Raw genomic sequence first — 54685 nt, forward strand, 5'->3', positions numbered from 1 at the left:
GTCGCTGGAAGAGGCGGCGCTGGATCTGGGCTGTTCGCCCGCGCAGGCGTTCCGGCTGGTGACATTGCCGATCATCGCGCCGGCGGTGATCTCGGGCTGGTTGCTGGCCTTTACGTTGTCGCTGGATGATCTGGTGATCGCGTCGTTCACCTCGGGCCCGTCGGCCACGACCCTGCCGATCAAGATTTTCTCTGCCGTGCGTCTGGGTGTCAGCCCCGAGATTAATGCATTGTCGACGATCATGATCGCGGTGGTGACGGTGGGGGTCATCACCGCGTCTCTGGTCACGAAACGCGCGATGGTGCGGCAAAAACAGGATGAAATGGCTGCTGCGCGGGTCGAATGAAACGGGTGTTTCCAGCCTATGCCTATGGGCCCGGTCCGCGCGCGGAATGTTGGTGGGACGAGACGATTGCCAGCCCGGACTGGCCGGTTCTCAGCGGCGACCTCAGCGTTGATGTCGCCATCGTCGGCGGCGGTTTCACCGGTATTTCGGCTGCGTTGCACCTGGCCGATGCCGGGGCCACGGTCGCCGTTTTCGAGGCCGGGACGCCCGGTTGGGGCGCTTCGGGCCGGAATGGCGGGTTTTGCTGTCTGGGCGGCTCCAAACTGAGCCCGACCGCCATGGCCCGGCGGTTCGGGGAAGGTTCCGCGCAAAGTTATGCACAGGCCGAAGCGGATGCCGTTCATCTTATCTCGGAACTTATGGCGGCACACCGGATCGACGCGGATGTGCATTCGAAGGGTGAAACGCAGCTTGCCCACAACCCGCGCACGATGGAGCGCCTGCGCCGTACCGCGGACGCATCAGGGGTGTTGCACGAGGCCGCCGACTTGCCGGGGCTGGGGTTCGGCAGCGCGTTCCACGGCGGCTATTCCGTTCCGGTGGGCTTTGGGCTGAACCCAAGGAAGTACCTGTTCGGTCTCGCCCGGGCTGCCCGATCGCTGGGTGCCGGCGTTTTCAGCCAAAGCGCGGTTCAGAGCATCCGCAGAACACGGCACGGCTTTGACCTTTTGGCGGCGTCACGCCGGGTCACGGCGTCGCAAGTGCTGATCTGCACCAACGGATATTCCAGCGAGGATATCCCGCCCTGGTTGTCTGGCCGCTACATGCCCGCGCAGTCCACGGTATTGGTCACGCGTCCGATGTCGGATGCCGAAGTGCGGGCGCAGGGCTGGACCACTGATCAGATGTGTTACGACACGCGTCATCTGCTGCACTATTTCCGCCTGATGCCGGACCGGCGGTTCCTGTTCGGGATGCGGGGCGGCCTTCGGTCCTCTCCGCGGGCCGAAGCGGCAATCCGTCAAAAAGCCCGGCGCGATTTCAGGCGCATGTTTCCGGAATGGTCCGGTGTTGACGTGACGCATATGTGGTCGGGCCTGGTGTGCCTGTCCCGGGGGCTGGTGCCTTATGCGGGGCCTGTTCCGGATCAGCCGGGGATGTTCGCCGGCTTGGCCTATCACGGCAACGGCGTGGCGATGGGCACTTATTGCGGGCGGGCAATGGCGCGGTTGGCTCTGGGCAAGGACGCCGGATTGCCCGATCCGATGTCGCAACCTCCGGCGCGGTTCCCGTTGGGGCCGTTGCGGCGCATTTTGATGCCGCCTGCATATGCCCTGATGGCGCTTGCCGATCTATGACAAATGCAGCGCGGCGGTTTCCAGTTCAAGACCCGCCGCGTAATCCGGCGCGCCGTTTTCGACGCGCCATAGGCAATAGGTCGCCATCCGCCAGGCGAACCATCGGCGCAGGGTTCTGTACCGGTTCGTCAATTCCGGGTGATCATAGGCGTCCAGAAACTGATCTTCTTCCATTTGGGACAGGGGCGCGCCGCGATACAGGTGCTGCATCGCAGGCGACAGGAACAACGCCAGATCCTCGCACGGATCCCCCTGCGCGGGGCATTGCCAGTCAATCAGGGTCAGGCCGGATGCCGCGACAAGAATGTTTCCCGCAACCGGGTCGCCGTGAATCAGGCATGTGTGCGGTGTCGGTGGCACCGCTTCGCTTGGACACAACCGCTGAAGGTCGTGGCGCGTATCTGACTTGCAGCTTTGCAGAATGCTCTGCCCGTGTCGGGCCAGATCCGCGCTGCCATTGCATCCTTCGGGCGCCTGCACGGCCAAATCCAGGCTGTGAAGGTGGCGAAGCAACCTGGCCACGCGGGCTGGCCCTTCCTTCCAGGGGGACCCGGGTGCGTGATCGTAAAAGACCCAGCGGCTGTTATCATGCTGCCCCGCCGCGCGCAAACGCGGGACGAATCCCGACGAATCAAGCGCCCGAAGGCACTCGGCCTCCAGCTCTGCGTCGTTTCGGAAAAGCGGGTTGCGGAATGCAGTGCGGTAGAGTTTCAGAACCTTGCCGCCATTTTCCCCCAGCACTTTCCAGACCTGATTTGTGCGCCCGCCATACAGCGTTTGGAACTGGGCGTCGGCGTCCAGAAGCCCCCGGCGGCGCAGGTCGTCAACAAGATCCAATGGCGGGAAGGTCGGGTCAGACAGTTGGGTCACCGATGCAGCAAGCGAGTCGAAGGTTGCAAAGGTTACGCCTGTCCGGCCCCGCAGATCAAGATCCGGTTCGGACGGCCGAGACAATCCCGGCCGGAACGACCTGACCACCTTCCAGGGTCAGAAGGACGGTGTCGTCACCCACCTGGGCCTCAATCACCCGGTTGTAGGCGGACACCAGTTTTTCTGAAAGCAACTCTTCCCCGTCATAACTTTCCAGCCTTGCGGTATAGTTTCCGGCGGTAAGCGGAGTGCCTTCGCTGTCGGTTCCGGCCCAGACGAATTCCGTCTCAGATGCGGATACCGGGAACCTGTCGATGACCGTGTCATCCTGATCGCGGATCACGATCTGCGCGCCGTCCGCAGCGGCATCCGCCTGCGCGAAAAGGGTCACGGGTGCGCCATCAAAGTGAAAGGCCCCTGCCGTGCGGACATCCATACCCACCCAACTTGCAAGTTCCTCAAGGTTGACACTGCCCAGCGACAGCGCCAGTTCGGACAGCAAGTCGTTGGTCTGGACCTGCTGTTCAACCATTGAAAACTGCGCCAGTTGCGAGGCGTATTCCGAGGAATCCAGCGGCTCCAGCGGGTCCTGATTCTGGGCCTGCGTCGTCATCATCAACAGGAAGGTTTCGAAATCGGATGTCAGGGCCGAGGTCCTTGACTGTGTCGCCGGCTGGGGCTGCGTGTTGGTCTGGGCCGTGGATTGCGTTGCGGTGATCATCCTCAAATCCTTATGTCGATGCGCCCGTCCGGGCTCATTCCTGAAACAGCCGGGCCAGCCTCGGCGATATGTTCGGCGTGCGATGGCGGCACCTGATTGCCCCCTTCCGGCCCAGGCTCATCCTGCCGGGTGTCAGAGGGCGTTCCCAGATCCAGCGACAGATCGCCAAGCCCCAGATTCCGGAATTCCGCCTCAAGAACAGAGAGATGCCGCCGCATCATGTCCAGCGTTTCGGGCCGTTCCGCCGCGATCGTAAGGTGCAGGCCGTCGTCGCGGCCGTTCAATACTATCGAGACGCGCCCCAGTTCTTCGGGGTTAAGCGCGATTTCTACCGCGCCGGAGTGTGGGCGCGCTTTGATGACCGATGCCATCTGACCCGCGACCGCCCGGGCCGTTTCCGCCCGCGCGCTGGCCGAAACAGAGTGCGCGGCATGCCCGGCGTCACGGGTTGCGGAGAAAACGGAGGTCTCCTTGATCGCGTGAGCCTCCTCGGTATCCCCATCTGGCACTGCCTCGCTGCTGGCGGTGTTCGATTCGGATGCCATCAGCTGCATCTGAACGAATGAGGGCGCGCGATCCGGCAGGGCGGACCTGTTGGGTGCCGGGCCGGGCGTAGCCGGCGCGGGCACCTCGCCGCGTGCGATTTCACCGGACACGGCGTTGCCCGTCTCGTTACGCGCGCGCGGTTCGCCAATCGCTGAACGAGCATTCTTTGGTGTCAGGGCCGCGCCAGTCGCATCGCCGGACGGCTGAGGCCCCTGCGAAATTGGGGCGACAGTCCGGTGAATCACCTGATGATCGTTGCGGTGCGACGGCGTATGCAGGCCGGTCGGTTTCGCGTCGGGCACAGTGGCACTGTCAGTCGCCTCCTTCGGCATGGCAGCCGTGGGCATTTTTGCAGGCGGTTCAGCACGCGTCGCAGCCAGCGCGTCCGGGCGGGTCCCAATCGGGTGTTCATCCAGGTCAGAATGCGGTTTGGCCTCCGCCTCAGACGAGATTTCAACCGGCTCTGCTTCGGTACTGAGTTCTTCCGATTCCGGCGCAACCTCAGGCTCCTGTGCCTGCATGACGGCGATTTCAGGCGCTTCGTCTTGCTGATCCGCCTCCTGATCCATGACCGTCTGAAACGACGCCGCACCGTTCGGCGCGCGTTGCTCTTTTGTGTTCGCGTCGGTCTTCGCGGCGGCAGATGGCGGCGACAGCACTGCTGATAGAGGGTTGGGCATTTTGCTCCGGCTCCGGTTGTGTGACCCGAAACCTGCCGGCAGGAAGTTACGTTTATTTTAACCGCTTTCGCCTTTGATCAAGAAAGTTCGATGCAAATTTCGGAGAAGGCCATGAAAATTTCCGCACCCCCTCCCACAGCGCAGCCGCCAACCGGGACTGAGAAATTAAAGGCGGCCGCGGTTGAGCTGGAGGCTGCATTTCTGACGGAAATGCTGAAATCGGCCGGTCTGGGCGAGGCGCGCCAAACCTTTGGTGGCGGTACGGGAGAAGATCAGTTTTCCTCATTCCTCGTGCAGCAGCAGGCCATGCAGCTAGCACAGTCCGGTGGGGTTGGCCTGTCCGAAATTCTGTTTCAATCCATGATGGAGAAAGCCGATGGCGATCAAAACTGATCCTGAATTGATCAGGTCCCTGGAAGACGTTCTGGATCTGGAGCGCACCGCGCTGGTCGAGGGGGACCTTGACCAGTTGAACACGATGGCCCCGGAAAAGGAAAAACTGATCGGGGCGATCAACGCGCTGGAGGTCTATGACAGTGACGATTTGATCCGTCTTCAGAAGAAGGTCGAAAGAAATCAGGCGCTGCTGAACAGTGCCGCCGAAGGGATTCGCGCCGTCGCCGGCCGGATGGCCGAATTGCGGCGGGTGCGGCAGGAATTCAGCACTTATGGGGCGGACGGACAACGCAGCGGCTTTGCCGTGCGCAGCCATGCCAAGCTGGAAAAACGGGCATAGCAGAGGGTTTGATTCAAATCCGAATTTTCCGGCCAGAGCGCTTTAGCACTCCGTTAGGAGATCGACGGCAAAGGTGATCGGGCACCTGAAACAGCAGGTGGCGCGAACAGCCCGACGGCGGGTCGCACAGATCAGAAAGACGTCAAAGCCCGCATGTGGTGCGGGAAAGCATGGGCGCAAAGGGCCCGAACGGAAAAGGAAGAAAGCTATGTCCAGCATTCTGACCAACAATGGCGCAATGGTTGCGCTGCAGACCCTGAAATCGGTCAACAAGAACCTGGCGCAAACCCAGAACGCGATCTCGACCGGTAAGGACGTCGCAACGGCAAAGGACAATTCGGCCGTCTGGGCGATTTCCAAAGTCATGGAGTCCGACGTCAACGGGTTCAACGCGATCAAGGACAGTCTTGCGCTGGGGGAATCAACGGTGGCGGTCGCGCGTAACGCGGCGGAAACGGTCACCGACCTGCTGACCCAGATGAAAGGCAAGATCGTCGCGGCGCAGGAAGACAATGTCGATCGTGGCAAAATCAACGACGACGTGACCGCGCTGAAGGATCAGATCGCATCGGTCGTCAGCGCTGCACAGTTCAACGGGCTGAACCTGGTGGATGGCTCGTCGGGCTCTGCCTCGATCTTGGCGTCGCTGGATCGCGACAATACCGGGGCTGTGACTGCGTCGTCCATCAACGTCGCCGGGCAGAACCTGTCGACCGGTGGCTACGTCGCGGCCCAGGTGTTTGACGGATCGACCGGCGCGTCGACCGGCAATGATCGCGTCGGTGCGACGATCGACAACGGTGCGACCTCTGCAACCGCGCTGGTGACCGATGAAACCAGCGGGGCATTTGCCGCAGGGGACAAGGTGGTTGTTGCGATTGACGATCAGGTTGTTTCCTACACGGTGTCCGCGGCGGATGCCGCAGCCACCACCACCGGTGACCTAGTTGCCGTGGGTCTGAAGGCGAAAATCGAAGAGCTGGGGATCAACGGCCTAACCGTTGATTACGACTCGGGCACCGCGGGCACCCTGTCCGTGACCAACGGCACTGGCGAGGATATCTCGTTCTCGGCTCAGTTCGTGAACGCGGGCTCCGGCGGGCTTGGCGCGCTTACGGGCATTGACGTCTCGACCGGTGCGGGCGCAACCGCCGCTTTGGCCGCGGTCGAATCGCTGATCGACACCTCGATTGACGCTTCGGCGGCCTTTGGTTCGTCGCAGAGCCGGATCGAAACCCAGAAAGAGTTCATCTCGAACCTGGCGGATTCGTTCAAATCCGGCATCGGGTCGCTGGTCGACGCCGACATGGAAGAAACTTCGGCCCGTCTGCAGGCGCTCCAGGTGCAGCAGCAGCTGGCCACCCAATCGCTGTCAATCGCCAACCAGGCGCCGCAGTCGATCCTGTCGCTGTTCCGGTAAGTTTCGGAACCCGGCCGGGGCGTGGCGACGCGCCCCGGTTCTGATCGCCCCAAGACGGACTACTGGAAGGATCTCAAGTGACACCGCAAACTCTTGCACAGCGAGCCTATGCGCAGACCGCCGCGCCGACACGGACGCCTCGCGACACCGAATACGAGGCGATCTCGAAAATCACGCATCGGCTAAAGGCAGCGGCCGCCCGGCAAAAAGCCGATTTCGGCGGGTTTGTTCAGGCGCTGCACGAAAACCGCCGCCTGTGGACCGTGCTGGCAAGCGGAGTTGCGGATTCGGACAATGCCCTGCCCAATGACCTGCGCGCCCGGATCTTCTATCTGGCCGAGTTCACCGAGCAGCACAGCAGCCAGGTTCTGGGCAACAAGGCATCGGTTGAACCCTTGCTGGAAATCAACATGGCCGTCCTGCGCGGCCTGCGCCAGATGGGGGCCTCCTGATGGGCGGGCTGGTTTTGAAACTGGCACCCAAGGAACGGGTGCTGATCAATGGCGTGGTGCTGGAAAACGGCGATCGCCGCAGCCGGTTCTCGATCATGACGCCACAGGCCAATGTCCTGCGCCTGCGCGACGCCATTCACCCGGAAGAGGTGAACACCCCCGTGCGGCGCGTCTGCTACGCGGCTCAGCTTGTTCTGTCCGGGGATATGGAGCCGGAACAGGCGCGTCAGCAATTGCTGCGGCGCGTCGAGGAGCTGAGCCAGGTCTTTACGGACGCTGACAGCCGTCGCGTCCTGTCCGAAGCGACCGAGGCCTTGCTGGCCGAGCAGTATTACAAATGCCTGAAGGCCCTGCGCGCGCTGTTGCCGCGCGAAGAACGGCTGATGGCCTACCAGCAGTGACTTTTCAGCCGGTCATCCCCTCTGGCGGCCTGGTCGGCTGGCGTTTTCTGCAACGCACCTACGACGCGCAGCTTGACAGCTTTTCAACCTCGGCCGTCAACGAAAGAGAGGCCGCGTATTTTCTGGAAAACATCGGGAATGTGCGATCGGCAGAGGATTTGGTTTCGGACCGGCGCCTGCTGCAGGTCGCGCTGGGTGCCTTCGGGTTAGAGGATGACATCAACAACCGGTACTTCATACAAAAGGTTCTGTCGGATGGAACCAGCGCCGAGGATGCCTTATCGAACCGGCTGTCTGACAAGAGGTACCGCAAGTTTTCCGAAGCTTTCGGGCTGGGTCCGGGAGATATACCCAAGACGGGCCTGATCACAAACATGGAAGAAATCGCACGGGACAATGTTGTGTCCCGGTTCGAGGTCTCGGTTGGTGAAGCCGACGAATCCATGCGCATCTCACTCTATGCCCGGCACGCACTGCCTGATCTGGCCGCCCAGAGCGGAAGTGCAGATACCAAGTGGTTCGAACTGATGAGCCTGCCGCCGCTGCGGAACATGATGGAAACCGCGCTTGGGCTTCCACCGAGCTTTGCGCAACTGGACATCGACCGGCAACTTGACGTTTTCAAAGACCGGTTGACGGGCCTGACGGGGTCTGACGACCTGAGCCAGTTCACCGACCCGGCGGCCGTTGACCAGCTGACCGACCGATACCTTGCCCGCAGTCAAATCGCTCAGCTACAGAACACGGTTTCACCGGCCCAGGCCGCCCTGATCCTTCTTGGCGCGCAATAGGACTTTTCCCGGATGCAACTGGCCGCCCTTTGTTCTGATTGGAGGTCGCAGCACCTCAAACGGGATTTGCGCGGCGCGGTGGGGAACACCACCGCAACCGGGCATCAGGCGTTCAACACCTCATCCGCAGAGGTTCGGAGCGCAAAGGAAGGCACCGGCTGTGAGACATTGTGCAGCTTGATATCCCCCAAAGGCAGCGCATCGGCGCATGCGGGCACGATATCGGCTGACACGACGATCCGGTGATTCACCGTCTTGCCGTATTCACCCAGACGCGCCGCAATATTCGCGGCCTGCCCGATCACGGTGAAATCCAGCCGTTCGCGGGACCCGACATTGCCATAAGTCACGCGCCCATAGGCGACGCCGATAGAACAATCACAATGATCGTCCGTTCCCGACAGGCGCAGCTCGCCGAGTTTTTCAACTATTTCGACGGCCGAGCGCTGGGCGTTCTTGCGCGCCGAGATCGAGTCATCACCGGCGGGGAACACTGCAAGGACAGCGTCCCCGATGAATTTCAGCACTTCACCACCGTTTTCATGCACAATGCCGGACACGGTTTCAAAGAACTCATTCAGCAGGTTGATATAGGCGGTGCGCCCAAGCTTTTCTTCCAGACTGGTCGAATTGCGCAGATCGCAGAACATGATGGCGGCGTCGATCTCGTCGCCGTCACCGCGCCGGATTTCGCCCCCTAGGACGCGCGCGCCCGACCGCTTGCCCACATAGGTTTCCAGCAGGACCTGCGCGTTTTCGCGCTGCATGAACACTTCGTAGTATCTTGCAATCACGGTCGAGCATTCAAAGACCAGACCCAGATTCGCGGTGGTGAAACCGTCCGGGTGGTCGCAGGTCAGGGTCAGCACATTGGTCCGGCCATCGGAAAACGGCAGCGGCATGGCGACATAATCGGTTGCGCCTTTTGCTCTCAGATCCTCCATTATCGGAAAACTGTTCTTGGGGTTTTCATCATTCAGCCGCTGACGCACACCGCCCAGCCCGTTGGACACATGACGCAGGGGGCTGTTGATATAGGCCGGGTGGTCGTGGATTTCATAGGTGGGCACATTGGTCGAGATTTCGGCCTCGCCTTTTTCCCAGATGTAATGTTTGCCGGCGATCAGCGGATGCAGCGACCATGCCAGGATGCTCAGGCGCTGAATGGCAATGCCATGTTCCAGCATCTTCTCGGCCAGCGCCTTGGTAAAGGCTTCGGGCGTGTCATTTTCGGATGCACCGCGCATCAGCCAGTCGATCAGCGGGCCGCTGATATTGCCGTCATCGGGGTCGCGCAGCCTGTTTTCGCCCAGGTCGATCCGGGTATAGGCACCGGGCATGAACCCGATATGGCCCTGAATGGCGACGCTTTCTGGCAGCGCCTCTTCATAGGCCCAGACGGAGTTCGCCAGCCGCTGCCCGTCAAGAACGACATCGTGATAGGTTGCCGTCCCCTTGAAGGGGCAAAAGGTCTGCAACTCGGTTTCTTCGCCAAGATCGACGCTGACATCTTCACGCGGAAAATAGATCGTCGGCGGCAGCCGCGTTTCGTACATGACCTTGGCGTTGGTGCTAGCGGCCAACAGAGTCTCATCCCGGTAAATCGCGATTCGACCGTTCAACCGCTCAACTGAGATCCCATAGCCCTTGATTTTTGGTGTGGCGTGGACGTTCATCATCAACCTCCCTGGCACGGGGTCTATATATGATGGTGCCTTGTCCGAGGTTTTCCAAGGGGTGTAACCGCCATTTTATCACACAAGCCCTGTGCGATGCTGTGGCTTCAGACCATCTGGATCACGTCTTTCTCGATCGACAGCATATAGCCCTTCTTGGCGATATTCTTGACCAGCAATTCGCTGACCATCTGGTTGCCAAGCGCATCCCGCAGCCGTTTGATCCGGGTCGCGCCTGCGGCCTCGTCACAATCTGCCGCATTCTTGCCGGAGATCATCGCCTCGATCTGGGCACCGGACAGAACCTCGTCATCCAGCCGGGATTCCGCCAGCACCGACAGGGTCTCCATCGCGGCTGCGGTCAGTTTGAAGTCCATATTGTTCAGATAGACGGTGTTTTCCTCGCGGCTGATCAGCAGGGATGTCACCTGAATCCCGGTACGTTCGATCTGCGCCATTCGGCGGTTCAGCATCACCAGCATCACCAGAAACACCAGCGCGGTCACCAGCATGGCGCTGGCAAAGACCAGCAGAACAAAGATCACCATGCGGTAGCTGGACAATGTGTCGGCAAAGGCCGTGCCCGACTGGGCCAGAATCTCAAGCAGGCGGATCTCGGTCTGCGAGGTCAGGTCGCTTTCGACGAAAAGCCGTTCGACCCGCGCATTGAAGGCGTTGGCGTCGGGCAGAGTCCAGAACAGGAAAATCGCGGCGGTCACCAGAATCAACACGATCGCCACGATGCCCGCGCCGACCAGTCTGACACCTGATCGCCGGGCCTCAGTAACGGAGATAGAATTTTCCGGCATTGGCCTTCCTTTTATCCAACCCATCCGGTCCGAAAACGGACATCACGTTCAGCAAGGTCCAACCGGACCCTTTCAGACGCTGGGCGACTTCTTTCCGTGCCTGCCCTTTGCCGCAGGCCGAAACCTGCATGACGCCATAATGCAGGCGCAGCGGATTGTCCTGCTTGGCCTTGTAGTCGGCGTAACATTCCGCCGCCGGAGCCGCAGTGCCCAGCGATATCAGGGCCAGGATGGCCAGAGAAGAGAGGATCTGTTTCATAGGCCGCATCCTGCGCATGGGTTGTACGGATATTCAATAACCTAAGGGGTTTCGCGGGGCTGATATCGGATAACAGAGGGGCGTTATTGCTTGTCTGCGCGGGGGGCGGCCAGTGTTGGGCATCGAACACACGGCCTGCAACCGGGCCCTCCTGAGACTTCAGAAGGACAAGCATCATGCATAAGAAATTCATCGCACTGATCGTTGCATCGGCAGTCGCCATCACCGGCGTATCGGCGTCTCAGGCGCGGGCTGCCGATACCGGAGACATCCTTGGCGGCCTGGCGGCCATTGCCCTGCTGGGGGCGGCCGTCAAGCATTTCAGCGACGAAAGCAAAAAGAATTCGGTGACGCACAACTACAACCACGTTTATAAGGCGCCCAAGAAGCACGTGTATGTCACGCCGAAGATTCGGCCGCACTATGTGCGCCCGCTGCCGAGACATGTTGCGCGGTATGACCTGCCGCAGCGGTGCTTGCGCACGTTCAAGGCGTATCCTCACAAGCGCCCGCTGCTGGGGACGCGTTGCCTGAGCAAGCATTACAAATACAGCAATAGCCTGCCGCACCAGTGCAAGGTCGGGTTCTGGAACGGCAGAGAGGTCAAGCGGGCATACGAACCCGCCTGCCTGCGCCAGAAGGGATACCGCGTGAGTTACAAGTAACGGTTTTCGAGCAGGAGCAGCGCCACAGAAGCGCCGCGTGGGAGAGGGTGGTGCAAACTGCTCTCTCCCTTTTTTCTTGCGCAATGGCGCGAAACCCGGTTTTTCGGCGATATGAAGGACCCGGATTACGGATTTGAATCAGCGGCGGCGGCGCAGGGCTATCTGCGGATTGCCGGCGTGGATGAGGTTGGCCGCGGGCCGCTGGCCGGGCCGGTGGTTGCGGCGGCGGTGATTCTGAACCCGGACGATATCCCCAAAGGCCTGAACGATTCCAAAAAGCTGACGGCCAGGCGGCGCGGTGCCCTGGATGCCGTCTTGCGCGAAACGGCTGAATTTGCCGTCGCGAACGCTTCTGTCGCCGAGATTGATGAATACAACATCCTGCGCGCCTCGCATCTGGCGATGGAGCGCGCGGTGGCCGCGCTGGACCCGCCGCCGGATTATCTGCTGATCGACGGCAATATGATTCCACGCAACCTGACGATCCCGGCACAGGCGGTTGTAAAAGGGGACGCGCGCTCGGTGTCGATTGCGGCCGCTTCGATCATTGCAAAAAACTGGCGCGATCAACTGATGGTGGATTTGGCGCAACAGCACCCCGGCTACGGGTGGGAGACAAATGCCGGTTACCCGTCGAAACAACACAAGGATGCGCTGCGAAATCTTGGTGTAACCCCACACCATAGACGTTCGTTCAAACCGGTCCACAATATCTTGTATCAAGAGTAAATCGTAAGTCGCTGATTCAAAAAAGAATTTGACGGCGAATCGTCTTTGACTCATCCTTGTCTCAACCAAATGAGCGCAAAAAGCGCCGTGGACACTTGAGGCAGTGATATGACGACAACCACCAAAAAGGGCGCAAAAGCGCTCCCTTTAAACACGATTCTATCCGGGGACTGCATCGATGTGATGAACAGTCTGCCCGAGGCATCGGTTGACCTGATCTTTGCGGACCCTCCGTATAATCTGCAGTTGAAAGGCCAATTGCACCGCCCGGATAATTCTCAGGTCGACGCGGTCGATGATCACTGGGATCAGTTTTCCAGCTTTGGCGCCTATGACCAGTTCACACGCGACTGGTTGAAGGCGGCGCATCGCTTACTCAAACCCAATGGCGCGATCTGGGTGATCGGGTCGTATCACAACATCTTTCGCGTGGGTTCGGCGCTGCAGGACGCAGGGTACTGGATTCTGAACGATGTCGTGTGGCGCAAGTCGAACCCGATGCCAAATTTCCGCGGCAAGCGGTTTACCAACGCGCATGAGACGATGATCTGGGCCAGCAAGCAGGAGGGTGCCAAATACACCTTCAACTACGAAGCGCTGAAAGCCCTGAACGAAGGCGTGCAGATGCGCAGCGACTGGGTGCTGCCGATCTGCACCGGGCATGAGCGGCTCAAGGATGAAAACGGCGACAAGGCGCATCCGACGCAAAAACCGGAATCGCTGTTGCACCGGGTTCTGATCGGCTCGACCAATCCGGGCGATGTGGTGCTGGACCCGTTCTTCGGCACGGGCACAACCGGGGCGGTCGCCAAGATGCTGGGTCGCGAATTCATCGGGATCGAGCGCGAGGAAAGCTATCGCAAGGTCGCTGAGAAACGCATTTCCAAAGTCCGCAAGTTTGACCGCGAGGCCCTGGAAGTCAGCGCCAGCAAACGCGCCGAGCCGCGCGTGCCCTTTGGTCAGCTGGTCGAGCGCGGCATGCTGCGCCCGGGCGAAGAGTTGTATTCCATGAACCAGCGCCATAAGGCCAAAGTCCGTGCCGATGGCACGCTGGTGGGCGACAATGTCAAAGGCTCGATCCATCAGGTGGGCGCGCATCTGGAAAACGCGCCGTCCTGCAACGGCTGGACCTATTGGTGCTTCAAGCGTGACGGCAAGACGGTGCCGATCGACGTGCTGCGTCAGCAGATCCGGGCCGAACTGCACAACTGATTTACCTATACCGCCGGTGCCTGTGGCCTGACACATGGCACTATGCCTTGCCCCGCCGATTCCGGCGGGGTCTTTTTGTTTTCTTCACTGCCCGCTTCCGATATGAGCCATTGGTACCCTGCTGCGCATCGAAGGAGCCTCAGCAATGTCGGATACAACAGCCAGCCAGTCTCGCTTTGCCCGGTTCTTTGTGACGCGCCCGGATCAGTTCGATCTGGACAACAAATACACCGAAGCCGCGCTGGAACGGCACAAGCGTGAGGGCTTGGAACTTGCGGTCCGCGCCCGCTGGATCGCGATGGCTCTGACAGGTGTGTTGCTGATCTTCCTGAACCCCCAATGGGAGATTCTGTGGTACCACTTCATCCTGCTGCTAATCTGCGCAAATGGCTGGCTGATCCGGCGGGCGGGCCGCGTGGGGCAGTCGCGGACCGAGTTGTTGCTGATCTTTACCGACCTGTTGATCATGACGCTGGGGATGATCGTACCCAATCCGTTCAGTGACGATGTCAGGCCGCTGGCGATGCAGTACCGGTTCGACAATTTCCAGTATTTCTTCATCATTCTGGCCGCGGGCACGCTGGCCTATTCCTGGCGTACGGTTGTCGCCATCGGGTCCTGGACCGCGATGATGTGGACGGTCGGATGGATCGTCGCCTGGTATGTGTCGACGCCGTTTCCGGGTCTCAGCGAACGTGTGGCCGAGGCCTTGGCGGGGTATCCCGATGTGGCCGAACTGCTGGACCCCAACAGTTTCCGGGGCCCGTTGCGCATTCAGCAGGTGATCGTTTTCATGATGGTTGCCGTGACGCTGGGTGTGTCGATGCGGCGGCTCAACCATTTGCTGATGACTAATGCCGGGCTGGAACGCGAGCGGGCCAACCTGTCGCGCTATTTCTCACCGAACGTGGTTGAGGAACTGAGCCAGAATGACGAACCGCTCAAGCAGATCCGGAAAGAGAATATCGCCGTTCTCTTCATTGATATCGTCGGCTTTACCAAATACGCCGCCGGCCGGGACCCGTATGAGGTGATCGAGGTGCTGCGCGGGTTTCACGCCCGGATGGAGACCGAGGTGTTCCGGCACCACGGGACGCTGGATAAATATCTGGGTGACGGGCTGATGGCCACGTTCGGCACACCGGTTACAACGCCGCTGGATGCCAGCAACGCGGTGGCCTGTGCACGGGGTATGATGCAGGTGATCGACCGCTGGAACCTTGAACGCCGCCGGGCCGGAGAACCCGAGATTCGGATCGGGATCGGGGTACACTATGGTTCGGTGGTGCTCGGCGATATCGGGGCCAACCGGCTGGAATTCGCGGTGATCGGCGATGCCGTCAATGTCGCCGCGAAGCTGGAGGCGCTGACGCGTGAGCTGCAGGCAGGCGTGGTTCTGAGCGATGCTGTGCGGGCGCAACTTGAACAGGAAGGTCAGGGCGCGTCCGAGTTGATGGCAGGGTTTGAAAAACACACCAACCGGGCAGTCCGGGGCGTCGAGGCACCGATGGACATCTGGGTGATGTAGGGCCAGCGGGCCGGTCAGCGCGCTGTCACGCGTGGGGCTGCGGGTTTTGCGAGCGGTTATAGGGCGTCCAGTCCGCGACTTCGGGGTAGTATTGCCGCCGCCACGCGCGGACCCGCGGATTCATCACACGACGCCACAGCGGCGGGATCATGGCGGCCACGGTCATCACAGGATAGCCATAGGGCAGTTGTGGTGCCGCGTCTTCGGAATGGTGTTGCAGCAGCGGGAACCGACGGTTGGGCTTGTAATGGTGGTCCGAGTGGCGCTGCAGGTTGATCAGCAGCCAGTTCGACGCCTTTTGCGACGCGTTCCACGAATGGCGCGGTTGCACATGTTCGTACCTGCCGTCGCCAAGATATTTCCGGGTCAGGCCGTAATGTTCGACGTAATTGACCAGCTCAAGCTGCCAGATCGCGACACCGGCCTGCAGAAGAAACAGCGCCAGTCCGGACCAGCCGCCAATGGCAAAGGCCAGCCCCAGCATCCCCGCCTGCAGCGCCCAATAGCGCCAGAATGGGTTGGCGCGGTCCGTCCAGGGGCGGTCTTTGCGCGCAAGCCGGTCGCGCTCGGCCCGGAAGGCCGACAGAAGACATTGTTTCAGAACGCGCGGGTAGAACCGGTGGAACCCTTCATTGTAACGCGCTGTGACCGGATCGCGCGGGGTGCCGACATAGCGGTGATGCACCAACAGATGTTCCGACCGGAAATGCGAATACAGCACCATGGCCAGCAGGATATCACTAAGCCAGCGTTCCATCCGACCTTTCTGGTGCATCAGTTCATGGCTGTAATTGATCCCGATCGTGCCCGAAATCACGCCCATTCCAAAAAACAGTCCGATCTTTGCTGGCAAGGACAAGTGCTCGCTGTGGGTGGCATACCAAATCAGGCCGAAAAGGGTCAGGAACTGAACCGGAACCCAGAATCTGGTCAGCAGGATATACCACCGCAGCCCGGTATCCGGCGTATCCGGGTCGGCGTTGTTCAGCTCCAGCCCGGTCAGCCTATCCAGGACCGCAAAGGCCCACCAGGTGGACAGCGGCACCAGCAAGACCCACCAGCCGCCCGCATTTGCAGTGACCCAGATCAAGGGGATCAGCAGGAAAGAGACCCAGAATGGCAGGGCCGATTGCCAGCGGGACAGGGTATCTGGTGCGATCATTCACAAGCTCCGAACAGATGGGCCGAGACTAGCCATACTATAGGTAGCTGCACAACGCGTTACTGCTCGCGCCACAGGTCATATGCCTTGCGCATCACGGTTGGCAGATCGCCGGGACGAAACGCGTGTTTGGCAACGGTGGTCAGGCCGTTTATGTCCGCATCTGTCGGCAATCCCGCCGTCCAGATGCGCAGGATCAGGTGAAAATGGGTGAAAGTATGCCGCACCTCGCCCGACACCTCTCGCCAATCGGCGGGGAACGGCGGTGCGGGGGCCGGATCCTCGGACCAGTCGGACCCCGGCCAGCCCAGCATACCACCCAGCAACCCCCGGTCCGGCCGGCGTTCCAGCAGCAGCGTGCCGTCGTCGGCCTGCGCGATATAGACATGCCCGTACCGGGTTGGTTTTGGTTTCTTCGGGGATTTGCGAGGCAATTCCGGTTGCGTACCGGCTGCGCGCGCTAGGCACGGGTCGCGCAGCGGGCAAATCCCACAGGCCGGGGATTTCGGCGTGCAGATCGTGGCCCCCAGATCCATCACCGCCTGCGCGTAATCACCGGGGCGCGTCGCGGGCGTCAGCGCGGCAGCTTTGGCCTTCAGCAGCGGTTTTGAACCCGGCAAAGGGTCATGGATGTCGAAAAGGCGGGCCATGACCCGTTCCACATTGCCGTCCAGCACGGTTTCGGGCCGGTCGAAGGCAATAGCCGAAATGGCGGCGGCTGTATAAGGGCCGATGCCGGGCAGTTTCAGCAGGGCATCGTATGAGTCGGGAAACATTCCGTTGTGGTCATCGGTTACCGCTCGGGCGCATTTCAGCAGGTTTCGGGCTCGCGCGTAATAGCCCAGCCCGGCCCATTCACCCATGATCTGATCGTCGGGGGCGGCAGCCAGCGCCCCAACGGTCGGCCAGCGCGACGTGAACCGCAGGAAATAGTCGCGCACCGCGGCAACGGTGGTCTGTTGCAGCATCACCTCGGACAGCCAGATCCGGTAAGGATCGGGAACGATCCCCATGGCACGGTCTGCCGGTCCGACCCGCCACGGCATTTCGCGGGCGTGGCGGTCATACCAATCCAGCAGCGCCGCGCTCACGTCGAATTCAGCAGAGTCACGCAAGTTTTATCTATCTCCCTGTCGGGTTTCGCTGGCGCCCGTTGTCATGCCCTTTACAATAGCGGTGCAGGAGTTGGAAACCAGATGCAGCGCAGACGTTCTTCGACCCGCGGGTTCAAACGCACCGCGACATTGCTGAACGACCAGATACGGCGCGCCGGGGAAAGCCGGGGCTTTGCCATATCACGCCTGCTGACCCATTGGGCCGAGATCGTGGGCCAGGATATGGCGGCCATCGCGCGACCGGTAAATGTGGGTTACGGCAAGGGCGGGATGGGCGCGACGCTGACCGTGCTGACCACCGGCCCGCAGGCCCCGATGCTGGAGATGCAAAAGGAACAGTTGCGCGGCAAGGTGAATGCGGTCTATGGCTATAACGCGATCAGCCGCGTGCGCATCACCCAGACCGCTCCGACCGGATTTGCCGAGGGGCAGGCCAGTTTCGACCACAGGCCGAAACAGGCGAAACCCAAGATCGAACCAGAAATCGCAGCCCAAGCGGACCGGGCCGCGCAGGACGTGCACGACACGGATTTGCGCGCAGCCCTTGAACGTCTGGGCCGTAACGTTTTATCCAAGCAAAAACGCTGAGAAAGGGCTGAGTAATGAGCCGTATTGCAACCGGAATTTGTGCGGCCGTCGCCGTGGCCGCGGGCGGTTATTGGCTGTCGCTGTCGAATTCCTCCCCCGCTTATCCGCTGGTCAGCAGCGCCGAGGCGCAAGAGGCCGATCTGGACACCTCGACTATCGTCGAGATGGTGCAGGGCGCCGAGGATGCGCCGGTCGAGATCATCGAATATGCCTCCTACACCTGTCCGCATTGCGCGAATTTCCACATGGGGCCGTATAAGCAGCTCAAGAAGGATTTCATCGACACGGGCAAGGTGAAATTCATCTATCGCGAAGTGTATTTTGACCGCTACGGCCTGTGGGCTTCGATGGTTGCGCGGTGCGGCGGGCCCGAGAAGTTCTTTGGCATTTCCGACCTGATCTATGACGGCCAGTCCGAATGGACCCGCGCTGGCGGCCCGGCCGAGATCGTGGACGAACTGCGCAAGATCGGCCGCCTGGCGGGTATCGACAATGACCAGCTTGAAGCCTGCTTGCAGGACGGCGCGCGGGCGCAGACGCTGGTGGCCTGGTATCAGGAAAACGCCGAGCGTGACGGCATTCAGGCGACCCCGTCCTTCATCGTGAATGGCAAGAAGGTCGACAACCAGTCTTACGACGAGTTCAAGAAGCTGATCGAAGACGAGTTGGGCAGCTAATTGCGATTGCGACCGGCTCAGCCCGGGCCGGTCGCCTTTCAGGGTGAAGGTGCTGCCTGCAACAGCATGTTCCTGACCCTGTCACCTTCGGTGACATTCAGGCGGACGGGCAAGGTGATGACCTTGTTGCGAAAGGCCGCAGGCAGACGCACGGCATCTTTTTCCGTTGTCACCATCTGCGCGCCCAGTTGCCGGGCTTCATTCTCAAGCCGCGACATCAGCGCCGGGGTCAGCGGCTGGTGATCATCCAGCGCTTCGGCGCGCAGCAGCTTTGCCCCCTGTTGGCGCAAAGTGGCAAAAAACTTGTCCGGGTGGCCGATGCCCGCGAAGGCCAGAACCGGGGTGCCGCTCCAGTCCATTCCGGTCTGCAGCGGTTCGACCGCGCCGGTGGCATGGGGCACGGTCAGGCTGTGGCCCCAGCGATCCGCGAATTGTTGCTGCGCGTCTGCGTCCCCCAGTGACAACACCAGGTCGGCGCGTCGCAATCCGACGTCAACCGGCTCGCGCAGCGGACCGGCGGGCAGGCACAGCCCATTCCCGAACCCCCGCGCCGCATCAACGACGATGACCGAGAAATCCTTGACCACCGAGGGGTTCTGAAACCCGTCATCAAGAACGATCACCGTTGCGCCGGCGGCGGCGGCGGCCTGCGCGCCGGCGGCGCGATCTTTCGCGACCCAGACCTCGGCAAAGGCCGCCAGCAACAACGGCTCGTCCCCGACCTGCGCGGCGGTGTGTTTGCCGGGATCGACGCGCACGGGCCCTTCCAGGGACCCCCCGTGGCCACGGGTCACCACATGGGTCTGGTGCCAGGCGTCGCGCAATCGTTCGATCATCCAGATCACGGTGGGGGTCTTGCCGGTTCCGCCGGCGTTCAGATTGCCGACACAAATGACGGGCACGCCCGGTTTCGTTCCGGCCCCGGACGCGACACGGCGGGCGGTTGCGGCGGCGTAGATGCGACCTAAGGGTGCCAGCATCCGGGCCCGCAGGTCCAGCCGGTCGGGCGCGGTGTTCCAGAAATCAGGTGCCCGCATGGTTTGCGCTCCGCTGGTCCAGATAATCCTGCACCATCTCGATCAGTTTATCCGATTGCGGCGCACCTTCGGACACGATCTGCCACCCGGCCAGCGCCATGTCGGCGGCCCGGTCCGGTGCCAGCAGATCGACCACGGCGTCGCCCAGTTCGGTGGCCGTTCTGACCGTCAGCGCCGCGCCGGCGCGGTTCAGCTGATCGTATAGCTGTTGATGGTGGTGCACAAAAGGTCCGTGGATGAGCGCCGAGCCCAACGCCGTGGCGACAAGGGGGTCGTGACCGCCTGCGCCGCGTTCCAGCGAACTGCCCATGAATGTCACGGCCGAGACGCGGTGCCAGAGGCCCAGGTCCTCGGTAACGGCCGACAGGATGACCTGCGTCGTATCCTCGATCTGTCCGCTGGTGTCCCAGTTCGTGCAACGCAGGTCCATGTTTTCCAGCCGCCGGTGCAAAGGCTCGGCTTCGGCGGTATCCGCGACATGCAAAACCAGCGCCAGCCGGGGCAACATGCGCATCGCCTGGCGGTGGGCGCTGAGCACCGAGATGAATTCCTTGTCCTGCACACATGCCGCCAACCAGACCGGGCGCCCGGACAGGGCGTGGTTGGTCTCGATCAGCTCGTCCTCGGGCCAGGGCCGGGGGTTGGGGCTGACCAGCAGCGGCGGCGATTCGCTGACCTTGCCGGAGGAGATGCCCAATCGGCGGATATTCCGGGCCGCATCCGGAGTCGTCGCAAGGATCATCCTGAAACAATCGAACGTATAGCGGGTGATATCGGGCAGCCATCGACCGCCGCGGGCCACGTCGATGTCGATCTGCGCCTCGACGAGGATCAGGGGGGTGCCGCGTTCCTCGGCCCGGGTGATCACATTCGGCATCAGCCCACCACCGACCCAGATCCCGATATCGGGGCGCCAGTGATCCAGAAATGCCCGCGCTGCGCCGGTCTGTTCCGACGGCAGGTTCACAACCAGGTAGTTGCCGCAGTCCCACCGTGTCAGATCCGTTTCGGGCCGCGCGGTCAGCAGGACCGAGAGATCGGGGCGCGCCTGTTGCAGCCTTCGGCAGAAATCGACGACGGCGCGCTGCCGGTCCGGCGCGCTGATGTGGACCCAGAGCAGATCGCCTTCCGGGCGCGGGAAATAAGGCGTGTCGGCATTGCCGGGCACGCCCCATGACAGAACCCGGTATGCCGCCAGGCTGAGTGAGCGCGGCTTGCTCATGGGTTGATCCCCGGCCCGTCCGGGGCCAGCCGGGCCCTGAGCGTTTCGTAAATTGGCGCACCTGCTGCCAGCACGCCGTTCAGACGGGGATGTTGGTTGTTGAATCGCAGCGGCTGGCCCAGCCGGTTCGAGCATTTGCCGCCGGCCTCGCGGATGATCAGGTCCCCGGCGGCGATGTCCCATTCCCAGCTTGGCCGCAGCGTCAGCATTCCGTCGAACCGCCCCTGCCCGACCAAAGCCATGCGATAGGCCAGCGACGGCCGGTATGTCCGCCGGAAGGCGGGCACCTGACCGGATCGCCAATGGCGTGCATCCAGATTGGGTTTTGCCGCCAGAACCTCGGCCGTTTCAAGGTCAGACGCTTGCGAAACCTTGATCGGTGTGCCGTTCAGGGTCGCCCCCTGACCGCGGGCGGCTGCATAAAGCAGGTCCCGCAGCGGCAGATAGATCACCGCGGCAGTCACTTCGCCTGCCTCAGCGACGGCCAGAGAATGCGCCCAGGTCCGCGACCCTTCGGCAAAGCTGCGGGTGCCGTCAATCGGGTCGATGATGAAGGCGCGGTGTTTTGACAGGCGGTCAGGAGAATCCTCGGTCTCTTCGCTCAGCCAGCCATAGCCGGGCCGGGCGGCCTGCAGCCGTCGCTCCAGCATGGCGTTGACGGCCAGGTCCGCCTCGGTCACCGGACCGGCACCGTCCGGTTTGTCCCAACGCTGCGCCGTGGTGCCCGAATATCGGGTGGCGATTTTCCCGGCCTCCAACGCGGCGTCGATCAGAAGGGGCAGGTCAGGTGCCGGCAAGTGTCATTCCTTCGATCAGCACGGACGGGACCACCCGGGACAGATACGGGCGCGCGTCATTCGCGGGCATGAGATGCTTGAGCATGTCGCGCAGATTGCCTGCGATGGTGCATTCGTTGACCGGGTGGGTGATCTCGCCATTCTCGACCCAGAACCCGGACGCGCCCCGGGAATAGTCGCCGGTATTGGGATTGATCGTCGAGCCGATCATCGACGTGACCAGCAGGCCGGTGCCCATGTCGCGCAGCAGGTCGGCGCGGCTTTGGTCGCCTTGTGTCAGGCTCAGGTTCCAGTTGCTTGGGGATGGCGGTCCGGACACGCCGCGCGTCGCGTTACCGGTCGAGGTCATGTCCAGTTTGCGGGCGCTGGACAGATCCAGCGTCCAGCCGGTCAGAACGCCGTTTTCGACAATGGCCCGGCGCCGGGTTGCCAACCCTTCGGCGTCGAACGGGCGCGAACCCGAAATGCGCGGGCGATGCGGGTCTTCGATCAGCGACAGATGGTCAGGCAATACCTGTTCGCCCAGACAATCCTTCAGCCAGGACGCGCCCCGGGCCACGGCGGCCCCGTTACTGGCCGCCAGCAGATGACCGATCAGAGAGGATGAGATGCGTTCGTCGAACAGAACCGGAAAGGTTCCGGTTGCAGGTTTTCGGGCACCGGTCCGCGCCACGGCACGGTCACCTGCAGTCCGGCCGATCTCATCCGGGCTGCGCAGGTCGCTTTGGAACGTGCGGCTGTCGCCATCATAGTCGCGTTCCATCGCGGTGCCTTCGCCGGATATCGCCACGCATGAGGTCGAACGGCTGCTGCGCGCATAGCCACCGGAAAACCCGTTTGTCGCCGCCAGATGCACGCGATGGGTCCCATAGGCCGCCGCCGCATCGGACACCTGCGAAACGCCCGCTACCGCAAGCGCGGCGGCCTCGGCGGCCAGCGCGTCGCGCAACAGTTCCTCGGCCGCCGGTTCAGGCGCCGGGTCGAACAGTTCCAGCGCGGAAAGGTCCCAGTTATCTGCCAACTGATCCGAAGCCGCCAGACCGGTGAAGGGGTCTTCGGGCGCTTCGCGCGCCATGGCGACGGCGCGCTCGGCCATCGCGCGCAGGGTTTTGGGCCGGCTGTCCGAACTTGACACGATCGCCTGCCGCTGCCCCAGAAACACCCGCAGTCCAAGATCGGTGCCTTCCGACCGTTCCGCGTGTTCCAGCGCGCCGCTGCGCACTTCGACCGATACCGAAGAGCCGTCGATCACGATGGCATCCGCCGCTTCGGCCCCGGCCGTGCGGGCCGCGTCCAGCAGGTTTTGGCTGATTTCTTCGGGTGTAAGGGTCATGCGGCCTCCGGTCTCGATGCATTGGACCTAGCCTTGGACCGCCCGTCCCGCAAGACCTGCGGTTGTAATCGACTGGGTAAATAAAGAGTGAAGGTGGCGGGATTTGATCATCCCGCAGGATGGGGAAGGCAGCGCAGCCGCCTTCCCGCAAAATCGTCACTTGATGCGCTGGCCATTTGCCAGGATCTGACCGTCCTTGGTGAATTCGATCTTGGAATTCAGCGTGTCCGGCTCTTCGCCCGGAACCGCCATCAGGCCCATCATCATCCGGGCACCCATCGCGTCGCTGTCGGAAACCAGACCCATGCCGATCAGCTTGTCGATCAGCGTGTTGGCCCCGACCAGCGTCAGGTTGGCAACCCCGGACGGGGCGGGCAAACCGTCAAACTCCTCGGTGTTCGAGTTGTCGAAGGTAAAATCGCCGTCGCCCGTCAGCTTTGCGCCGACCAGCGACACCAGAAGTTCGTTGATCCGCAGCGAATGCAGCTCACCCGGGGCTTCGTCCGAAAGCTCCAGCGCTTCGGTCGCCACCGGGTCAAACAGGTTCGTCAGGATCTTCGCGGTTCCGGTCGTGTCCAGGGCAATGGTGGCGGGGTCGCGCGGCAGGGCGCCAGCGGGGTCAAAGATGCTCCACAGCACATCCGACATGGTGAAATCCGTCAGGTTAATTGCGAAACCAAAGGGCTGAATTTCTTCGGACTGCTGCACCGGAAACTCGAATTTCAGCCCGGCATTGGCCATGGCGATTTCGATCGGAAACGGCAGATCGGCAGTGGTCACGGCCAGTTTCGAGCTGTTCTGTTCGACATCATAGGCGATACGCTTGGCGTCAATGCTGGCGCCGAAGCGGCCGCCCTGGGATTCGCTGCCCATCGAAAACGCCTCGCCCTCGCTGGTGCCGGCGATGGCGGTCTGACCAGAGGCATAGTTAAAAACACCCGAGAAGGCGAACCCGTCACCATAAAACGCCTGCGGGTCCGCAACATTGAAGTCCGACGGGATCAGGCTGGTGCCTGCAAAGGTCAGATCATTCAGCGATCCGTTGATCTTGGCGTCGTCATCGCTTTCCGGATCATCGAACACCAGATCATAGGTCAGACCGGCTGCGGTGAGTTTCTGATCGACATCGCGAATCTCGCCGATCTTCATCCGCGAACTGCCCGCCAGATCGGTCATCTGCATGTTCACGCCCAGAGCGTTGTCGGGCATCGGTTCACCATCGACCATCAGATCATCCAGCTTGATGCCGAGGGATTTGGCCGAATAGTCATAGGTCATGTCCTCCGGCGTGCCGGAGACGACCATTTCCAACCCGTCATGCGAATAGCCAACATCGACGGAAAACGACTCGTCGCCCGAACCGCCGGTCACGGTCATGGGGAAGCTTTCCGGCAGTCCGATGCTGACGGTGCCATCGCCGTTTTCGGTCAGCGTCATTTCCGGGACGACCATCTGAAACTGCGCCTCGTCCTCGGGCAGGTCCATCACAACGGTCATGTCGGCAATCGAGGTGACATTGCCAGAGACCGATTGCGTCCCGGAAACGGTATAACCCATCTGCGTCAAATAGGTCTGCCAGTCATTCCAGACATCGTTTGCAGTGACATCGGCAAACGCGCCCTGGGCGACAATGGCATAGGCTAGAACTGCGCCGCTGCTGCGGCGAAGGAAAACGGACATCAGAGAACCCTTCTTGGTCAAATTTGCGGGCATCGTCGTGCCTGTGGCCCCGGGCGTCAAGGGGCAAGGGCTGGACCCTTTCCCCGTTCGCGCGGTAGAGATTCACACAATCTCAAGACAACGGAGGTACAGGGTCCGAATGCAGGGGAAAACCGTACTGATAACTGGGGCCAGCCGTGGCATCGGCGCCGAAGCGGGGCGCGTATTTGCCGCAGCCGGGGCAAATGTCGCGGTGGTGGCCCGAAACCGGGATCAGATTGATGCGCTGGCTGCGGCGCTGGGTGACAAGGCCATCGCGTTGCAATGCGACGTCAGCGATTTCGCACAGGTGGAACAGGCCGTCGCCGATTGCGTCGACTGGTTCGGCGGGCTTAACGTGCTGATCGGCAATGCCGGCATCATCGATCCGATCTTTCATTTGTCCAATGCCGATGTCGCAGCCTGGAGCAAGGCAATCGATATCAACCTCAAAGGTGTGTTCTACGGCATGCGCGCGGCCTTGCCCGTGATGCGGGCCGCCGGCGGGGGCACCGTTCTGACAGTATCGTCGGGCGCTGCCTCCAATCCCGTCGAAGCCTGGAGCCATTATTGCGCCTCGAAGGCGGGCGCGAAGATGCTGACCGAATGCCTGCATCTGGAAGAGGCCATACACGGGATCCGGGCCATGGGCCTGTCGCCGGGAACCGTGGCCACGGATATGCAGCGGGTGATCAAGGCCAGCGGCATCAACGCCGTCAGCCAGTTGGACTGGAGCGATCACATCCCCGCAGACTGGCCCGCGCGCGCCCTGCTGTGGATGTGCAGCGACGATGCGGATGAGTTTCTGGGCGCCGAAATCTCGCTGCGCCGTGAAGATATCCGGCAAAGGGTTGGGCTGACGTGATCGAACTGACCAAGTCGGACGGGTTGTGGACCGTCACGCTCAACAACCCGGACAAAGCCAACGCGCTGACGCAGGAGATGCTGACCGAACTGGTTGAGATAGCGGAAGGCGCGACCGGGGCCCGCGCGCTTATCCTGACAGGTGCGGGCAAGGTGTTCAGCGCCGGGGCCGACCTTGAACAGGCGCGCGCCGGGCTTGCGACCTCGGACCTGTGGGAACGGTTGTCCGGCGCAATCGCGTCCCTGCCGTGTCTGACAGTTGCCGCCCTGAACGGAACGCTGGCAGGCGGGGCTAACGGGATGGTGCTGGCCTGTGACATACGCATCGCGGTTCCCACGGCCAGGATTTTCTATCCGGTCATGAAGCTGGGCTTTCTGCCGCAACCTTCCGACCCCGAACGCATGGCCGCGCTGATCGGCCCATCCCGCACCCGTATGATCCTGATGGCGGGGCAAAAGATTTCGGCAGAAGAGGCGTATGCCTTTGGTCTGATCGACCGGGTCGTGCCGCCCGATATGCTGATGACGACGGCGCATGAACTGGTCGCCGACAGCCTGAGCGCGGACCCCGAAATTGCCGCCGGTATTTCGCGGTTATGCCCATGAGGCTGTCCGCCCTTTATCTGCGCGTCGCTGATCCCGAAGCTTTGGCCGGGTTCTACCGGGACATGCTGGGGATGTCCGTGCGCAGGCAGGGGCAAAGCCAGCGCGTGGGATATGCCGGCCTGGATGCCGATCTGGTGCTGATGCCGGGCGGCGGTGGATATACCCATGATCGGGGGCAGCGCTACTGGAAGATCGGTATCACCCTGCCGGATGTCGATCTGGCCGCCGCGCATTTGCGCCAAAACGGGGTCGAGGTTTCAGAGCCCAGGCAGTTTCTGGACATCGGCTATATGTGCCACCTGCGCGACCCCGAAGGGTTTATGATCGAGCTGTTGCAGCACGAGTTCGAGGGCAATCGACCCGAAAACGCGGCGGATCCCGAGGCGCCGTTTGCTGAAGCCCGCGTTGGCCAGATCACTCTGCGCACCGGTGACATTGCGGCCGAGGACGCGTTTTGCCGGGCGCAGGGCATGCAACTGTTGTCGGTTCAGGAGGTCGCGCAAAACGGTTTTGATCTGCATTTCTATGCGTTTACAGATGAAACGCCGCCCGATGCCGACCTTTGGGCCGTGGACAACCGTCCCTGGCTTTGGCAGCGCCCTTATACGACGCTGGAATTCCAGCATATTGCCGGAGTGCAATTTGCCCCGGTGCCCGATTTTCGCGGGCTTGGGTTCGCGGGGTTGGCCGCGCCGACCCGGGACGCTTTTGGCGATCCGGTCCTGCCGGACTGATCAGCGACCGCGCCGCTTGCCGGGAACCTTCGACCGAAACCCGGGCGGACGTTTGCGCACCCAGTTGAGGAATTTTTCCAGACGCGGGTGCGCCCGCAACGCGTCGACCGAATTGAACTCGTGGGCCAGTTCCGCCTCGGTCAGGGTGGCGTGAACCTCTTTGTGGCAGATCACGTGCAGCAAAACCGTGGGTCCGCCCTTGCCCCCTTTGAGTTTTGGGATCAGATGGTGCAGGCTGCCGTCCCCATCCGGGATGGGGCGGTCGCAAAGCGGGCAGATCGGATCGCTGTTCGGCATCATAATCACAGGGTTGCGCCACGGCGCGCGGAAGGCAAGAGGACAGCAATGGCACAGGCAGTGGTGATCGGGGCCGGACCCGCCGGCCTGATGGCAGCAGAAGAACTTGCCAGGGCGGGTCACGATGTTCTGGTGGCCGAGGCCAAACCATCGGTCGCGCGCAAGTTTCTGATGGCGGGCAAGTCCGGTCTGAACCTGACCCGGGACGAACCTTTTGGAACGCTGATGGATGCCTATGGCGATGCCGCGGACTGGTTGGGCCCGATGATAGCCGATTTTGATGCCGCCGGGGTACAGGACTGGGCGCGTGAACTGGGGCAGAGCCTGTTCACCGGCTCGACCGGGCGGGTGTTTCCGACGGTGATGAAGGCCTCTCCTCTGCTGCGCGCCTGGCTCGGGCGGCTTGAATCCGCAGGGGTTCAGATCCGGACCCGCTGGCGCTGGGTCGGTTGGACAGGAGATGCACTGGCCTTCGACACGGTGCTGGGCCGGCAGACAATCGCGCCGAACGTCACGGTTCTGGCCATGGGCGGCGCAAGCTGGGCGCGTCTGGGGGCGGATGGTCTGTGGGCCGGGATTCTGCACGAAAAGGGGGTCGAGCTTGCCCCGTTCGCGCCTGCCAATTCCGCGCTTTCGGTCGATTGGAGCCACCACATGCAGCCGCATTTCGGCTCGGCCCTCAAATCTGTCCGCTGGTCGGCTGGCGACTTGCACAGCCGGGGTGAGGCGACGATTTCGGCGACCGGGCTGGAAGGCGGCGGCTTGTATTCCCTGACGCCGGCCTTGCGTGACGGCGAGTCGTTGCATGTCGATCTTGTACCCGATCTGGGCGAACCGGCGCTGCTGGCGCGGCTGGCTGCCAAAAAGTCAAAGACAACCCTGACCCAGTGGCTGAAAAAGTCGCTGCACCTGTCGCCGCCGAAAATTGCATTGTTCCACGAGATGGCCAAATCCGGCGCACCGTCGCAGGCACATTGGGCGCAGGCGATCAAGAATCTGCCCATACACCATGCGGGTCTGCGCCCGATAGATGAGGCGATTTCAACGGCTGGTGGTGTGACCCGCGCGGCGCTGGACGACGGGCTGATGCTGACCGCGGTGCCGGGGGTGTTCTGCGCCGGAGAAATGCTGGACTGGGAAGCGCCGACAGGGGGGTATCTGCTGACCGCCTGTCTGGCGACCGGGAAATGGGCTGGACGCTCTGCCGCGGCCTGGCCGGGTCGGGCGGGTTAGCGCGACCGCGCCAGCATCGCGAGGCGGATCATGGCCCGCTCGACCAGCGCCATGGCCGGGGCGGTCTGCCCGGCGGACCGCAGCGACAGATCGGTGTCGGTCAGCACGGTCAGCGCGGTTTGCAGTTTTGGCGCGCCCCAGCCTTGCGCCTGCCGTAAGATCCGGTCGCGACGCTTACCATAGAGCGGCGGGCGCAATTTGCCGATACCCTGCGCCGCGCCGCCGGGATCAGAGGCACAGGCATAAAGGGTGCGAAAGTGCCGGGTTGCACCGATGCACAGGCTGACCGCGTTGGTGCCCTGCGATTGCAGACGCCGGATCAGCGGCCCGATCTCACCGGCGCGGCCTTCTGCGACGACATTCAATACATCGTCCAACGCGGCCTCGGTCGAGCGTGGCGCACAGGCTTCGACATCTTCAATGGTCAGTTCCGAAGTGTCGCCGCGTTTGTAGAGCGACAGTTTTTCAATGGTTTGGGCAAAATCACCGGGGCTTATCCCGGTGGTCAGTTCGGCAATCGCCGACATCGAATCGCGGGGGATGTTCCGCAGCCCGGCTTCGGCCAGGATCCGTTCGATCTCGACCCGCGACGGGGGATCGTCGTATATACCTACCGCATAAGCCGTTGGATGAGCTTCGAACGCCTTGCGAATCTTCGAACTGGGTTTGAGCTGCCCAGCCGTGACGACAATCTGGGCATCACCGGGGGCCCAATCCTCGAACGCAGCAAGGATCGCAGGGGCCGCCGTGTCTGTTGCGTCTTCGACGAAAACCGCGCGGGGACCGGGAAAGAACCCAACTGCCTTGACCGCATCCAGCAACAGGGCGGGATCGCCGCGCAGATCGGCACCGGGCATGCGGGTCAGGCGCATCTCTTCCTCGGCGGCGGGGCCCAGTAATGCAGCCAGTACCTGTTGGCGTTTCAGCGCCACACGCATTGCGTCCGCGCCGTAAATCAAAAGCCCTGCCTTGTCCGCGTCCGGGCGGGCGAAATACCCTTCGGCCTCGCGCGGGCTCAGCTTCATTGGAACAGGCTCGGCGTCGCGTAAAGACGGTTTACGATCTGGTCCGAGAGAATCACCATCAGACGCTCGGTCGCGTCCCGTTCGTCCGCCAGCGTGGACACGGTGGACCCGGCGGCGGAATAGCCGGCGAAATCCGACACATCGCCCGAGGCCACGATCCGGCCCGTTTCATTGGACTTGAGCGTATAATCGGCCCGCCCTTCAATGGTATAGCGGGATGTTTCGTTAGTCGTAGTCACCGCGGCACGCCGCGTGACAGTCACCACTTTCACGTCCAGCGCGTATTCCTTGCCGGAATTGGCGCTGCGGCCCAGACGCTGTTCCAGATTCTGCACCAACAGATAGCTTTCCACGGTGTTCGGGGCGGATACGGCAACCCTGCCGTTCAGTGCCGCGCCCGAGCCGCCGGGAGCATAGACCGGCTCAAACCCGCAGGCGGCCACATAAAAGCAGGCTGCCAGCGGCATCAACACGAATTTTCTGCGATCAAACAACGACATTCACGATCCGGCCCGGGACTACAATCACCTTCTTGGGCGCATTGCCATCCAGCGCCTTCTGCACAGCTTCGGTGCTGAGCGCGATTTTTTCAACCTCGGCCTTGTCCAAATCCTTGGCCACGCTGATTTCCGCGCGGCGTTTGCCGTTGATCTGGATCGGCAGGGTGACGGTGTCATCAACCAACATCGCCTCATCCGCGACGGGCCACGGGGCCGTCGCAACCAGGCCCACTCCGCCCAGCACTTGCCACAGCTCTTCGGACAGGTGCGGTGTCATCGGGGACATCAGCTGTGCCAGGGTTTTGGCCGCGGCGCGTTTCGCGGCGCTGCCTGCATTGGATTTGGCCAGCGTATTGGTAAAAGCGTAAAGCTTGGCGATCGAGGCGTTGAAACCAAAGGATTCCACGCCGCCCGTCACATCATGGATGGTCTTGTGCATCTCGCGCAGCAGGACCTCGTCATCGGCATTGGCCGGGATCTCCGACTGGGCGATTTCCGAGGCAATGCGGTGGACGCGGCTGAGATGTTTGAATGCCGCCTCTGCGCCCGAGGCCGTCCATTCCACATCCCGCTCGGGCGGCGAATCGGACAGCACGAACCAGCGCGCGGTATCGGCCCCGAAGGCCGAGATGATGTTGACCGGATCAACCACGTTTTTCTTGGATTTGGACATTTTGGCCGAAGGGATGATCTCAACCTCGGTGCCGTCGGCCAGTTTGCCGTCGGTCACGTCTTCGGGCAGGTGATAGATAGGGCGGTCCTTGCCGTCGCGGGTCTGGTAAATCTCATGCGTCACCATGCCCTGCGTGAACAGCGCATTAAAGGGTTCGATGGCCTTTTTGGGCAGATGGCCGGTGATGTTCATCGCCCGTGCGAAGAAACGGGAATAGAGCAGGTGCAGAATCGCATGCTCGATCCCGCCGATATACTGGTCGACATTCATCCAGTATTCCGCCTCGGCCAGATCGGTGGGTGTTTCGGCGTGCGGCGCGGTGAAACGGGCGAAATACCATGACGAATCGACGAACGTGTCCATCGTGTCGGTCTCGCGCTTGGCGGGCGCACCGCAGGACGGACATGCGCAATCGCGCCAGGTCGGGTGACGGTCCAGCGGGTTGCCCGGATTGTCGAACGTCACGTCATCGGGCAGGCGGACCGGCAGGTTCTCTTTCTTCTCGGGCACCACGCCGCACGCATCGCAATGTACCACAGGAATCGGGCAGCCCCAGTAACGCTGACGGCTGAGGCCCCAGTCGCGCAGGCGGTATTTGGTGACACCTTCGCCCCAGCCGGCCTTTTCGGCGAATTCGACGGTGGCGTCGATGGCTTCGCCGCCGGTTGCTTCGGTCAGGCCGGCGAAATGGTTCACCCAGCGGACCTTCTCGGTCTTGGGCGGGACAAAGGCGATCTTGTCCACCGATGTGTCGTCATTCAGCGCAAAGAAGGTGTCGACCACCGGCAGGCCGTATTTGCGGCAGAAATCGAGGTCTCGCTGATCATGCGCCGGACAGGCAAAGATCGCGCCGGTGCCGTAATCCATCAGGATGAAGTTGGCGATCCAGACCGGCAGTTCCCAATTCGGGTCCAGCGGATGCTTGACGCGGATACCGGTGTCATAGCCCAGCTTTTCAGCGGTCTCGATCGCCTCTTCGGTGGTGCCGCCCTTGCGGCATTCCGTAACGAATTCAGCGACTTCAGGACTTTCGGCCTCAAGCTGCTTGGCTATCGGATGGTCCGGCGAGATGCCAACAAAAGACGCGCCCAGCAGCGTGTCGGGGCGAGTCGTATAGACCGTGATCGGCTCGCCACCATCAGTGCGTTCGAACCCGAATTGCAAACCACGCGACTTGCCGATCCAGTTTTCCTGCATCAGCCGCACTTTGGCGGGCCAGTTGTCCAGCGTGTCCAGCGCACTCAGCAGTTCCTCGGAATAGTCCGAGATTTTGAAGAACCACTGCGTCAGCTCGCGCCGTTCGACCAACGCACCCGAACGCCAACCGCGCCCGTTTTCCACCTGTTCATTGGCCAGCACGGTCATGTCTACGGGGTCCCAGTTCACCACGGCGTTCTTGCGGTAAACCAGCCCGGCTTCGAGCATATCCAGAAACAGCGCCTGCTGCTGGCCGTAATATTCCGGATCGCAGGTCGCGAATTCGCGGGACCAGTCGATCGACAGGCCCAGAGGCTTCATCTGCCCGCGCATGTCGGCGATGTTGCCATAGGTCCAGTCCTTGGGATGGCCGCCAATGGCCATCGCTGCGTTTTCAGCGGGCATCCCGAAGGCGTCCCAGCCCATCGGGTGCAGAACATTGTGCCCGGTGGCCAGCTTGTGGCGTGCGATCACGTCGCCCATCGTATAGTTGCGCACATGCCCCATATGGATTCGGCCCGACGGGTAGGGGAACATCTCAAGCACATAGTATTTTGGCTTGTCCGCCGTGCGGTTGGCGGAGAAGATTCCGGCCTTGTCCCAGGCCTCTTGCCATTTTGCTTCGATTTCGTTGGCCGAATAGCGAGACATCTTGCGGTCCTTCGTGAATGAAAACGCCGGGTCAGAACCCGGCGTGGTAATATTGTGATTTTCGACCGGTTGCTAGAGCCTGTTGTCTGCAATGCGCAACTGACGGGCGCGGGACAGGATCGCATCTTCGACCGCCCGGGTCGTGGCAGCACTGACCGGAGCGCCGCCGCTGCCCTGCAGTGCAACCGACAGAGAGCGCGCCGCCAGCGCCGGGTCACTGATGTGAACCGTGGCGCGGTAAGACCGGCCGCCACCGGGTGGTGTGCCGTAACCCGTTACGATTACACCGGTAAACGGATCAACATCCTGTACGGGCAGGAAATTCAGAACATCCAGGGATGCGGCCCACAGATAGCGGTTCACATTGGTGACCTGTTCCGCGTTGCGGGTGTCGAACACGTCCCAGATGGTCGAACGATTCGGATCATTCAACTCACGTTCGCTCGAACGGCTGCTGTCTGTATAAAGCAGATCCGGGTTCGGAGACGCACCCCGATTCTGTCCGCAGGCCGACACGGCGGCAGTCACTATGATCAAACCGAAAATCGTCTGCAAGCGCATTGTCGACTGGTCCCGTTCACTATGGTCTGTGTTGTTAGGTGATACTCCTAGACAAGGTCCAGTTCAGCAACAACCCCATTCTTGTCACATATAAGCAGGCTGGCCCGTCGTTTAGGGGGAAAATCGACTGTGACATCCTTGCACCAATCCGGGCTGAATGCAGGCCCTCCATTTATGCCAAGCTTGCGTGATGGGGGCAAAAAGAGCGAAACGGTTCCCGTGCTGAGACATGTGCTGAGGCATGTGTCGAGTAGAAAAACTTTGAAACCGAGGGAAACAAGATGAAAAAAGTTCTCTTCGCATCGACCGCACTGATCGCAACAGCGAGCGTTGCAGCGGCCGACGTTAAGTTCAGCGGCTATGGCCGTTTTGGTATTGGTTATGCTGAAGACCGTTCCGGCGCAGTTGCCAACTTCACCACCACCGCAAGCGGCGCGGTCAACCCGGCAGGCACCGCGGTTGTAGACACCGACGACGCAATCCTGGTCTCGCGTTTCCGTCTGAACATCGACGGCACCGCAGAAACCGACGGCGGCGTTGAGTTCTCGGCTCGTGTTCGTCTGCAGGCTGACGAAGACAGCTCGACCGGCGAAGCCAACGCGGCTGGCCTGAACGGCGCACGCTTCTCGGTCATCTACGGCGGTCTGCGTGTTGACGCGGGCAACGTTGCAGGTGCCATCGACAACCTGGCAAACTACTACGGTAACGAAGTAGGTCTGGAACTGTTCGCAGGTCAGTACTCGGGCGTTGACTACAGCTTCCTGGGTTACTCCTCGACCGGTTCGGGCGCGAACGCTGTGTTCTTCCAGTACGCAGTCGGCGACTTCGCATTCGGCGCGTCGTATGACCAGGCAACCATCGGCATCAATGGCGTAGCAGACGACGCTGACCGTTGGGATGTCAGCGCGACCTACACCTTCAACAACATCACCGCGGCTCTGGCCTATGGTCAAACTGAGAACCCGTTTGGTGGCAGCGACGCCAGCCTGACCGTTCTGACCCTGGGTGGTGAATGGGGCGACTTCTCGGGTACCCTGTTTGTTGCAGACGATAACACCGAAGTAAGCGCCACCGACGGCACTGCTTACGGTCTGTCGGCAGCCTACAACCTGGGCGCTGCAACCACCCTGCTGTTCGCCTACGGCGACGGTAACGCAGACGCTGACACCCAGCAGATTGCAATCGGCGCCATCTACGACCTGGGCGGCGGTGTAACCCTGCGCGGTGGTATTGGCCGTAACGACTGTGACGTCTGCACAAGCGACCAGATCGTTGCTGACTTCGGTGCACAGTTCAACTTCTAAGTTGATCTGAAACCGCAAGGTTTAAGGGCAGGTCTTCGGACCTGCCCTTTTCTTTTGCGCCGACTTGGTGTTTCTCTGCCCTTGAAGCTGATTGAGGAACGCAATGTCGCTGCAGGAAATCACCGCCCGCATCACAAAAGCCGAAACCGCCGCCGGGCGGAACGCAGGTTCAGTCAAACTTATCGCGGTGTCGAAAGTTCAGCCCGACGCCCGCGTGCGGGCCGTGTTGGACGAGGGGCATCGCTGTTTCGGCGAAAACCGGGTGCAGGAGGCCGCGGGCAAGTGGCCCGGCTTCATGGAACAATACCCGGATGTCGATCTGCACCTGATCGGGCCGTTGCAGACCAACAAAGCCCGTCAGGCCATGGCGATGTTCGGCACCATCCATTCCGTGGACCGCCCCAAACTGGCCAGAACGCTGGCGCGACTGGCGCAGGAGATAGGCCACTGCCCGGACCTGTTTGTTCAGGTCAACACCGGGGAAGAGGACCAAAAGGCCGGCATTCTACCCGCGGATGCCGATGCCTTTGTTGCCGAATGCCACGAATTGGATCTGCCGGTAAAGGGTCTGATGTGTTTACCGCCGGTCGAAGAGGAGCCTTCGCTGCATTTCGCGCTGCTAGCCAGGATTGCCGAACGCAACGGGCTGGAAGGTCTGTCGATGGGGATGAGCGGGGATTTCGAACAGGCCATCGCGCTGGGTGCGACACATGTGCGCGTAGGTTCCGCCATCTTCGGCGAGAGGGTCAAGGCGCAGGGATAATCAGCCGCGTCCCGAAGGACACTTTTCCGGCAATCCAGTGCAGGTGATCGCGGCGGAAGGCCACGCAGCCTTCGGTCGGGTATCCGGGGCGCCGCCACTGGTGAACAAAGATCGCCGAACCGCAATCGGGCACTGCGTTGGGCCAGTTCCAATCGGTGATCAATACCAGATCATACAGCGGATCAGCCCGGCGCAGCTTTTCATGGCTGTGGGAATAAGGCGCGCTGACCAGTTGGTTATAGCGGCTGTCCCGCACGTCATCGGACCACAGGTCACGCGGTCCGATGGGAATTGCCCACGGGGCAGGTCGCGCGATCCGGTCCGGGCGGTACAGCATACCGACAATTTGATGCGCACCAACAGGTGTGGCGCCGTCACCCTCGCGTTTGGCGCTGGCGCGCCCGCCTTTGCCGATCGTGCAGGGAAACACCCGCCCGTGAAAACGCAGGCCGCGCGGGGTCAGGACAAGATCCTGCGGCGTCACAGCAGATGGCCGGATTTGGCCGCCTTGGTTGCCAGATATCCCCGGTTATGAGAGGTTTCGCCGACCTTGAGCGGCACACGCTCGGTCACCGCGATTCCGGTCTTTTCCATCATGGCGATCTTTGCCGGGTTGTTCGTCAGCAGCCGCACCGAACTGAACCCCAGAGATTTCAGGATATCCGAACCCAGCCGGAAATCCCGCTCATCATCTTCAAATCCCAGCCGATGGTTTGCCTCGACCGTATCGAAACCCTGGTCCTGCAGGAAATAGGCGCGCATTTTATTGGCCAGACCGATGCCGCGCCCTTCCTGGTTGAGATACAGCAGAACTCCGGCTCCTTCGGACCCCATCTGGGCCAGCGCCCCGCGCAACTGGGGCCCGCAATCGCATTTCAGGCTGCCCATCAGATCCCCGGTGAAACAGGCCGAGTGCAGACGCGCCAGAACCGGCTTGTCCCGGTCAGGGCGTCCGATTTCGACGGCGTAATGTTCCTCGCCGCCATCTTCGGGGCGGAAAACATGCAGCCGCCCGGCCTCGGACACCTCCATCGGCAGGCGTGCGGCGACAACAGCGTGCAGCGCGCTGCGGTCGGCCAGATGCGGCGCTGCGCGGGTGTGGTCGATACAGGTCAGGCCATGTGCGGTCGCGAAGGTGCGCCCGTTTTCAACCGGAACGACGACGGCTGCCGGCAACAGGCGCGCGGATTTGGTCAGGGCGATGGCAATGCGATGCAAGTTGGCGCTGCCGTGGCGTTCCGTCATCAGAGGCCCCTTCATCGGCGCATTCAGGTCGTCCGACGGGTCGGCAACCGCCTGAACCCAGGATATCCCGGCATCTGCTGGAATGATCACCCGGGCCAGATCGCCGTCATAGGCCCGCGCCTTGAGCGTTTCCGCCCGCCGCACGGTGACCGTAACCACAAGTTCCTCGGCAATCCCCCGCAAATCGGCGAGCCGCTGCGCGCTGAGCGTTTCCGTCGCAATGGCAAGCACACTGAACCCGCTGTCATCCGCCAGTGCCACCGGCACCCCCATGCGCAGGTCTGCGCGGGCGCGGGCCAGCAATTCTGAAATATCCGGGATAAGACTCATCTATGTTACCCTGTAACGTTCAGGTTTTCTCCTAGCCTGATCAGATGGAAATGTGAAACATTTCCTACGCGTCAGACACGAGGGCGTGAAAGGATTGCAGCAAACCTTGCTGATTGCATCTTCCGCGCGCAAGTGGTGGAAAAGGCTTAGGAGGACCGGATCATGGCTCAGCTCAAGAAAATCCTGCTGGTGGATGACGATGAAGACCTGCGCGAGGCGCTCAGCGAGCAACTTGTGATGACCGAGGATTTCGATGTGTTCGAAGCGTATGACGGTCAGTCCGCCATGGAACGGGCACGCGAGGCGATCTACGATCTGGTCATTCTGGATGTCGGTCTGCCGGATACGGACGGGCGCGAGTTGTGTCGCCTGATGCGCAAGCAGGGCGTGAAAAGCCCGATTCTGATGCTGACCGGCCATGACAGCGATGCGGATACGATTCTGGGGCTGGATGCAGGCGCCAATGATTATGTCTCAAAGCCGTTCAAATTCCCGGTTCTGCTGGCCCGCATCCGGGCGCAGCTGCGCCAGCATGAACAATCCGAGGACGCGGTGTTCGTGCTTGGGCCCTATACGTTCAAGCCGGCGATGAAGATGCTGATCACCGAAGAGGATCGCAAGATCCGCCTGACCGAGAAAGAAACCAATATTCTCAAGTTCCTGTACCGGTCCGCCGATGGCGTTGTGGCGCGGGATGTGCTGCTGCACGAGGTCTGGGGATATAACGCCGGTGTCACCACACATACGCTGGAAACCCATATCTACCGCCTGCGTCAGAAGATCGAGCCCGACCCCTCCAATGCGCGCCTTTTGGTCACAGAATCGGGTGGATATAGGTTGGTTTCTTAACTGGATGTGGAATGACTTGGATCAAAGTGATACTCTGAAGTCATAATTAGGTTACTCCCAACCCGCGCATGTCCGGGTTATGACATGCACCTCCCTGTTGGACTGCCGGGCCTGATGGCCCGGCCTTTTTCTTGCCGACACGGAATTTCGACCTTGCCCGGGCCAACGCCAATGTTGCGAGTCCGCAAATGTTCCTGTATTGTTCTCATCGCTGGATATTGCTGCGAGGTGTGTGTGATGATTGAGGGAAGCTGTTTATGCGGGGCCGTCAGGTTTCAACTAAGGTCCGAACCCTCGGTGATGGGAACCTGCCATTGTTCCCGGTGCCGAAAGGCCGGGGCCAGCACGGTTGTTTTCGTCAAGAAAGACGACCTGACCTGGGTCAGCGGCAAGGACAACGTGGCGCTGTATCAGCCCGGGGCGCCCTACAAATATGGCAGGTGTTTTTGCAAGACCTGCGGATCGTCGCTGGGTGAAATTCTCGCCGAAGCGGACAGCTTTCCAATCGCCGCCAACGCGCTGGACACCGCATTTGACCAGAAAGTGCAGTTTCACGAGTTCGTTTCCGAGAAACCGGGCTGGTACGAGATTTGCGATGATGCACCGCAGTCCGAGGGGCACCCGTCATAGGCGCTCTTTTCTGATGGCACCTTGTTTGCGCCCACGATAGGCTGCGCCAACCGCGACAGAGGAATCCCCCATGCCTTTTACCCTTGCCACCTGGAACATCAACTCGGTCCGCCTGCGCGAGCCCATCGTGCTGAAATTGCTGCAGGAAGAGGCGCCCGACGTGTTGTGTTTGCAGGAGTGCAAGTCTCCGGTCGAAAAGATTCCGACCGAAGGGTTCGCCGAGCTGGGCTATACCCACATGATCGCGCGCGGGCAAAAGGGTTACAACGGCGTTGCCATCCTGTCGCGCCTGCCGATGGAAGAGGTGGGCGACAAGGATTTCGCCGGCCTCGGCCACGCCCGTCATATCGCCGGGCGGCTTGAGAACGGCGTGACGATCCACAATTTCTATGTTCCGGCGGGCGGCGACGTGCCGGACCGCGAACAGAATGAGAAGTTCGGCCAGAAACTCGATTACCTGACAGACATGCGCGACTGGTTCCATGCGGAAAAGCCCGAGAAGTCCATTCTGGTCGGTGATCTGAACATCGCCCCGCGCGAGGATGACGTCTGGTCGCACAAGCAATTGCTCAAGGTCGTGTCGCATACGCCCATCGAAGTTGAACATCTGGCCGAGACGCAGGATGCGGGGGGCTGGGTCGATATCACCCGGCAGGACATCCCCGAGGGGCAGCTTTACAGTTGGTGGTCCTATCGCGCGCGGGATTGGGACGCGGCGGATAAGGGGCGACGGCTGGATCACGTCTGGGCCACGCCGGATATTTCCGGCGCCGGCCACTCCAGCCGCATTCTGCGCGACGCCCGTGGATGGGAGAAACCCAGCGATCACGCGCCGGTGTTTGCGACTTTCGACCTGTAATTGCGCAACTGGCCCCTTGGTTTCTGCCCGCAGCGGTTGCATATAGGGCGCGAGTTCGAACGAGAGAGTGAATGCCATGGATCTTCTGAACGCCGCAGCCGGCCCTGACACCACCGATCTGATCAAGGACGGGTCCGAGGCCACGTTCATGGCCGATGTCGTCGAGGCTTCGCAGGAAACGCCGGTCATCGTGGATTTCTGGGCGCCCTGGTGCGGCCCGTGCAAGACCCTTGGACCGGCGCTGGAAGAGGCCGTAACCGCCGCCAAAGGGGCGGTGAAGATGGTCAAGATCAACGTGGACGAAGCGCAGATGATCGCGGCGCAAATGCGGGTGCAGTCGATCCCGACCGTTTACGCCTTCTTCAAGGGCCAGCCTGTCGACGGATTCCAGGGCGCACTGCCGGGATCCGAGATCAAGGCTTTCATCGACCGCGTGATCGAAGCCGCAGGTGGTGAAAGCCCGGGCGGCCAGTTGGAAGATGCGGTGCAGGCCGCCGAGGAAATGCTGACCGAAGGCGCAGCCGTGGATGCGGCGCAGACCTTTGCCGCCATTCTGGGCGAGGACCCGAACCACGCTGGTGCTTATGGCGGGTTGGTACGGGCGCATATCGCCTCGGGCGATCTGGAACAGGCCGAGGCCATCCTGAACGGCGCGCCGGCCGAAATATCCACCGCGCCCGAGGTCGAGGCCGCGCATGCGCAGCTGGAACTGGCCAAACAGGCCGCTGACGCGGGGCCTGTCGCCGATCTGACCGCCGCGGTCGAGGCCGAGCCCGACAATCATCAGGCCCGGTTCGATCTGGCGCAGGCGCTGCACGCCAATGGCGATGTCGAAGAGGCCGTCGCGCAATTGCTGGAACTGTTCCGCCGCGATCGTGAGTGGAATGAAGGCGCCGCGAAGTCGCAGCTTTTCACGGTTTTCGACGCCCTCAAACCCAACGACCCGATTGTTCTGAACGGGCGTCGCAAGCTCAGCTCGATGATATTTGCCTAATTCGGGATCAGAGCTACACTCGGGTACATGATGCATCCCGCTGACCTGCCGGAAACGGTGTCCGTTTTTCCATTGCCCGGGGCGCTGTTGCTGCCCCGTTCGCGCCTGCCGCTGCATATATTCGAGCCGCGCTATCTGCAAATGCTGGACGACGCCCTGAAAACGCAGGAACGCCTGATCGGTATGGTTCAGCCAAACCCGTGCCACAGCAACGAAAACAAGCTGCACCATATCGGGTGCGCCGGGCGGGTGACGCAGTTTTCCGAAACCGAAGATGGCCGTTATCTGATCACCCTGACCGGAATTTCGAGGTTCCGCATCGTGTCGGAACTGGACGCCTTTACCCCATATCGCCGATGCGCGGTGTCATGGGACGGGTTTGACCGCGATCTGGGCAAGGCCGAACATGATGACGGGTTTGATCGCGACAGGTTTCTGCATCTGCTGGAGCGGTTCTTTTCCTCGCGCCAGTTGTCGACCGACTGGGACACGCTGAAGGATGCCGACGATGAATTGCTTCTGAATTCACTGTCGATGCTGCTGGATTTCGACCCCGAGGAGAAACAGGCGCTGCTGGAGGCCCCCTGCCTGCGCACGCGGCGCGAGACATTGGTGACACTGATAGAATTCGCCATGCGTGGCGGATCGAGCGAGGAAAAACTGCAATGAGTGAGCCCGAACAGCCCTTTGACCGCCACATGCTTGAGGCGCTGATCTGCCCGCAGACGCATACGACGCTGCATTACGACGCCGAAAAGCAGGAACTGGTGTCCAAGGCGGCGGGGCTGGCCTTTCCGATTCGCAACGGCATCCCGGTGATGCTGGTCGATGAGGCGCGGCAGCTGGACTAAATCGCGCGACCCTGCAGCAGCTTCGGCAGGTCCCCGGTCAACCCGGCGGCCTCACGCACAAAGCCGCGGCGCAGGCCCGGCAGCGCGCCGACTATCCCCATGCCGATGTCACGCCCAACCCGCAAAATCGGATTGTCGTTGGAAAACAACTTGTTGAACACATCCGTCGCCATGGCCAGCGCGGCCGTGTCGAACCGTCGCCATTCCTGATAGCGCTCCAGCACCAGCACCGAACCGATATCCTCGCCGCGCCGTCCGGCCAGCGTCAGCACCTCGGCCAGCGCGCCGACATCGCGCAGCCCTGCGTTCAGCCCCTGACCCGCAATAGGGTGCATGCCGTGGGCGGCATCGCCGACCAGCGCCATGCGGTCGCCGATGAACGAATTGGCTATGGTCAGGTTCAGCGGATAGGTGAACCGATCCCCCTGCAGACGGATATCGCCCAGAAAATCTCCGAACCGGGGGCGCAGCACCTGAAGGTAATCTGCCTCGGGCATTGCGTTGATGCGTTGCGCCATCTCGGTGCGCTCGCTCCAGACGATCGAACTGCGATTGCCGGTGAGGGGCAGGATCGCCAGAGGACCGGGCGGCATGAAGAACTGATGCGCGACGCCATGGTGCGGCAGGTCATGTTCGATCGCGCAGACCAGCGCGGTCTGGCCATAATCCCATCCGGTGCGCTTGATCCCCGCCCGGGCCGCGGTGCCGCTGCGGCGCCCGTCACAGCCAACAAGCAGGCTGCCGGTCACGGTGGCGCCATTGTCCAGCGTCAGGGTCACGCCGGTCGCGTCGGCCATTTGCCCGGTCACGGTCTGGCCGCTGAGTTGAGAGATACGGTCGTCCTCGGCCATCGCATCCAGAAACGCGCGGCGCAGGTGGCGGTCTTCGACCATGTAGCCCATCGGGCCTTCTTCGATCTCAGCATGGTCGAAATGCATTAAGAACGGTGATGGCCCGGCGCCTGCATGCCCGTCGGTGACCTTGATCTCCAGCATAGGCTGGGCGTGTTCGGCGATACGTTCCCACACCCCGATTGCATCCAACAGACGCTGCGACGCCAGCGCAAGCGCATAGGCGCGCCCGTCAAAGGCTGCATTTTTGCGCACTTTCTCGGCCAGCGCGTCGATGACGGCCACCGAATGGCCGGTCTGTGCCAGTGCCAGAGCCAGGGCCGGGCCGTTCAGGCCGCCGCCCACGATCAGGATATCGAACTTGTGTTCCATGCCCCGCAATATGCGCGCCCATTCGGGATTGTCCATGTGCGGTCCTGTCGCTACCGTCCAACACAGCGCAAATTCCAGAAGGGGGCAGGGATGCAGGACTGGCTGACCATGACGGCATGTGATCTGGGCCGGGGCATCGGCATGGGGAGGATTGATCCGGTTGAGCTGACCGAAACCTATCTGTCCGCCATCGACGCGCATCTGCACAGCGACCGGATCTATGCCCGTGTCACCCATGACCGCGCCCGGGCCGAGGCCGGGGCCGCGCAGGCGCGGGCCCAACAGGGTCAGCGCCGGTCCCTGCTGGATGGCGTGCCGATCAGCTGGAAAGACCTGTTCGACACGGCGGGCATCGCGACCGAGGCCGGAACAGCCCTGTTGAAAGGACGCGTGCCCACGGCGGATGCGGTCGTGCTGCGCAACGCCACCGAGATGGGAGCGGTCTGTCTGGGCAAAACCCACATGAGCGAGCTGGCCTTTTCCGGGCTGGGCCTGAACCCGATCACCGGAACGCCGCCCTGCATCGACGATGAGGACGCGGTGCCCGGCGGTTCATCCTCGGGCGCGGGGGCGTCAGTGGCCTGGGGGCTGGCGGCCTGCGGGATCGGCTCGGATACTGGCGGATCGGTGCGCATTCCGTCGGCCTGGAACAATCTGGTCGGCCTGAAGACCACCGCGGGACGGGTCAGCCTTGAAGGCACCGTACCGCTGTGTTTGCGGTTCGACACAGTTGGCCCGCTCGCCCGGTCGGTCGAAGATGCCGCGCACATGCTGGCCCTTCTGGAAGGCGGCACCCCTGCCGATCTGCGCGGCGCAAGCCTGAAGGGCCGGCGGTTCGCGGACCTTCAAAACGTGGCGAAGGATGATCTGAGGGACGCGCCGCGCCAAGCCTTTGACGACGCGCTGGACCGGCTGCGCGAGGCCGGTGCCGAAATCGTTCCCCTGGAAGTGCCCGAACTGAACGAAGCGATGGGCCTGTCCGGCATTCTGTACACGACCGAGGCCTACGGCCTGTGGCGGGACGTGATCGAGGCCAACCCGGATGCGATGTATCCCGAGATTCTGGAGCGTTTCAGGGCAGGCAAAAACAACTCGGGCCCCGATTACGTCGCTGCGTGGTCGCGGCTGAAGGCATGTCGTGGCGCGTGGGATGCGACTACGGGCGGGTTCGACGCGGTTCTGGCCCCCACAGCCCCCATTTTGCCACCGAATCTGGAACGGTTGATGAGCGACCATAACTACTATGTCACCGAAAACCTTCTGGCGCTGCGCAACACCAGAATCGGCAACCTGATGGGGTTGGCGGCCTTGTCTTTGCCCACCGGAATCCCGGGATGCGGGCTTATGATGATGGGCTATCCAGGCTCGGAAGAGGCCCTGTTGCGGCTTGGATCAGCGGCCGAGGCGGCATTGGCCTGAATGCCACAATCCCCTGATTCGGAACCTCTTTGTCTGGACGAAACAGGGCGCGGCCTGTAATCTGCCAAAAAAACGGGGCGCAAATGACCCCGGTATTGAGGCAGCACATATGGATTTCCCCGAGCGGTTTTCGAACCTACCGGCATATGCATTCCCGCGTCTGCGCGCCCTGTTGGATCACCACCAGCCGGGCGGTGAAGTGATTCACATGACCATTGGTGAGCCCAAGCATGATTATCCGACCTGGGTGACCGATGTAATCATGGAAAACGCCGCCGGGTTTCAGGGCTATCCGCAGAACGAAGGTACGGCAGAGCTGCGCGGTGCGATTACCGACTGGATCGCCCGCCGTTATGGCGTGACAATGGATCCGGACACAAATGTGATGGCGCTGAACGGCACGCGTGAGGGGCTGTATAACGCCGCCATGGCGCTGTGCCCGGAACGGAAGAACGGCCAACAGCCGGTCATCCTGTGCCCGAACCCGTTTTATCAGGTCTATATGGTCGCCTCGATTTCGGTCGGGACCGAGCCGGTTTTTGTGCCCGCCACCGCCGCAACGGGTCATCTGCCCGATTACGCCGGTCTGCCCGAGGACGTGTTGAACCGGACCGCCGTGGCCTATATCTGCTCGCCCGCCAATCCGCAGGGGGCCGTCGCCTCGCGTGATTACTGGGCCGACCTGATCCGGCTGGCCGAAAAATACGATTTCCGTATCTTCGCCGACGAGTGCTATTCCGAGATTTATCGCGACGAAGCCCCGGTGGGTGTGCTGACTGTGGCGCAGGAACTGGGCGCAGACCCCGAACGGATTACCCTGTTCAATTCGCTGTCGAAACGGTCGAATCTGGCCGGGCTGCGGTCGGGGCTGATTGCGGGCGGACCCGAGACGATCAAGCGGGTCAAACAACTGCGCAACTACGCGGGCGCGCCGCTGCCGTCCCCGTTGCAGGCCGCCGCGGCCAAAGCCTGGGCGGATGAGGCGCATGTGTCCGTGAACCGCGCGCTCTATCAGGAAAAATACGCGATAGCGGATGAGGTATTTGCCGGGGTGCAGGGCTATATGCCGCCCGAGGCCGGGTTTTTCCTGTGGCTGCCGGTGGAACATGGCGAAGAAACCGCATTGAAGCTGTGGCAGGAAACCGGTGTCCGGGTCCTGCCGGGCGCATATCTTTCTCAAGGTGATCCGGGGCAAAACCCGGGCGAGCAATTTATCCGGGTCGCGATGGTGGCCCCAAAAACAGAGATGGAGCGCGGTCTGATCACACTCCGCGACTGCATCTGTTCGTGAGGTACGAGGGCAAAATGGCATCTTATAACGCGCGCAACCGCGATCCATTGCTGGACAGCACCACGCAGGCCGCCATCGAACGGCGCAGCAAGGAACTGATCGGGATCGCCCTGATCCTGATGGGGCTGGCCTCGGCCGCGATGATCTGGTCTTACACGCCGGATGATCCGAACTGGATGGTGTCGACCGACGCGCCGGTGCAGAACTGGATGGGTCGGATCGGGGCTTCTATCGCCGCGCCGTTGTTCATGATCGTCGGCTGGGGATGCTGGAGCATTGCGCTGGTGCTGATCGGCTGGGGCCTGCGCTTTGCCGGGCATTTCGGTGAAGACCGCGCCATCGCCCGGCTGATCTTTGCGCCGATCTGGATCGCAGTTGTTTCGGTCTATGCCGCAACGCTGGTGCCGGGCGACGCGTGGCGCGCGACACACAGTTTTGGTCTGGGCGGATTGTTTGGCGACACCGTGATGGGCGCGCTGCTGACATTGCTGCCGATTTCCTCGCATTTCATGGTCAAACTGATGTCGCTGGGCATGGCGGCCGGGATGCTGACGCTGGGTATCTTTGTGCTGGGCTTCACCAAGGCCGATGTCCGTAAGGGTTTCCGGGCCTTCCTGCTGGGGCTTGTCATGTCCTATGACATGCTGATGAACCTGTTGGGGCGTGGGGCCGCTGCCACAGCGCAAGCGGCCCGGGACCGACGCGCACAGTGGGACGAGCGTAAGTCTGCCCGCGCTGATACAGTCGTTGACGATGATCTGGCCTATGCGGACCCGGTATTCGAAGACCCCGATTTTGACGAACCAGAACCCGCAAAACCCGGCCTGCTGGCCCGGATGCCCAGCCTGATCCGTCGCCCGGACCCGATGCCGGAACCCGAACTGATCGACCGCGAACCTCTTGCCGGGTTCGATGAGATGCCGGGCGAGGATCGCATCCGGTCCAAGATTTCCGCCGCCGTGCGCAACCGCAAGGTCGCCACCGGCGAGATGACGCCCGAGCCCGATCCCAGCCTGCCTTTGACAAAGGGGCGCGGCCGGGGTCCGGACCCGCTGATCCTGAATGCAAAAGGCGCCGAAGATTTGCCGCCCGAACCGCCGGTGACCTCTGCCGGGTTGCCGCCTGAGCCGGCGCTGTCGGCTCAGCCCGCGCCCGACTGGCAGGAGCCGCTGCATCAGGACATTGCACCCGAGCTGTACGACGAGGATGAGGCCGTATTCGAAGACGCGCCCGAACCCGCGCCGCAACAGCGCCCGGCGATGAAAATCCCGGTGGCCGAGCCGCGCAAACCCGTGGTCGCGCAGCCGGTGCGCCGCACGCCGCCACCCTCGCGTCGCGCGCAGGCCGAGGCGCAGCCGGCTCTGTCTTTCGAAGACAAGCATTCCGATTTCGAACTGCCGCCACTGGGTCTGTTGTCCAACCCGGCCAGCATTCAGCGCCATCACCTGAGCGACGAGGCGCTGGAGGAAAACGCGCGGATGCTGGAAAACGTTCTGGACGACTATGGCGTCAAAGGTGAGATCGTCAGCGTCCGCCCCGGCCCCGTGGTCACCATGTACGAACTGGAACCCGCACCGGGTCTGAAGGCCAGCCGTGTGATTGGCCTGGCCGACGATATCGCACGCTCGATGTCGGCCCTGTCGGCGCGGGTGTCGACCCTGCCGGGACGCTCGGTGATCGGGATCGAACTGCCCAACGAAAACCGCGAGATGGTGGTGCTGCGCGAAATCCTCGCCAGCCGCGATTTCGGCGATGGCAACCATGCCCTGCCGCTGGCACTAGGCAAGGATATCGGTGGTGAGTCGGTTGTCGCGAACCTGGCCAAGATGCCTCACCTGCTGATCGCGGGGACCACGGGTTCGGGTAAGTCGGTGGCGATCAACACCATGATCCTGTCACTGCTGTATAAGCTGACGCCGGATGAATGTCGCCTGATCATGATCGACCCCAAGATGCTGGAGCTCAGCGTTTATGACGGCATCCCGCATCTGCTCTCACCCGTTGTGACCGACCCGAAAAAGGCGGTCGTCGCCCTGAAATGGGTCGTGGGCGAGATGGAGGATCGTTACCGCAAGATGTCCAAGATGGGTGTCCGCAACATCGCCGGCTACAATGGCCGCGTGAAGGATGCCTTGGCCAAGGGCGAGCTGTTCAGCCGCACGGTCCAGACCGGCTTTGACGACGAAACCGGCGAGCCCGTGTTTGAGACCGAGGAATTTGCACCCGAAGCGATGCCCTATATCGTCGTCATCGTCGACGAGATGGCCGACCTGATGATGGTCGCAGGCAAGGAAATCGAGGCCTGCATCCAGCGTCTTGCACAGATGGCGCGGGCCTCGGGCATTCACCTGATCATGGCGACGCAGCGGCCTTCGGTCGATGTAATCACCGGCACGATCAAGGCGAACTTCCCGACCCGGATTTCGTTCCAGGTGACATCGAAAGTCGACAGCCGCACCATTTTAGGTGAGATGGGGGCCGAGCAACTGCTGGGGCAGGGGGACATGCTCTATATGGCTGGCGGTGCCAAGATCACGCGCTGCCACGGTCCGTTCGTCTCGGACGAAGAGGTCGAGGAAATCGTCAACCACCTGAAACAGTTCGGTCCGCCGGATTACGTCGGCAGCGTTCTGGACGGTCCTGCCGAAGACAAGGCAGACAATATCGACGCGGTTCTGGGCCTGAACACCGGTGGCAACACGAACGGAGAAGATGCCCTCTATGATCAGGCGGTGGCGATTGTGATCAAGGATCGCAAATGCTCGACCTCCTACATTCAGCGGAAACTCGCCATTGGCTACAACAAAGCTGCGCGGCTTGTTGAGCAGATGGAGGATGAAGGCGTTGTTTCGGCGGCAAATCACGTCGGTAAGCGCGAAATCCTGGTCCCCGAACAATAGGATATTTAATAACAATGGCAGAAGGCTTATCTGGGTCTCATGAAACAGATTGCCTTTGCCCTTGCCCTGACACTGGCTGCGCCAGCAGCCTGGGCCGCCGACAAGCTGCCGCTGTCGCAAATCTCAAACTACCTGAACGGGCTTAAAACCGTTCAGACCACGTTCACGCAGGTCAATGACGACGGCTCGCTGAGTACCGGCAAGCTGTGGATGGAACGGCCCGGAAAAATGCGGTTCGAATACGATCCGCCCAATGACGCCGTGGTCCTGGCGCGGGCGGGAACCGTTCAGATTTTCGACCCGAAATCCAACCAGCCGCCCGAGCAATATCCGCTAAAGCGCACGCCGCTGTCACTGGTGCTGGCGCGAAACGTCAATCTGGGGCAGGCGAATATGGTCGTTGGTCACGATTTTGACGGCACCGCCACGGTGGTCACCGCGCAGGATCCGAAAAACCCCGACACCGGGCGTATTGAACTGATGTTCACCGACGATCCGATTGAACTACGCAAATGGGTCATTCACGACAATGCAGGCAGCCAGACAACCGTGCTGCTGGGCCAGTTGAACACTGGCGGGAATCTCAGCAACGATCTGTTTTCCAGCTCGAAAAAAAGCGGGTCAGGCAACCGCTGACCCGCCACATTTTCAATACCGGCAACCGGCCAGTTGTGCCTGGTACAGCTTGGAGCGGGCATCGACGTCATTGGCAACGTTCAGCAGCCAGGTCTTGCCGTAATGGCTGCCGCGGGCATAGCCGGTATGGCCTTCGTGATAGGCCAGATACTGGTTGCGCGTGTCGCTGGGGTGGATGCCGTTCCGCTCATAGCTTTTGTTCATGTACCAGCCGATGAAGTCCGACGCATCCCGGATGCGATCCCGCTTGGCGCGGCGCTTGCCGGTCTCGCGCTGATATTGCTCCCATGTGCCGTCCAGTGCCTGGCTGAAGCCATAGGCGCTGCTCTGGCGGCCCATCGGAATGACGCCCAGCACATATTTATGCGGCGTGCGCGCATCGTGCTTGTAGCGGCTTTCCTGATAGATCGTCGCCATCTGAACATGAACCGGGACACCCCATTTCCGTTCAGTGCTTTTGAACGCCTTGATGTAATCAGGGCGTTCACGCGCAATGCTGCACGCGTCATTCAGTTTGCTGGGCGGTTGCTTGGACCCGCCGCCACAGGATGCCAAAAGCAGCACCCCGAAGAGTACGATAAGAATTCTGCTCATGTGCCTCGTGCCTTTTTTCTTTATTCTAGCGCAGATTGAGCGTTGAGGAAATCACAATCGTTACAGATCAATCGCAGCATTTCACCGGAAGGGGCTCAACGGTTTCAATCCCGAACCAGCGCCAAAATAACAGCTGATCACCATGTTTCCCGCCACTGTCTGCCATAGGTTCACAGTCTGTTTCCCTTAATTTCAGATCAATGATTGGCATTTCCGCCCGGAAAGGGGTAGTAAAGCCCTTGGGGGCAAAGAAATGTTGAAGACTCAAGCCAAGTACCGCCTGGGACAGGTGGTCCGTCACAAAAAACATCCTTTCCGAGGGGTGATTTTTGACGTGGACCCGGAATTTTCAAATACGGAAGAATGGTATCAGGCCATTCCCGAAGACAGCCGCCCGATCAAGGATCAGCCGTTTTATCACCTTTTGGCGGAAAACGACCAATCCTTCTATGTCGCTTATGTTTCTGAACAAAATCTGGTTGCCGATCAGTCGGGCGAGCCGGTGGAACACCCCGATATTCCGGACATGTTCGGACCTTTCGAGAATGGTGCCTACCCGTTGCACTTCCATCTGAACTGAGTATCCGGGCCCGCTCGTGCGGTCAGTACCCAAGGGCGCATCCGTCTTTTCGGGGGTCGCTGCCACCTTTCAGAACCCCGTCCTCGCAGATTCGGATTGCCTGCGCGCCGCCCAATGGCGTTTCCGGAACCTGAACATTATGACCCATTTCTGACAATTGTTGCGCGACTTTGCGCGGAATTCCGCGTTCAAGTTTCAATATGCCATTGTCCGCAAATGCCCGTGGCGCATCAATGCTGGCCTGAAGGCCCAACCCGTGATCGGTAAGGTTTGAGACAAACCGCGCGTGTCCGGTGGGCTGATATGCTCCGCCCATAACGCCGAAGGGCATCAGAACGCGGCCCTTTTGCCTGAGCATCCCGGGAATGATCGTGTGCATGGGGCGTTTGCCGGCCCCAAGCTCATTCGGGTGACCCGCTTGCAGCGTGAAGCCCGATCCACGGTTCTGAAACAGTATTCCGAACTTCTCTGACGCGATGCCCGAGCCGAAGCTGTGGAAGATGGAATAGATCAGCGAGACGGCCATCCGGTCGCGGTCAACCACGGTAATGTACACGGTGTCCTTATGGATGGCCTCGGTCAGCGGGGCGGCCGCCGGCATGGCACGATCCGGATCAATCAGCGCGGCCAGTCGGTCCGCCACCACCTGATCCAGAAACCGCTCCGCATGGGTCGTGTGGTCGGGATCAGCAATGAACCGGTTGCGCGCGTCATAGGCAAGTTTTGAGGCTTCGGCTTCAATGTGAATGCGCTTGGCGCAGAACGGCTCCATACGTGCCAGGTCGAAATTCCGAAGAATATTCAGCAGCAATATGGCCGTGGCCCCTTGTCCGTTGGGCGGATGTTCGACCAGTTCGATACCGTCATAGGTGCCACTGACGGGCTGAGCCTCGCTGCACGCTGTAGCGTGAAAATCCTCGGCCGTGTGGACGCCGCCCATGTCGTTCAGCGCCGCGCGCATATCCTCGGCGATTTCGCCGGAATAAAACGCATCCCTGCCATGTCGCGCGATCCGGCGCAGAACCTCGGCCTGACCCGGTGATCGGAAAACCTGACCGCTGGCCGGGGCTGCTCCATTGATCAGATAGTGTGTGCGCGCGGCGCCCTGCAGGGTCTTGGCCCCGGTCTGCCAGTCGAACGCCACCCTTGGGGCGACCGGGACGCCAATTCCGGCATAGTGGATGGCTGGTTGCAATATGGCGTCCAGCCCCAGCTTTCCCTCGGTTTCCGCCAGATGGCAGAACGCGTCGACGGCTCCGGGTATGGTAACCGCGTCCGGGGTGTTCAGGGGAACCGCGGTCAGGCCCTGTGCCCGCAGGCGGTGGGCGTCGGCTGCGGCGGGGGCGCGGCCCGAACCGTTCAGGGCGCGGATTTCATCCTCGCCCGCGCGGTTGAACAATACAAAGCAATCGCCGCCCAGCCCGGTCATCTGCGGTTCGCATATACCCAGCACGACGGCCCCGGCAATGGCGGCATCCATCGCGTTGCCGCCCTGCACCAGAATGTCCAATGCGACTTTGGCAGCTAGCGGGTGAGAGGTGGCGCACATTCCTTCGGTTGCCAGAACTTCTGATCGGCCCGGTAAGTGAAAATCCCGCATCGCGCTGCAATCCCCCTTGAACGCGACGAACCTATAGCGCGGTTTGTAGTTGTCCAGTCAAATCAAGGGGAAGGTCCTCGGCGCCAGTCACTGGGTGGGGGCTGTGATATGAGGCGCCGAGGGAAGCTATCTGAGCTACAGTTAGCTTTTTGCCCGTTGTTTGCGGCGTGACAGTGGTTCGATCTGGGCCTTATTGTGACCATTTCTTGCCGTCAAACCCTCTGAGGGAAGTCAAAACGCAGGGACAGCCTGTTGCAACCCTCGCTGCGCTCATACCGGATATCACTGGTCAGTTCATGGATCAGGAACCAGCCAAACCCGCCTTCGGGCAATTCGTCCAGACTTGTTCCCAGCGCCGCCGGAATGCCGTCCGGGACCCGAAACCCCGGCAGCGGGTTGCCGGTGTCCGAGATCAGAATATCAAGCCAGTTCCGGTGCAGGCGGCAGCGCACCTGAACCTGGGCCGGCGTGATGCCCGCATAGGCATGTTCCACGACATTGTTGATCGCCTCGGCCAGGGCGATCTTCACATCGCCCGCCTTGTGATCCGGCAGCCCTTGCGCGGCCAGGCATCTGCTGAGCTGGGCAATGCCGGAACTGGCCTCAGATTCGGTGGCCGCAAAGCTCAAATCCAAACATTTGCCGTTACACATGGGCGTCGCGCCTGTTCAGGTTCACACCGGAGTCAGTCCACCGACGCGGACAGGGCGTCGTCCAGCGTCGGGTACAGCCTGAAAACCGTATCCATCCGTGTCAGGCGAAAGACTTTCTCGACAAAGGGGTGCAGCCCGGCCAGATCCAGCCTGCGGTCGTCGCCCAGCTGCTTCATCGAGGCCACGATCGCGCCAAGGCCGCTGGAATCGATGAACTCGACACCGGTCAGGTCCAGAACAACCCGGGCAGCGCCGCCTTGGGCTTCGCTGCGCATGTCTTCCTTGAATTGAATGGCCATCGCCGCGTCGATCCGGTCGGAATGAACGGTGATAACCTGCGTTGCGTCGTTGGTTGTGCTGGTCAGGGCCATGCGTGACGGTCCTTTTTACTGAAAATCGCTGGTAGAAATACGCTAGACGGCAATTCTTACCATTCGGTATCCATCAACCTGGAAAGCAAAAGGAGCATCCGAATGAAGCACGTCGTGATCGCCGGGGCCGCACGCACCCCGATGGGAGGATTTCAGGGGATGTTCGACGGTGTCGGCGCGGTTGAACTGGGCGGGTCCGCCATCCGCGCTGCGCTGCAAGGCGCAGGCACCGACACGGTCGATGAGGTGCTGATGGGCTGTGTCCTGCCCGCCGGGCAGGGCCAGGCACCGGCGCGTCAGGCCGGATTCGCCGCGGGCCTGGGCGAAGAGGTGCCCGCGACGACGCTTAATAAGATGTGCGGTTCGGGGATGAAGGCGGCGATGATGGCCTATGACCAGATCGCGCTGGGCCACGCGAATACGATGATCGCGGGCGGCATGGAAAGCATGACGAACGCGCCGTATCTTCTGCCGAAAATGCGCGGGGGTGCGCGTATCGGGCACGGGCAGGTGGTCGATCACATGTTTCTGGACGGGCTTGAGGACGCCTATGACAAAGGCCGGCTGATGGGCACCTTTGCCGAGGATTGCGCCGAAGCCTATCAGTTCACGCGCGAGGCGCAGGACGAGTATGCATTACAGTCCCTGTCCAATGCATTAGCGGCACAGGAGAGTGGTGCATTCGCTGACGAAATCACTCCGGTCGTAACCCGGACCCGCAAGGGCGAGGTGACTCTGGCCGCCGACGAACAGCCGCAATCGGCGCGGCCTGAAAAGATACCGACGCTGAAGCCGGCGTTTCGCAAGGATGGCACGGTGACGGCGGCCAATTCCTCGTCGATCTCTGACGGGGCCGCGGCGCTGGTTCTGGCGTCTGCCGAGGCTGCCGAGGCCCGGGGCCTGACCGTGCGTGCCCGGATCGTGGGTCATGCCAGCCACGCGCAGGCCCCCGGCCTGTTCACGACCGCCCCGGTTCCGGCGGCACAAAAGCTGCTGGCGGGCATTGGCTGGGCCAAAGAGGAAGTGGACCTGTGGGAAGTGAACGAGGCTTTTGCCGTTGTGCCGATGGCCTTCATGCATGAGATGGGGCTGTCGCGCGACGTGGTAAACGTGAATGGCGGCGCCTGTGCGCTGGGTCATCCGATTGGTGCATCGGGGGCGCGGATCATGGTGACCCTGCTCAACGCGCTGGAAAAGAGAAACCTCAAACGCGGCGTGGCGGCCATCTGTATCGGAGGCGGCGAGGGCACGGCAATTGCGCTGGAACGTGTTTGACGACCCGTCGATTTCTCAATACTGCCGGGGCTGACAATTGCCGGAGATCCCGACCATGACCGCCGATTACGACACGCTTGCCAAGACCATCGCAGCCCTGACCGAAGGTGAAACCGACGAGGTCGCCCTGATGGCGACGGTGACCTGCGAGGTACATCATTCCGATGCCCGGTTCGACTGGACCGGATTCTATCGCGTGACCGAGCCAGGCGTGCTGAAGATCGGGCCCTATCAGGGCGGTCACGGCTGTCTGGTCATTCCTTTTGGGCGGGGCGTCTGCGGCGCGGCGGCTCGGACAGGCGATGTGCAACTTGTGCCGGATGTCGATGCGTTTCCGGGCCATATCGCCTGTGCTTCTTCGACGCGGTCGGAACTGGTTTTGCCGGTGCGAAACGCCAAAGGCGAGGTCATTGCGGTTTTTGATATCGACAGTGACCGGCCCGATGCGTTCACCGCACAGGACGCGGCGTCGATCGACGCGATTCTGACCAGCGTATTTGCCAAATAACACTGGCCGGGGAAGACCACCGGCCAGTCGCTGACGATGCCCTCAGCCTTTGAGTACTTTCGACTTTTGCGCTTCGAATTCGTCGTCCGTCAGCACACCTTTTTCCTTCAGCGCGGCCAGGCGTTCCAGCTCGTCCACCGACGACACTGAGGCGACCGAGCGGATATAATCCTTCTGCGCCTCTTCGATCTGGTTCATCGTGTCGACATTGTGCTGGTGCATCTTGTCGCCGCGCACAATCAGATACGCCAGAACGCCCATCCACGGGATCAGGATAACAAAGGCGATCCACAGCGCCTTGCCGCCGCCGCTCAGATCCTTGGAGCGAAAGACATCGGCGACAACCGATATCATCACCCAGAACCACGCCACCATCAGGAACAACCAGAAGATTGACCAGACGATGTCAAAGAAACCGATTCCACTGTCCATTTTTATCCAACCCTTTGCGACTCTGTTTAAAATCTATGGCGTGAGCGGAGCATAAGACCGTAACGCCGAGGTTTTCAAAGGGTATCAACCGCAGCCGGGTTCAATAATGTCACCCTGTTCCGGGCAGGACCTCTGACATCAGCAAGTGGATCAGCAGGGTCTGGCTTGCGAAAATCATGATCAGGTACAGGGAAAAGCCGCGCTTGCGTGTTTTATGATTGAATATCCAGCGACCCAGTATCGCGGCCGGGCTGCCGCCCAGCACTGCC

At 61.5% G+C, this 54685-nt stretch carries 60 protein-coding genes (2 of these 60 running past the window's edge); 33 read left to right on the forward strand and 27 right to left on the reverse strand.

Features of this window, described 5'->3' with window-relative positions; translation table 11 throughout:
- Both ACR0D8_RS18820 and ACR0D8_RS18825 read left to right on the forward strand, forming a co-directional pair.
- Positions 1-346, forward strand: partial view of an ABC transporter permease gene (locus ACR0D8_RS18820; protein ID WP_475157382.1) — the 3' end only. Its footprint begins 473 nt before the window's first position; 346 of the gene's 819 nt are visible here — the last part of the coding sequence; its start codon lies beyond the left edge, outside the window; its stop codon occupies positions 344-346.
- On the forward strand, positions 343-1644 hold the full coding sequence (locus ACR0D8_RS18825; RefSeq protein WP_480648820.1) for an NAD(P)/FAD-dependent oxidoreductase: 1302 nt from the start codon (positions 343-345) through the stop codon (positions 1642-1644). Before ACR0D8_RS18820 ends, ACR0D8_RS18825 begins: the two co-directional genes overlap by 4 nt.
- Here ACR0D8_RS18825 and ACR0D8_RS18830 read toward each other — a convergent pair.
- Genes ACR0D8_RS18830 through ACR0D8_RS18840 form a run of 3 tightly spaced genes read right to left on the reverse strand, consistent with a single transcriptional unit; the run spans position 1639 to position 4461 of the window.
- Positions 1639-2598: a phosphotransferase gene (locus ACR0D8_RS18830; RefSeq protein ID WP_480648822.1), complete on the reverse strand. Its 960-nt coding sequence runs from the start codon at positions 2596-2598 to the stop codon at positions 1639-1641. The genes ACR0D8_RS18825 and ACR0D8_RS18830 overlap by 6 nt on opposite strands.
- A complete protein-coding gene (locus ACR0D8_RS18835) occupies positions 2570-3235 on the reverse strand; it encodes a flagellar hook capping FlgD N-terminal domain-containing protein (protein WP_480648823.1) in 666 nt (221 codons plus the stop codon). Before ACR0D8_RS18835 ends, ACR0D8_RS18830 begins: the two co-directional genes overlap by 29 nt.
- A gap of 2 nt (positions 3236-3237) precedes the next feature.
- Complete coding sequence (locus tag ACR0D8_RS18840) at positions 3238-4461, reverse strand: flagellar hook-length control protein FliK (RefSeq protein ID WP_480648825.1); 1224 nt, start codon at positions 4459-4461, stop codon at positions 3238-3240.
- Between the two features lie 111 nt (positions 4462-4572).
- On the opposite strand from ACR0D8_RS18840, the gene ACR0D8_RS18845 reads away from it, so the two are divergent.
- The 6 genes from ACR0D8_RS18845 (at position 4573) to ACR0D8_RS18870 (ending at position 8261) form a co-directional block, all read left to right on the forward strand.
- The gene (locus ACR0D8_RS18845; protein ID WP_480648826.1) at positions 4573-4854 is read left to right on the forward strand and encodes a rod-binding protein; all 282 of its coding nucleotides are present in this window, start codon (positions 4573-4575) and stop codon (positions 4852-4854) included.
- Complete coding sequence (locus ACR0D8_RS18850; protein ID WP_480648828.1) at positions 4838-5197, forward strand: flagellar biosynthesis protein FlgN; 360 nt, start codon at positions 4838-4840, stop codon at positions 5195-5197. The genes ACR0D8_RS18845 and ACR0D8_RS18850 overlap by 17 nt, the downstream gene beginning before the upstream one ends.
- A 208-nt stretch (positions 5198-5405) precedes the next feature.
- Positions 5406-6617 (forward strand): flagellin N-terminal helical domain-containing protein, encoded by a 1212-nt coding sequence (locus ACR0D8_RS18855; protein ID WP_475157408.1) that lies wholly within the window; start codon positions 5406-5408, stop codon positions 6615-6617.
- 77 nt (positions 6618-6694) lie between these two features.
- The gene (flaF, locus tag ACR0D8_RS18860; RefSeq protein ID WP_480648831.1) at positions 6695-7069 is read left to right on the forward strand and encodes a flagellar biosynthesis regulator FlaF; all 375 of its coding nucleotides are present in this window, start codon (positions 6695-6697) and stop codon (positions 7067-7069) included.
- The gene (gene flbT, locus ACR0D8_RS18865; protein ID WP_480648832.1) at positions 7069-7470 is read left to right on the forward strand and encodes a flagellar biosynthesis repressor FlbT; all 402 of its coding nucleotides are present in this window, start codon (positions 7069-7071) and stop codon (positions 7468-7470) included. The genes flaF and flbT overlap by 1 nt, the downstream gene beginning before the upstream one ends.
- Positions 7467-8261 (forward strand): DUF1217 domain-containing protein, encoded by a 795-nt coding sequence (locus tag ACR0D8_RS18870; RefSeq protein ID WP_480648834.1) that lies wholly within the window; start codon positions 7467-7469, stop codon positions 8259-8261. The genes flbT and ACR0D8_RS18870 overlap by 4 nt, the downstream gene beginning before the upstream one ends.
- A gap of 104 nt (positions 8262-8365) precedes the next feature.
- Here ACR0D8_RS18870 and ACR0D8_RS18875 read toward each other — a convergent pair whose 3' ends face one another.
- The 3 genes from ACR0D8_RS18875 to ACR0D8_RS18885 form a co-directional block, all read right to left on the reverse strand.
- On the reverse strand, positions 8366-9937 hold the full coding sequence (locus ACR0D8_RS18875) for a DUF427 domain-containing protein (protein ID WP_480648836.1): 1572 nt from the start codon (positions 9935-9937) through the stop codon (positions 8366-8368).
- Between the two features lie 107 nt (positions 9938-10044).
- On the reverse strand, positions 10045-10746 hold the full coding sequence (locus ACR0D8_RS18880; RefSeq protein WP_475157427.1) for a winged helix-turn-helix domain-containing protein: 702 nt from the start codon (positions 10744-10746) through the stop codon (positions 10045-10047).
- Complete coding sequence (locus ACR0D8_RS18885; RefSeq protein WP_480648838.1) at positions 10718-11005, reverse strand: hypothetical protein; 288 nt, start codon at positions 11003-11005, stop codon at positions 10718-10720. Before ACR0D8_RS18885 ends, ACR0D8_RS18880 begins: the two co-directional genes overlap by 29 nt.
- Before the next feature lie 176 nt (positions 11006-11181).
- On the opposite strand from ACR0D8_RS18885, the gene ACR0D8_RS18890 reads away from it, so the two are divergent.
- From ACR0D8_RS18890 to ACR0D8_RS18905, 4 genes are all read left to right on the forward strand, one after another.
- Entirely contained in the window at positions 11182-11670 is a 489-nt protein-coding gene (locus tag ACR0D8_RS18890) for a hypothetical protein (RefSeq protein ID WP_480648840.1), read from the forward strand.
- 111 nt (positions 11671-11781) lie between these two features.
- On the forward strand, positions 11782-12399 hold the full coding sequence (locus ACR0D8_RS18895) for a ribonuclease HII (protein ID WP_480648842.1): 618 nt from the start codon (positions 11782-11784) through the stop codon (positions 12397-12399).
- Positions 12400-12507: 108 nt separating this feature from the next.
- Positions 12508-13611 carry a DNA methyltransferase gene (locus ACR0D8_RS18900; protein WP_475157439.1) on the forward strand — a complete coding sequence of 368 codons (1104 nt, stop codon included), beginning with the start codon at positions 12508-12510 and terminating at the stop codon, positions 13609-13611.
- A 145-nt stretch (positions 13612-13756) separates the two neighbouring features.
- Positions 13757-15139: an adenylate/guanylate cyclase domain-containing protein gene (locus ACR0D8_RS18905; protein WP_480648844.1), complete on the forward strand. Its 1383-nt coding sequence runs from the start codon at positions 13757-13759 to the stop codon at positions 15137-15139.
- 25 nt (positions 15140-15164) lie between these two features.
- On the opposite strand, the gene ACR0D8_RS18910 is transcribed toward ACR0D8_RS18905, so the two are convergent.
- Entirely contained in the window at positions 15165-16301 is a 1137-nt protein-coding gene (locus ACR0D8_RS18910) for an alkane 1-monooxygenase (protein ID WP_480648845.1), read from the reverse strand.
- 59 nt (positions 16302-16360) lie between these two features.
- Positions 16361-17416, reverse strand: coding sequence for an A/G-specific adenine glycosylase (mutY, locus tag ACR0D8_RS18915; protein ID WP_480648847.1), 1056 nt, complete (start codon positions 17414-17416; stop codon positions 16361-16363).
- Positions 17417-17497: 81 nt separating this feature from the next.
- On the opposite strand from mutY, the gene ACR0D8_RS18920 reads away from it, so the two are divergent.
- Together ACR0D8_RS18920 and ACR0D8_RS18925 are read left to right on the forward strand one after the other, a co-directional pair.
- Positions 17498-18004 carry a DUF721 domain-containing protein gene (locus ACR0D8_RS18920; protein WP_480648849.1) on the forward strand — a complete coding sequence of 169 codons (507 nt, stop codon included), beginning with the start codon at positions 17498-17500 and terminating at the stop codon, positions 18002-18004.
- Between the two features lie 14 nt (positions 18005-18018).
- Positions 18019-18681: a DsbA family protein gene (locus ACR0D8_RS18925; protein ID WP_480648851.1), complete on the forward strand. Its 663-nt coding sequence runs from the start codon at positions 18019-18021 to the stop codon at positions 18679-18681.
- A gap of 38 nt (positions 18682-18719) precedes the next feature.
- On the opposite strand, the gene lpxK is transcribed toward ACR0D8_RS18925, so the two are convergent.
- The 5 genes from lpxK to ACR0D8_RS18950 all read right to left on the reverse strand — a co-directional run bounded on the left by lpxK (position 18720) and on the right by ACR0D8_RS18950 (position 24750).
- Positions 18720-19718 (reverse strand): tetraacyldisaccharide 4'-kinase, encoded by a 999-nt coding sequence (gene lpxK, locus ACR0D8_RS18930; protein ID WP_480648853.1) that lies wholly within the window; start codon positions 19716-19718, stop codon positions 18720-18722.
- Complete coding sequence (locus ACR0D8_RS18935; protein WP_480648855.1) at positions 19705-20940, reverse strand: 3-deoxy-D-manno-octulosonic acid transferase; 1236 nt, start codon at positions 20938-20940, stop codon at positions 19705-19707. The genes lpxK and ACR0D8_RS18935 overlap by 14 nt, the downstream gene beginning before the upstream one ends.
- Entirely contained in the window at positions 20937-21737 is an 801-nt protein-coding gene (locus ACR0D8_RS18940; RefSeq protein WP_480648857.1) for an inositol monophosphatase family protein, read from the reverse strand. Before ACR0D8_RS18940 ends, ACR0D8_RS18935 begins: the two co-directional genes overlap by 4 nt.
- A complete protein-coding gene (locus tag ACR0D8_RS18945) occupies positions 21724-23070 on the reverse strand; it encodes a TldD/PmbA family protein (protein WP_480648858.1) in 1347 nt (448 codons plus the stop codon). Before ACR0D8_RS18945 ends, ACR0D8_RS18940 begins: the two co-directional genes overlap by 14 nt.
- A gap of 156 nt (positions 23071-23226) precedes the next feature.
- Positions 23227-24750 (reverse strand): DUF2125 domain-containing protein, encoded by a 1524-nt coding sequence (locus ACR0D8_RS18950; RefSeq protein ID WP_480648860.1) that lies wholly within the window; start codon positions 24748-24750, stop codon positions 23227-23229.
- Positions 24751-24889: 139 nt separating this feature from the next.
- On the opposite strand from ACR0D8_RS18950, the gene ACR0D8_RS18955 reads away from it, so the two are divergent.
- Genes ACR0D8_RS18955 through ACR0D8_RS18965 form a run of 3 tightly spaced genes read left to right on the forward strand, consistent with a single transcriptional unit; the run spans position 24890 to position 26972 of the window.
- Positions 24890-25633, forward strand: coding sequence for an SDR family oxidoreductase (locus ACR0D8_RS18955; protein ID WP_480648862.1), 744 nt, complete (start codon positions 24890-24892; stop codon positions 25631-25633).
- Positions 25630-26238 carry an enoyl-CoA hydratase/isomerase family protein gene (locus ACR0D8_RS18960; RefSeq protein WP_480648864.1) on the forward strand — a complete coding sequence of 203 codons (609 nt, stop codon included), beginning with the start codon at positions 25630-25632 and terminating at the stop codon, positions 26236-26238. Before ACR0D8_RS18955 ends, ACR0D8_RS18960 begins: the two co-directional genes overlap by 4 nt.
- Entirely contained in the window at positions 26235-26972 is a 738-nt protein-coding gene (locus ACR0D8_RS18965; protein WP_480648866.1) for a VOC family protein, read from the forward strand. The genes ACR0D8_RS18960 and ACR0D8_RS18965 overlap by 4 nt, the downstream gene beginning before the upstream one ends.
- Here ACR0D8_RS18965 and ACR0D8_RS18970 read toward each other — a convergent pair whose 3' ends face one another.
- Entirely contained in the window at positions 26973-27269 is a 297-nt protein-coding gene (locus tag ACR0D8_RS18970) for an HNH endonuclease (RefSeq protein ID WP_480648868.1), read from the reverse strand.
- Between the two features lie 48 nt (positions 27270-27317).
- On the opposite strand from ACR0D8_RS18970, the gene ACR0D8_RS18975 reads away from it, so the two are divergent.
- A complete protein-coding gene (locus ACR0D8_RS18975; protein WP_480648870.1) occupies positions 27318-28502 on the forward strand; it encodes a TIGR03862 family flavoprotein in 1185 nt (394 codons plus the stop codon).
- Here ACR0D8_RS18975 and holA read toward each other — a convergent pair.
- The 4 genes from holA to ACR0D8_RS18995 all read right to left on the reverse strand — a co-directional run bounded on the left by holA (position 28499) and on the right by ACR0D8_RS18995 (position 33109).
- Positions 28499-29527: a DNA polymerase III subunit delta gene (holA, locus tag ACR0D8_RS18980; protein ID WP_480648872.1), complete on the reverse strand. Its 1029-nt coding sequence runs from the start codon at positions 29525-29527 to the stop codon at positions 28499-28501. The two genes, ACR0D8_RS18975 and holA, sit on opposite strands and share 4 nt — an antisense overlap.
- Positions 29524-30027: an LPS assembly lipoprotein LptE gene (gene lptE / locus ACR0D8_RS18985; RefSeq protein ID WP_480648874.1), complete on the reverse strand. Its 504-nt coding sequence runs from the start codon at positions 30025-30027 to the stop codon at positions 29524-29526. The genes holA and lptE overlap by 4 nt, the downstream gene beginning before the upstream one ends.
- Positions 30014-32548, reverse strand: coding sequence for a leucine--tRNA ligase (leuS, locus tag ACR0D8_RS18990; protein ID WP_480648876.1), 2535 nt, complete (start codon positions 32546-32548; stop codon positions 30014-30016). Before leuS ends, lptE begins: the two co-directional genes overlap by 14 nt.
- A gap of 72 nt (positions 32549-32620) precedes the next feature.
- A complete protein-coding gene (locus ACR0D8_RS18995) occupies positions 32621-33109 on the reverse strand; it encodes a DUF3576 domain-containing protein (protein WP_475157509.1) in 489 nt (162 codons plus the stop codon).
- A 281-nt stretch (positions 33110-33390) separates the two neighbouring features.
- Here ACR0D8_RS18995 and ACR0D8_RS19000 point away from each other — a divergent pair, with 281 nt between their 5' ends.
- Together ACR0D8_RS19000 and ACR0D8_RS19005 are read left to right on the forward strand one after the other, a co-directional pair.
- Positions 33391-34413: a porin gene (locus tag ACR0D8_RS19000; protein ID WP_480648878.1), complete on the forward strand. Its 1023-nt coding sequence runs from the start codon at positions 33391-33393 to the stop codon at positions 34411-34413.
- Positions 34414-34516: 103 nt separating this feature from the next.
- Positions 34517-35176 (forward strand): YggS family pyridoxal phosphate-dependent enzyme, encoded by a 660-nt coding sequence (locus ACR0D8_RS19005; RefSeq protein WP_480648880.1) that lies wholly within the window; start codon positions 34517-34519, stop codon positions 35174-35176.
- On the opposite strand, the gene ACR0D8_RS19010 is transcribed toward ACR0D8_RS19005, so the two are convergent.
- Together ACR0D8_RS19010 and ribA are read right to left on the reverse strand one after the other, a co-directional pair.
- Entirely contained in the window at positions 35160-35660 is a 501-nt protein-coding gene (locus ACR0D8_RS19010) for a L,D-transpeptidase family protein (protein WP_480648882.1), read from the reverse strand. The genes ACR0D8_RS19005 and ACR0D8_RS19010 overlap by 17 nt on opposite strands.
- Positions 35657-36751: a GTP cyclohydrolase II gene (ribA, locus tag ACR0D8_RS19015; protein WP_480648884.1), complete on the reverse strand. Its 1095-nt coding sequence runs from the start codon at positions 36749-36751 to the stop codon at positions 35657-35659. Before ribA ends, ACR0D8_RS19010 begins: the two co-directional genes overlap by 4 nt.
- Before the next feature lie 162 nt (positions 36752-36913).
- On the opposite strand from ribA, the gene ACR0D8_RS19020 reads away from it, so the two are divergent.
- From ACR0D8_RS19020 to ACR0D8_RS19045, 6 genes are all read left to right on the forward strand, one after another.
- Positions 36914-37600, forward strand: a complete 687-nt coding sequence (locus tag ACR0D8_RS19020; protein ID WP_480648886.1) for a response regulator transcription factor — start codon at positions 36914-36916, stop codon at positions 37598-37600.
- 237 nt (positions 37601-37837) lie between these two features.
- Positions 37838-38230: a GFA family protein gene (locus ACR0D8_RS19025; protein WP_475157531.1), complete on the forward strand. Its 393-nt coding sequence runs from the start codon at positions 37838-37840 to the stop codon at positions 38228-38230.
- Positions 38231-38300: 70 nt separating this feature from the next.
- Positions 38301-39089, forward strand: a complete 789-nt coding sequence (locus ACR0D8_RS19030; protein WP_475157535.1) for an exodeoxyribonuclease III — start codon at positions 38301-38303, stop codon at positions 39087-39089.
- A gap of 76 nt (positions 39090-39165) precedes the next feature.
- On the forward strand, positions 39166-40083 hold the full coding sequence (trxA, locus tag ACR0D8_RS19035; protein ID WP_480648888.1) for a thioredoxin: 918 nt from the start codon (positions 39166-39168) through the stop codon (positions 40081-40083).
- 27 nt (positions 40084-40110) lie between these two features.
- Positions 40111-40752, forward strand: coding sequence for an LON peptidase substrate-binding domain-containing protein (locus ACR0D8_RS19040; RefSeq protein ID WP_480648890.1), 642 nt, complete (start codon positions 40111-40113; stop codon positions 40750-40752).
- Positions 40749-40934, forward strand: a complete 186-nt coding sequence (locus ACR0D8_RS19045; RefSeq protein ID WP_480648892.1) for a Trm112 family protein — start codon at positions 40749-40751, stop codon at positions 40932-40934. The genes ACR0D8_RS19040 and ACR0D8_RS19045 overlap by 4 nt, the downstream gene beginning before the upstream one ends.
- Here the strand turns inward: ACR0D8_RS19045 and ACR0D8_RS19050 are convergent.
- Positions 40931-42193, reverse strand: a complete 1263-nt coding sequence (locus tag ACR0D8_RS19050; RefSeq protein WP_480648894.1) for an FAD-dependent monooxygenase — start codon at positions 42191-42193, stop codon at positions 40931-40933. The two genes, ACR0D8_RS19045 and ACR0D8_RS19050, sit on opposite strands and share 4 nt — an antisense overlap.
- Positions 42194-42247: 54 nt before the next feature.
- On the opposite strand from ACR0D8_RS19050, the gene ACR0D8_RS19055 reads away from it, so the two are divergent.
- From ACR0D8_RS19055 to ACR0D8_RS19070, 4 genes are all read left to right on the forward strand, one after another.
- Positions 42248-43576, forward strand: a complete 1329-nt coding sequence (locus ACR0D8_RS19055; protein WP_480648896.1) for an amidase — start codon at positions 42248-42250, stop codon at positions 43574-43576.
- A gap of 109 nt (positions 43577-43685) precedes the next feature.
- Complete coding sequence (locus ACR0D8_RS19060; protein WP_480648898.1) at positions 43686-44867, forward strand: aminotransferase class I/II-fold pyridoxal phosphate-dependent enzyme; 1182 nt, start codon at positions 43686-43688, stop codon at positions 44865-44867.
- Positions 44868-44881: 14 nt separating this feature from the next.
- Entirely contained in the window at positions 44882-47767 is a 2886-nt protein-coding gene (locus tag ACR0D8_RS19065) for a DNA translocase FtsK (RefSeq protein ID WP_480648899.1), read from the forward strand.
- A 39-nt stretch (positions 47768-47806) separates the two neighbouring features.
- A complete protein-coding gene (locus ACR0D8_RS19070) occupies positions 47807-48403 on the forward strand; it encodes a LolA family protein (RefSeq protein ID WP_475157567.1) in 597 nt (198 codons plus the stop codon).
- Between the two features lie 12 nt (positions 48404-48415).
- Here the strand turns inward: ACR0D8_RS19070 and ACR0D8_RS19075 are convergent, their stop codons facing one another.
- Complete coding sequence (locus ACR0D8_RS19075; protein WP_475157570.1) at positions 48416-48997, reverse strand: transglycosylase SLT domain-containing protein; 582 nt, start codon at positions 48995-48997, stop codon at positions 48416-48418.
- A 253-nt stretch (positions 48998-49250) separates the two neighbouring features.
- Between ACR0D8_RS19075 and hspQ the strand changes: the two genes are divergently transcribed.
- A complete protein-coding gene (hspQ, locus tag ACR0D8_RS19080) occupies positions 49251-49577 on the forward strand; it encodes a heat shock protein HspQ (protein WP_475157572.1) in 327 nt (108 codons plus the stop codon).
- A 22-nt stretch (positions 49578-49599) separates the two neighbouring features.
- Here the strand turns inward: hspQ and ACR0D8_RS19085 are convergent, their stop codons facing one another.
- The 3 genes from ACR0D8_RS19085 to ACR0D8_RS19095 form a co-directional block, all read right to left on the reverse strand.
- On the reverse strand, positions 49600-51177 hold the full coding sequence (locus ACR0D8_RS19085; RefSeq protein WP_480648902.1) for a gamma-glutamyltransferase family protein: 1578 nt from the start codon (positions 51175-51177) through the stop codon (positions 49600-49602).
- A 212-nt stretch (positions 51178-51389) separates the two neighbouring features.
- The gene (locus ACR0D8_RS19090) at positions 51390-51830 is read right to left on the reverse strand and encodes an ATP-binding protein (RefSeq protein ID WP_480648904.1); all 441 of its coding nucleotides are present in this window, start codon (positions 51828-51830) and stop codon (positions 51390-51392) included.
- A 32-nt stretch (positions 51831-51862) separates the two neighbouring features.
- Entirely contained in the window at positions 51863-52201 is a 339-nt protein-coding gene (locus tag ACR0D8_RS19095) for an STAS domain-containing protein (RefSeq protein ID WP_480648906.1), read from the reverse strand.
- 102 nt (positions 52202-52303) lie between these two features.
- On the opposite strand from ACR0D8_RS19095, the gene ACR0D8_RS19100 reads away from it, so the two are divergent.
- Positions 52304-53476 (forward strand): thiolase family protein, encoded by a 1173-nt coding sequence (locus tag ACR0D8_RS19100; RefSeq protein WP_480648908.1) that lies wholly within the window; start codon positions 52304-52306, stop codon positions 53474-53476.
- Positions 53477-53531: 55 nt separating this feature from the next.
- Positions 53532-53984 (forward strand): GAF domain-containing protein, encoded by a 453-nt coding sequence (locus tag ACR0D8_RS19105; RefSeq protein ID WP_480648909.1) that lies wholly within the window; start codon positions 53532-53534, stop codon positions 53982-53984.
- 42 nt (positions 53985-54026) lie between these two features.
- Here the strand turns inward: ACR0D8_RS19105 and ACR0D8_RS19110 are convergent, their stop codons facing one another.
- Together ACR0D8_RS19110 and ACR0D8_RS19115 are read right to left on the reverse strand one after the other, a co-directional pair.
- Positions 54027-54416 (reverse strand): SHOCT domain-containing protein, encoded by a 390-nt coding sequence (locus tag ACR0D8_RS19110; protein WP_480648910.1) that lies wholly within the window; start codon positions 54414-54416, stop codon positions 54027-54029.
- Positions 54417-54525: 109 nt separating this feature from the next.
- On the reverse strand, positions 54526-54685 hold the 3' portion of the coding sequence (locus ACR0D8_RS19115; protein WP_480648912.1) for a DUF1294 domain-containing protein. 122 nt of this gene lie beyond the right edge of the window; only the last 160 of its 282 coding nucleotides appear in the window; its start codon lies beyond the right edge, outside the window — the gene reads right to left on this strand; it ends in the stop codon at positions 54526-54528.

This window comes from Ruegeria sp. BG10, assembly GCF_056538575.1.

Coding starts and splice junctions, on each gene's coding strand:
- ACR0D8_RS18850 (WP_480648828.1), top strand. CDS start 4,838: ATGGCGATCAAAACTGATCCTGAATTGATCAGGTCCCTGGAAGACGTT.
- ACR0D8_RS18905 (WP_480648844.1), top strand. CDS start 13,757: ATGTCGGATACAACAGCCAGCCAGTCTCGCTTTGCCCGGTTCTTTGTG.
- ACR0D8_RS19110 (WP_480648910.1), bottom strand. CDS start 54,416: ATGGACAGTGGAATCGGTTTCTTTGACATCGTCTGGTCAATCTTCTGG.
- ACR0D8_RS19000 (WP_480648878.1), top strand. CDS start 33,391: ATGAAAAAAGTTCTCTTCGCATCGACCGCACTGATCGCAACAGCGAGC.
- ACR0D8_RS19100 (WP_480648908.1), top strand. CDS start 52,304: ATGAAGCACGTCGTGATCGCCGGGGCCGCACGCACCCCGATGGGAGGA.
- ACR0D8_RS19025 (WP_475157531.1), top strand. CDS start 37,838: ATGATTGAGGGAAGCTGTTTATGCGGGGCCGTCAGGTTTCAACTAAGG.
- ACR0D8_RS18885 (WP_480648838.1), bottom strand. CDS start 11,005: ATGAAACAGATCCTCTCTTCTCTGGCCATCCTGGCCCTGATATCGCTG.
- ACR0D8_RS18955 (WP_480648862.1), top strand. CDS start 24,890: ATGCAGGGGAAAACCGTACTGATAACTGGGGCCAGCCGTGGCATCGGC.
- ribA (WP_480648884.1), bottom strand. CDS start 36,751: ATGAGTCTTATCCCGGATATTTCAGAATTGCTGGCCCGCGCCCGCGCA.
- ACR0D8_RS19090 (WP_480648904.1), bottom strand. CDS start 51,830: ATGTGTAACGGCAAATGTTTGGATTTGAGCTTTGCGGCCACCGAATCT.
- ACR0D8_RS18840 (WP_480648825.1), bottom strand. CDS start 4,461: ATGCCCAACCCTCTATCAGCAGTGCTGTCGCCGCCATCTGCCGCCGCG.
- ACR0D8_RS19005 (WP_480648880.1), top strand. CDS start 34,517: ATGTCGCTGCAGGAAATCACCGCCCGCATCACAAAAGCCGAAACCGCC.
- ACR0D8_RS18875 (WP_480648836.1), bottom strand. CDS start 9,937: ATGAACGTCCACGCCACACCAAAAATCAAGGGCTATGGGATCTCAGTT.
- ACR0D8_RS18925 (WP_480648851.1), top strand. CDS start 18,019: ATGAGCCGTATTGCAACCGGAATTTGTGCGGCCGTCGCCGTGGCCGCG.
- ACR0D8_RS18910 (WP_480648845.1), bottom strand. CDS start 16,301: ATGATCGCACCAGATACCCTGTCCCGCTGGCAATCGGCCCTGCCATTC.
- ACR0D8_RS18845 (WP_480648826.1), top strand. CDS start 4,573: ATGAAAATTTCCGCACCCCCTCCCACAGCGCAGCCGCCAACCGGGACT.
- ACR0D8_RS19105 (WP_480648909.1), top strand. CDS start 53,532: ATGACCGCCGATTACGACACGCTTGCCAAGACCATCGCAGCCCTGACC.
- trxA (WP_480648888.1), top strand. CDS start 39,166: ATGGATCTTCTGAACGCCGCAGCCGGCCCTGACACCACCGATCTGATC.
- ACR0D8_RS19095 (WP_480648906.1), bottom strand. CDS start 52,201: ATGGCCCTGACCAGCACAACCAACGACGCAACGCAGGTTATCACCGTT.
- ACR0D8_RS19050 (WP_480648894.1), bottom strand. CDS start 42,193: ATGGACAATCCCGAATGGGCGCGCATATTGCGGGGCATGGAACACAAG.
- ACR0D8_RS18895 (WP_480648842.1), top strand. CDS start 11,782: ATGAAGGACCCGGATTACGGATTTGAATCAGCGGCGGCGGCGCAGGGC.
- ACR0D8_RS18995 (WP_475157509.1), bottom strand. CDS start 33,109: ATGCGCTTGCAGACGATTTTCGGTTTGATCATAGTGACTGCCGCCGTG.
- holA (WP_480648872.1), bottom strand. CDS start 29,527: ATGAAGCTGAGCCCGCGCGAGGCCGAAGGGTATTTCGCCCGCCCGGAC.
- ACR0D8_RS18945 (WP_480648858.1), bottom strand. CDS start 23,070: ATGACCCTTACACCCGAAGAAATCAGCCAAAACCTGCTGGACGCGGCC.
- flbT (WP_480648832.1), top strand. CDS start 7,069: ATGGGCGGGCTGGTTTTGAAACTGGCACCCAAGGAACGGGTGCTGATC.
- lpxK (WP_480648853.1), bottom strand. CDS start 19,718: ATGCGGGCACCTGATTTCTGGAACACCGCGCCCGACCGGCTGGACCTG.
- ACR0D8_RS18935 (WP_480648855.1), bottom strand. CDS start 20,940: ATGAGCAAGCCGCGCTCACTCAGCCTGGCGGCATACCGGGTTCTGTCA.
- ACR0D8_RS19065 (WP_480648899.1), top strand. CDS start 44,882: ATGGCATCTTATAACGCGCGCAACCGCGATCCATTGCTGGACAGCACC.
- ACR0D8_RS19030 (WP_475157535.1), top strand. CDS start 38,301: ATGCCTTTTACCCTTGCCACCTGGAACATCAACTCGGTCCGCCTGCGC.
- ACR0D8_RS19045 (WP_480648892.1), top strand. CDS start 40,749: ATGAGTGAGCCCGAACAGCCCTTTGACCGCCACATGCTTGAGGCGCTG.
- ACR0D8_RS18825 (WP_480648820.1), top strand. CDS start 343: ATGAAACGGGTGTTTCCAGCCTATGCCTATGGGCCCGGTCCGCGCGCG.
- ACR0D8_RS18855 (WP_475157408.1), top strand. CDS start 5,406: ATGTCCAGCATTCTGACCAACAATGGCGCAATGGTTGCGCTGCAGACC.
- ACR0D8_RS19060 (WP_480648898.1), top strand. CDS start 43,686: ATGGATTTCCCCGAGCGGTTTTCGAACCTACCGGCATATGCATTCCCG.
- ACR0D8_RS19055 (WP_480648896.1), top strand. CDS start 42,248: ATGCAGGACTGGCTGACCATGACGGCATGTGATCTGGGCCGGGGCATC.
- ACR0D8_RS19085 (WP_480648902.1), bottom strand. CDS start 51,177: ATGCGGGATTTTCACTTACCGGGCCGATCAGAAGTTCTGGCAACCGAA.
- lptE (WP_480648874.1), bottom strand. CDS start 30,027: ATGTCGTTGTTTGATCGCAGAAAATTCGTGTTGATGCCGCTGGCAGCC.
- leuS (WP_480648876.1), bottom strand. CDS start 32,548: ATGTCTCGCTATTCGGCCAACGAAATCGAAGCAAAATGGCAAGAGGCC.
- ACR0D8_RS19040 (WP_480648890.1), top strand. CDS start 40,111: ATGATGCATCCCGCTGACCTGCCGGAAACGGTGTCCGTTTTTCCATTG.
- ACR0D8_RS18970 (WP_480648868.1), bottom strand. CDS start 27,269: ATGCCGAACAGCGATCCGATCTGCCCGCTTTGCGACCGCCCCATCCCG.
- ACR0D8_RS18965 (WP_480648866.1), top strand. CDS start 26,235: ATGAGGCTGTCCGCCCTTTATCTGCGCGTCGCTGATCCCGAAGCTTTG.
- ACR0D8_RS18890 (WP_480648840.1), top strand. CDS start 11,182: ATGCATAAGAAATTCATCGCACTGATCGTTGCATCGGCAGTCGCCATC.
- ACR0D8_RS19070 (WP_475157567.1), top strand. CDS start 47,807: ATGAAACAGATTGCCTTTGCCCTTGCCCTGACACTGGCTGCGCCAGCA.
- ACR0D8_RS18920 (WP_480648849.1), top strand. CDS start 17,498: ATGCAGCGCAGACGTTCTTCGACCCGCGGGTTCAAACGCACCGCGACA.
- ACR0D8_RS18975 (WP_480648870.1), top strand. CDS start 27,318: ATGGCACAGGCAGTGGTGATCGGGGCCGGACCCGCCGGCCTGATGGCA.
- ACR0D8_RS18880 (WP_475157427.1), bottom strand. CDS start 10,746: ATGCCGGAAAATTCTATCTCCGTTACTGAGGCCCGGCGATCAGGTGTC.
- ACR0D8_RS18835 (WP_480648823.1), bottom strand. CDS start 3,235: ATGATCACCGCAACGCAATCCACGGCCCAGACCAACACGCAGCCCCAG.
- hspQ (WP_475157572.1), top strand. CDS start 49,251: ATGTTGAAGACTCAAGCCAAGTACCGCCTGGGACAGGTGGTCCGTCAC.
- ACR0D8_RS18950 (WP_480648860.1), bottom strand. CDS start 24,750: ATGTCCGTTTTCCTTCGCCGCAGCAGCGGCGCAGTTCTAGCCTATGCC.
- ACR0D8_RS19020 (WP_480648886.1), top strand. CDS start 36,914: ATGGCTCAGCTCAAGAAAATCCTGCTGGTGGATGACGATGAAGACCTG.
- ACR0D8_RS18900 (WP_475157439.1), top strand. CDS start 12,508: ATGACGACAACCACCAAAAAGGGCGCAAAAGCGCTCCCTTTAAACACG.
- ACR0D8_RS19075 (WP_475157570.1), bottom strand. CDS start 48,997: ATGAGCAGAATTCTTATCGTACTCTTCGGGGTGCTGCTTTTGGCATCC.